The 41,103-nt window shown below is 51.5% G+C and carries 41 protein-coding genes and 1 riboswitch; of the genes, 4 read left to right on the top strand and 37 right to left on the bottom strand.

All coding sequences use genetic code 11. The features are described from left to right. Nucleotides 1-189: 189 nt before the first annotated feature. Nucleotides 190-2,613, bottom strand: coding sequence for a stage II sporulation protein E (gene spoIIE / locus LQ229_RS22535; RefSeq protein WP_216539886.1), 2,424 nt, complete (start codon nucleotides 2,611-2,613; stop codon nucleotides 190-192). A gap of 380 nt (nucleotides 2,614-2,993) precedes the next feature. Continuing rightward, nucleotides 2,994-3,944: a DMT family transporter gene (locus LQ229_RS22530; RefSeq protein WP_230192961.1), complete on the bottom strand. Its 951-nt coding sequence runs from the start codon at nucleotides 3,942-3,944 to the stop codon at nucleotides 2,994-2,996. A 132-nt stretch (nucleotides 3,945-4,076) separates the two neighbouring features. Here LQ229_RS22530 and LQ229_RS22525 point away from each other — a divergent pair, with 132 nt between their 5' ends. Next, on the top strand, nucleotides 4,077-4,949 hold the full coding sequence (locus tag LQ229_RS22525) for a LysR family transcriptional regulator (protein ID WP_230192960.1): 873 nt from the start codon (nucleotides 4,077-4,079) through the stop codon (nucleotides 4,947-4,949). A 955-nt stretch (nucleotides 4,950-5,904) separates the two neighbouring features. Here LQ229_RS22525 and LQ229_RS22520 read toward each other — a convergent pair. From LQ229_RS22520 to pth, 13 genes are all read right to left on the bottom strand, one after another. After that, nucleotides 5,905-6,381, bottom strand: coding sequence for a S1 domain-containing RNA-binding protein (locus tag LQ229_RS22520; protein ID WP_230192959.1), 477 nt, complete (start codon nucleotides 6,379-6,381; stop codon nucleotides 5,905-5,907). A gap of 132 nt (nucleotides 6,382-6,513) precedes the next feature. Further along, nucleotides 6,514-6,831 (bottom strand): septum formation initiator family protein, encoded by a 318-nt coding sequence (locus LQ229_RS22515; RefSeq protein ID WP_216539891.1) that lies wholly within the window; start codon nucleotides 6,829-6,831, stop codon nucleotides 6,514-6,516. A gap of 125 nt (nucleotides 6,832-6,956) precedes the next feature. Then, a complete protein-coding gene (gene yabQ / locus LQ229_RS22510) occupies nucleotides 6,957-7,529 on the bottom strand; it encodes a spore cortex biosynthesis protein YabQ (RefSeq protein ID WP_216539892.1) in 573 nt (190 codons plus the stop codon). Then, nucleotides 7,526-7,807 carry a sporulation protein YabP gene (yabP, locus tag LQ229_RS22505; protein WP_216539893.1) on the bottom strand — a complete coding sequence of 94 codons (282 nt, stop codon included), beginning with the start codon at nucleotides 7,805-7,807 and terminating at the stop codon, nucleotides 7,526-7,528. Before yabP ends, yabQ begins: the two co-directional genes overlap by 4 nt. Before the next feature lie 109 nt (nucleotides 7,808-7,916). Further along, nucleotides 7,917-8,195, bottom strand: coding sequence for an RNA-binding S4 domain-containing protein (locus tag LQ229_RS22500; RefSeq protein ID WP_216539894.1), 279 nt, complete (start codon nucleotides 8,193-8,195; stop codon nucleotides 7,917-7,919). A 2-nt stretch (nucleotides 8,196-8,197) separates the two neighbouring features. After that, nucleotides 8,198-8,470 carry an HU family DNA-binding protein gene (locus tag LQ229_RS22495; protein ID WP_216539895.1) on the bottom strand — a complete coding sequence of 91 codons (273 nt, stop codon included), beginning with the start codon at nucleotides 8,468-8,470 and terminating at the stop codon, nucleotides 8,198-8,200. A gap of 137 nt (nucleotides 8,471-8,607) precedes the next feature. Further along, a complete protein-coding gene (mazG, locus tag LQ229_RS22490) occupies nucleotides 8,608-10,089 on the bottom strand; it encodes a nucleoside triphosphate pyrophosphohydrolase (RefSeq protein WP_230192958.1) in 1,482 nt (493 codons plus the stop codon). A gap of 19 nt (nucleotides 10,090-10,108) precedes the next feature. Continuing rightward, complete coding sequence (locus LQ229_RS22485) at nucleotides 10,109-11,752, bottom strand: polysaccharide biosynthesis protein (protein ID WP_230192957.1); 1,644 nt, start codon at nucleotides 11,750-11,752, stop codon at nucleotides 10,109-10,111. A gap of 107 nt (nucleotides 11,753-11,859) precedes the next feature. Then, nucleotides 11,860-12,402, bottom strand: coding sequence for a stage V sporulation protein T (spoVT, locus tag LQ229_RS22480; RefSeq protein WP_216539898.1), 543 nt, complete (start codon nucleotides 12,400-12,402; stop codon nucleotides 11,860-11,862). A 250-nt stretch (nucleotides 12,403-12,652) separates the two neighbouring features. Continuing rightward, complete coding sequence (locus tag LQ229_RS22475; RefSeq protein ID WP_230192956.1) at nucleotides 12,653-13,687, bottom strand: peptidylprolyl isomerase; 1,035 nt, start codon at nucleotides 13,685-13,687, stop codon at nucleotides 12,653-12,655. Continuing rightward, nucleotides 13,674-17,201, bottom strand: coding sequence for a transcription-repair coupling factor (gene mfd, locus LQ229_RS22470; RefSeq protein ID WP_216539953.1), 3,528 nt, complete (start codon nucleotides 17,199-17,201; stop codon nucleotides 13,674-13,676). Before mfd ends, LQ229_RS22475 begins: the two co-directional genes overlap by 14 nt. Nucleotides 17,202-17,526: 325 nt before the next feature. Then, entirely contained in the window at nucleotides 17,527-17,757 is a 231-nt protein-coding gene (locus LQ229_RS22465; protein WP_216539900.1) for an anti-sigma-F factor Fin family protein, read from the bottom strand. Nucleotides 17,758-17,887: 130 nt separating this feature from the next. Then, entirely contained in the window at nucleotides 17,888-18,448 is a 561-nt protein-coding gene (gene pth / locus LQ229_RS22460; protein ID WP_216539954.1) for an aminoacyl-tRNA hydrolase, read from the bottom strand. Between the two features lie 110 nt (nucleotides 18,449-18,558). On the opposite strand from pth, the gene LQ229_RS22455 reads away from it, so the two are divergent. After that, nucleotides 18,559-18,762, top strand: a complete 204-nt coding sequence (locus LQ229_RS22455; RefSeq protein ID WP_216539901.1) for a hypothetical protein — start codon at nucleotides 18,559-18,561, stop codon at nucleotides 18,760-18,762. A 348-nt stretch (nucleotides 18,763-19,110) separates the two neighbouring features. Here the strand turns inward: LQ229_RS22455 and LQ229_RS22450 are convergent, their stop codons facing one another. The 14 genes from LQ229_RS22450 to LQ229_RS22385 form a co-directional block, all read right to left on the bottom strand. Further along, nucleotides 19,111-20,061, bottom strand: coding sequence for a ribose-phosphate diphosphokinase (locus LQ229_RS22450; RefSeq protein WP_216539902.1), 951 nt, complete (start codon nucleotides 20,059-20,061; stop codon nucleotides 19,111-19,113). A 70-nt stretch (nucleotides 20,062-20,131) separates the two neighbouring features. Then, the gene (gene glmU, locus LQ229_RS22445; protein WP_290370064.1) at nucleotides 20,132-21,532 is read right to left on the bottom strand and encodes a bifunctional UDP-N-acetylglucosamine diphosphorylase/glucosamine-1-phosphate N-acetyltransferase GlmU; all 1,401 of its coding nucleotides are present in this window, start codon (nucleotides 21,530-21,532) and stop codon (nucleotides 20,132-20,134) included. A 218-nt stretch (nucleotides 21,533-21,750) separates the two neighbouring features. Beyond that, on the bottom strand, nucleotides 21,751-22,035 hold the full coding sequence (spoVG, locus tag LQ229_RS22440; protein ID WP_018759486.1) for a septation regulator SpoVG: 285 nt from the start codon (nucleotides 22,033-22,035) through the stop codon (nucleotides 21,751-21,753). Nucleotides 22,036-22,176: 141 nt separating this feature from the next. Further along, a complete protein-coding gene (locus tag LQ229_RS22435; protein WP_216539903.1) occupies nucleotides 22,177-22,554 on the bottom strand; it encodes a RidA family protein in 378 nt (125 codons plus the stop codon). A gap of 3 nt (nucleotides 22,555-22,557) precedes the next feature. Beyond that, complete coding sequence (purR, locus tag LQ229_RS22430) at nucleotides 22,558-23,391, bottom strand: pur operon repressor (protein ID WP_216539904.1); 834 nt, start codon at nucleotides 23,389-23,391, stop codon at nucleotides 22,558-22,560. Between the two features lie 46 nt (nucleotides 23,392-23,437). After that, nucleotides 23,438-24,292: a 4-(cytidine 5'-diphospho)-2-C-methyl-D-erythritol kinase gene (gene ispE, locus LQ229_RS22425; protein ID WP_230192955.1), complete on the bottom strand. Its 855-nt coding sequence runs from the start codon at nucleotides 24,290-24,292 to the stop codon at nucleotides 23,438-23,440. A gap of 192 nt (nucleotides 24,293-24,484) precedes the next feature. Beyond that, nucleotides 24,485-24,661 carry a small, acid-soluble spore protein, alpha/beta type gene (locus LQ229_RS22420; protein ID WP_230192954.1) on the bottom strand — a complete coding sequence of 59 codons (177 nt, stop codon included), beginning with the start codon at nucleotides 24,659-24,661 and terminating at the stop codon, nucleotides 24,485-24,487. 192 nt (nucleotides 24,662-24,853) lie between these two features. Next, the gene (veg, locus tag LQ229_RS22415) at nucleotides 24,854-25,129 is read right to left on the bottom strand and encodes a biofilm formation stimulator Veg (protein ID WP_216539907.1); all 276 of its coding nucleotides are present in this window, start codon (nucleotides 25,127-25,129) and stop codon (nucleotides 24,854-24,856) included. A 208-nt stretch (nucleotides 25,130-25,337) separates the two neighbouring features. Next, nucleotides 25,338-26,231, bottom strand: a complete 894-nt coding sequence (gene yabG / locus LQ229_RS22410) for a sporulation peptidase YabG (RefSeq protein ID WP_216539908.1) — start codon at nucleotides 26,229-26,231, stop codon at nucleotides 25,338-25,340. A 74-nt stretch (nucleotides 26,232-26,305) separates the two neighbouring features. Next, nucleotides 26,306-27,178, bottom strand: a complete 873-nt coding sequence (gene rsmA / locus LQ229_RS22405; RefSeq protein ID WP_216539956.1) for a 16S rRNA (adenine(1518)-N(6)/adenine(1519)-N(6))-dimethyltransferase RsmA — start codon at nucleotides 27,176-27,178, stop codon at nucleotides 26,306-26,308. Between the two features lie 65 nt (nucleotides 27,179-27,243). Then, a complete protein-coding gene (gene rnmV / locus LQ229_RS22400; protein WP_216539909.1) occupies nucleotides 27,244-27,789 on the bottom strand; it encodes a ribonuclease M5 in 546 nt (181 codons plus the stop codon). A 101-nt stretch (nucleotides 27,790-27,890) separates the two neighbouring features. Further along, nucleotides 27,891-28,967, bottom strand: coding sequence for a 3D domain-containing protein (locus LQ229_RS22395; protein ID WP_230192953.1), 1,077 nt, complete (start codon nucleotides 28,965-28,967; stop codon nucleotides 27,891-27,893). Nucleotides 28,968-29,308: 341 nt separating this feature from the next. Next, nucleotides 29,309-29,506: riboswitch (cyclic di-AMP (ydaO/yuaA leader) on the bottom strand. 182 nt (nucleotides 29,507-29,688) lie between these two features. Then, a complete protein-coding gene (locus LQ229_RS22390; RefSeq protein WP_216539911.1) occupies nucleotides 29,689-30,456 on the bottom strand; it encodes a TatD family hydrolase in 768 nt (255 codons plus the stop codon). 66 nt (nucleotides 30,457-30,522) lie between these two features. After that, nucleotides 30,523-31,782 (bottom strand): HD domain-containing protein, encoded by a 1,260-nt coding sequence (locus LQ229_RS22385; RefSeq protein ID WP_216539912.1) that lies wholly within the window; start codon nucleotides 31,780-31,782, stop codon nucleotides 30,523-30,525. Between the two features lie 317 nt (nucleotides 31,783-32,099). Here LQ229_RS22385 and LQ229_RS22380 point away from each other — a divergent pair, with 317 nt between their 5' ends. Continuing rightward, on the top strand, nucleotides 32,100-32,354 hold the full coding sequence (locus tag LQ229_RS22380; RefSeq protein ID WP_006207408.1) for an AbrB/MazE/SpoVT family DNA-binding domain-containing protein: 255 nt from the start codon (nucleotides 32,100-32,102) through the stop codon (nucleotides 32,352-32,354). Between the two features lie 160 nt (nucleotides 32,355-32,514). Here the strand turns inward: LQ229_RS22380 and rsmI are convergent, their stop codons facing one another. From rsmI to LQ229_RS22350, 6 genes are all read right to left on the bottom strand, one after another. Beyond that, on the bottom strand, nucleotides 32,515-33,408 hold the full coding sequence (gene rsmI / locus LQ229_RS22375; protein ID WP_216539913.1) for a 16S rRNA (cytidine(1402)-2'-O)-methyltransferase: 894 nt from the start codon (nucleotides 33,406-33,408) through the stop codon (nucleotides 32,515-32,517). A 7-nt stretch (nucleotides 33,409-33,415) separates the two neighbouring features. Further along, entirely contained in the window at nucleotides 33,416-34,165 is a 750-nt protein-coding gene (locus LQ229_RS22370; RefSeq protein WP_216539914.1) for a tRNA1(Val) (adenine(37)-N6)-methyltransferase, read from the bottom strand. A gap of 60 nt (nucleotides 34,166-34,225) precedes the next feature. Beyond that, nucleotides 34,226-34,591 (bottom strand): DNA replication initiation control protein YabA, encoded by a 366-nt coding sequence (yabA, locus tag LQ229_RS22365; protein ID WP_216539915.1) that lies wholly within the window; start codon nucleotides 34,589-34,591, stop codon nucleotides 34,226-34,228. Nucleotides 34,592-34,622: 31 nt separating this feature from the next. After that, the gene (locus LQ229_RS22360; protein ID WP_216539916.1) at nucleotides 34,623-35,423 is read right to left on the bottom strand and encodes a stage 0 sporulation family protein; all 801 of its coding nucleotides are present in this window, start codon (nucleotides 35,421-35,423) and stop codon (nucleotides 34,623-34,625) included. A gap of 3 nt (nucleotides 35,424-35,426) precedes the next feature. After that, a complete protein-coding gene (gene holB, locus LQ229_RS22355; protein ID WP_216539917.1) occupies nucleotides 35,427-36,401 on the bottom strand; it encodes a DNA polymerase III subunit delta' in 975 nt (324 codons plus the stop codon). Between the two features lie 305 nt (nucleotides 36,402-36,706). Beyond that, complete coding sequence (locus LQ229_RS22350) at nucleotides 36,707-38,860, bottom strand: glycoside hydrolase family 3 C-terminal domain-containing protein (RefSeq protein WP_216539918.1); 2,154 nt, start codon at nucleotides 38,858-38,860, stop codon at nucleotides 36,707-36,709. Between the two features lie 252 nt (nucleotides 38,861-39,112). Between LQ229_RS22350 and LQ229_RS22345 the strand changes: the two genes are divergently transcribed. After that, nucleotides 39,113-40,012, top strand: a complete 900-nt coding sequence (locus tag LQ229_RS22345) for an AraC family transcriptional regulator (RefSeq protein ID WP_230192952.1) — start codon at nucleotides 39,113-39,115, stop codon at nucleotides 40,010-40,012. A 99-nt stretch (nucleotides 40,013-40,111) separates the two neighbouring features. Here the strand turns inward: LQ229_RS22345 and LQ229_RS22340 are convergent, their stop codons facing one another. Together LQ229_RS22340 and LQ229_RS22335 are read right to left on the bottom strand one after the other, a co-directional pair. Further along, nucleotides 40,112-40,555, bottom strand: coding sequence for a YaaR family protein (locus tag LQ229_RS22340; protein ID WP_216539920.1), 444 nt, complete (start codon nucleotides 40,553-40,555; stop codon nucleotides 40,112-40,114). A gap of 83 nt (nucleotides 40,556-40,638) precedes the next feature. After that, nucleotides 40,639-40,968, bottom strand: coding sequence for a cyclic-di-AMP receptor (locus LQ229_RS22335; protein WP_216539921.1), 330 nt, complete (start codon nucleotides 40,966-40,968; stop codon nucleotides 40,639-40,641). Between the last annotated feature and the right edge of the window lie 135 nt (nucleotides 40,969-41,103).

Raw genomic sequence — 41,103 nt, 5'->3', positions numbered from 1 at the left:
GTCCATGTTCATCAAAGAAGATTCGTTTTAGCACGTTCGTCTCCATATCCTAACCTTACCAAAAACAAAAACGAGGCGGAAGCCCTGCCCACCCCAAAATTTTATAAATTCTATAATGTCAAAAAAATTGCGGTAAACCGCAACCAATCTTGCGGCACCGCAATTCACGTGTGCACCATCCGCCTCCCCTCAACTCACCGTTCGCGGGCGTTCGAGCCGGTCGACGCCGGGCCAGTGGATCGTCGCCCATTCGGGGCGATGCTTCTCGATCTTTGCGACGACGACCGTCATATCGTCGCGGATTTCGCCCTGTGAGGAGCGCACGACGGTCTCCAGGAGACAATCCGCGATCTCCTGCGGATCGTCGGACGCCATCTCTTGGATGATGCGCTTCATGTACAGATCCTTGTTGACCGCGTATCCCGGCGCGTCGAAGATGCCGTCCGTCATCATAATGAGCGTATCGCCCGGCTGCAATTGAACGCTCACCAAGTCGACCTCGATCTCCTGCAGGATGCCGATCGGCAAGTTGCTTGCCGTAATCGGAATGACCTCCCGTCCCCGCTTAATATAGCTCGGCGTCGAGCCGATTTTCATAAACGTCGTCTTCGCCGTATGCATATCGATCAACGCCATGTCGACGGTGGCGAACACCTCGTCGGCCGATCGCAGCATGAGCACCGAATTGACCGATTTGATCGCCAGACGCTCGTCCATGCCGGATTGCAGCAGCTGCTCCAATATGGTCAAGGCCGTGCTGCTCTCGAGCTGCGCCCGTTCGCCGTTGCCCATGCCGTCGCTGATCGCCACGGCGAACTTGCCGTTGCCGAGCTCCACCGTGCTGAAGCTGTCGCCCGACAGCAGGTCGCCTCCTTTGGCGGCAAAGGCGACGCCGGTCTCGATCTCGTACGTCTTGGCCGACCGGAACGTCACCGCGGCGGTCCCCTCCCGTCCGCCGGGCGCGTATTGCTCGCCGGATACGACGATATGCTCCCCGATAATATCGGATAGAAGCGGCGCGATAATTTTGCGGCATTCGTCGAACCCTTTCGTGTATGTATGCATCACCTCGATTTCTACATGCCCGGGATCCAAACTGACTACATCGATGCTTTGAATCGACAGGCCAAGCTGATCCAGCGTTCGCCGAATGCGCTCCTCCTGCTGCGTTAGCTCCTGACCCTCCCTCTGAATTTCTTTGGCCAAATCCTCCATCACTTGCGATACGCCGGATAATTGCTCCGCGACGAGATGACGGCTGTCCTGAATCTGTTTTTTCCACTGTTGGTCATGCTTGTACAGCTCATATTGCTGTTTCATTACACCAAGGACTTGTTCGGGCTTCGCGCAAAGCTTGTTCCATTCTTTCGGAAAATGCTTCTTGCCGAAGTCGGGCCGCTCTTCGATCTGCGTCATCATATCGGTCATAAATTGATAAGTTTGATAAAACCTCCCGTCCCAACATAAATTGCGGCGGTAACATGTCGCGCAAGAACGCTCCGCAACCGCATTCATAAAGTGATCGAATTCCTCCTCCCGTTTGACGATTTCCCCGCTGCTGGCGATTTGCCGGAAGCTGCGCGCCAATTGGCGGAACACTTCGGAGAATTGGTTGACCCGCTCCGCCGTGACGTCGCGGATGCGCCGGGCGTAGTCATGCTGCGTCTTGGCATGCTCCTGCGTGCCGGGCACATACCTGGCAATCGATTGAACCAGCGCCTTGGGCGTAAGCAGGAACAACGCGATGGCGACGACCGATTCCAATGTGGAGACGACAACCTCCGATTGCGATCCTAAATATATCGATAAGATAGAAGAGCCGAGCAGCATCCCGAAGCCGACCGCCCATTTGCGTCCTTCCCGCAGCATGCCTGCCAGCATCCCGGAAAAAGCCAGCAAGCTCATTTGGAAGATGGCGCGCATATCCGCCAAGCTTAAGATCAGTCCCGTGACAACGCCGACCGAAGCTCCGAGCGGCGCGCCTCCCGCCAGGGCAAACAATAGAATCAAATACCGGGATACGATATGAGTGATCGACAGCGACTGAATTGTCCAGCCGGCCATGCCCGTCATGACGGAGGCGAGCAGAATGATCAGACATACGATCTCCTCGTTTTTGAGCGTATAATTTTTTTTGAGGAAGAGAAAGACCGGAACCGCTTGCGTAAAAATGAGGGTAAGCACAAAGCCGAATACGGCGTCCACGCCGGACATCATCAACCCGTACCAGGAGAAGTCCTGTCCGATCAACGCCCGGAACATATTGACGCTAAAGGAAGAGATCATCACGATAAGCGGGGCGTGGGAAATTTCCGACCGTTCGAACGCTTGAAGCCCTCGCTGTACCAATACGAATACTAGCAATTGCCCCACGATCACCCATGTCATCGCATGCGGCGTAAAGATGCTGCCCGTTATAAGCGCGGTTGCCACCCATCCTGCATATTCGCGCCTCATGAAATAAATGACCGCAAAATAGGCTGCGGCAAACGGCGTGAGCTCGTCCAAAATCATCGCCCGTCCCAGCAGAAAGCCCATGCCGGCAATGAGCAAGCCCGCTTTCCTTGTCGCATACGCCTGCTCCGCTCTCCTGATCCAATTTGGAAACTTCATCGAAAGCACCACCTTATCTCGTGTATCTCGTTTTTATCGGGTGCTCCCCATTATAGAGGCAATCTATTATGAAGTTTGTCAGAATGCGTTGGTTGCGAGAAAAAAAATTTCCGACAAAAACAAACCTCCCTGCCGAACGCGCAAACCGTTGCCTCGCAACCGTTGTAACAGTAGGGCGCATATTCCCCTCGAGAACGATGTCTGATTTTTGAGGTAGATTCGCGCTTTCTTGCGCTCGGATGAGGGTGTTTTCAACCGGACTTTCAAGGAATGGCGTAAGAACATGTCGGTAAATTTTTTTCGTCACGCCGCGCCCCACCCTTTTTGTCAAAAACGCAATCGCCAAGAATGGAACAAAATTCTCTCTTCCGCGTCGAACGTCACCGATTCGATGGAACAGCCACCAATGTCCGCTTTTCCGCCTTACGCAGAAATAAATTGTTGCAAACAAGCGCGAATACGACCATGGCTGTGCCGTATAATTCATACATGCTAATGTGATAGCCCTGAAATGCCATGATCAATAATGTCGTAATCGGGACGAAATTAATGAATAAAATGCCGTTCACCGGCGACAAAATTTGAATGCCGGCATTCCAACTCAGCAGCGCCGCCAATCCCGGCAGGAGGATCATGAACGCCATCTCGTACCGGACGGAGAAGACGGTATGCCAATCGGGCGCCGGTACAAGCCCCAATGCGGTGGCTAGCCCTACGACGATGCAAGATACGAGCGTGCCCAATATGCATGTCAAGGTAGAATAACGCAAAATCGACCACCCGGCGAATTTCTCGCCGCCTCCCGTATAAATGACCCATCCCAGCACCGCGATCAATAGAAGGAACAACGGGAAGATCTGTTGCCCAAGCTGCATAAAAAAGCTCCACTCGCCGTTCGTTACGACCAACATAGCCCCCGCTAATGAAATCATCGTGCTGGCGATGGTGTATGTAGGCGGCTTGCGCGATTGCGTCGCCCATACGAACATGACGGATATCATCGGCATGAGCGCCTCCGTCAGCGATGCGATGATCGTGCCCGACGCCCCCAATTGCTTCTGGCCCCAGAACATGCATATATTGTATACGGTGAAGGCCATAATCCCATAGAATAGCAAATGCTTTCCTTTTCCCTCGAGGCGAAAAGACGCTTTCCCTTCCTTCGCAAACAATAGAATCGCTAATAGTACGGATACGGAAGCATATCGGATACAAGTAAAATAAAAGGGATCAATCCGTTTCAAAGCGCTCTCGGCCACGGGAAACATCGCCCCCCAAGATATACTGGCGAGCAGGCACAGCGCCGCCCCGATCCAAACCCGATTTTTCATCGATACATACCTCTTTCTGTTAATCTTCGTTGACGAACACATATCGTATTGTAAAACAGCGAAATAATAGTGTAAAATGAATGAAAATTGAGTTTACTATCATTTATAGTGATACCTGAAGAAGGGGGTCCCATGGAACTGAACGATTTGCGCATTTTTCAGCGTGTTGCCCTGCACGGCAGTATCAGCAAGGCCGCCGCGGAGCTTAACTATGTCCAATCCAATGTCACGGCAAGAATCAAGCAAATTGAGAAGGAATTGCAAACGCCGTTATTTTATCGGCATCAACGGGGCATGATCCTGACCGCCGAAGGGAGGAAGTTCCGGGAATATGCCGACAAAGTGCTTCTTCATTTCGACGATATGATGAAGGCGTTCCAGGACTCGGCTTCCGCACCGGGTTCCCTGGAAATCGGCATGGTCGAAACGATCATCTCGCTCCCGGCAATACTGTCTTCTTTCTATCGGAAATACCCGCAGGTGGATTTGTCTTTAAAAGCCGGGGTTACCGAACAACTGGTGCAGGACGTGCTTCAATTCAAGGTGGACGGAGCCTTCGTTACGGGGCCGATCAACCATCCTCTAATTGAACAGTATGAGGTGTTTCAGGAAGAGTTGGTATTGGTCTCCGCCGAGCAAACGTTCGGGCTCGAAGCGTTGCTGGAGAAACCGCTGCTTGTGTTTAACCACGGCTGCGGCTATCGGCAGCGATTGGAGAATTGGCTTCGGGACGAAGGGATCGTTCATCGAAAAATGATGGAGTTCGGTACGTTCGAGACGATTATCGGAAGCGTGGCGGCCGGACTCGGGGTTACGGTCGTCCCCCGATCGGCCGTCGCCGGCGCGCAAGCGAAAGAGATGGTTCGTTGTTATGAAATCCCTGAGGAATATCGGGTGATCAAGACGGTGTTCATCCGCCGCAAAGACGCTTACATGACGAATACGCTGAACAATTTTATTCGCGGGATGCTGCCCGTGCCGCTGCGTCCGGAAGAGCATGCATGAGCATACCTGGCTCGCGTTTGTCCTTTCCTGCCATTTCCTTATATTTGCAGGGCATTCTTCATGCGAGGTTCGTTCTCTTCTCTTAACCTCGCAGTATCTCCTTATTCCGCCTTTTGCCGAAATCCCGCTCACTCAGGACAGAGATCCCCGTCGTTCGAACCTAGCGTCTGCCAAATCAACGAGTGATTGCTATAGATCTCCGTTCATACATGAACTCCTCCTTCGTTATGAAGATAATCCGGACGGCTTCCGATGTCCCCCATATCGATACCTGCAGGCTCCCGTCAAGAAAACGAAAACCGGCTTATCGATTGAAGGTGCGACGCTTCTGAACGAGAGGGATATCGACAAAGGAGGCAGAGAGCAATCATACGAGGAGTCATATATGGGGGAAGATAGCTTCGAAAACCCGCAATTGGAGGTCTGCTTCACCATTCGCCACCGTTGATGGTACTGGCTTTATTGCGCATATAGAAGGGGATGCCTCCCTCCATTTCGAAGGCGATCGCGCGGACCTGCGCTCCTTGTTTGGCGCTAACGAAACTGGCAATTCTTATTAGGCTCAAAATGAAGACGTCCCCATTCTAGCGAAAGTACGCATCGTTATTCATTGGAAATCGGCGGTTTTACCGTCTTTTCCCCCTCATTAGCGTGTTTGAGTTTCGTTAGACATTGCAACATGGTGATTTACAGGTTATTAGCGTGTATAAGTTTCGTTAGCCCGCTCGGGCGAATCGTCAGCCGCCAGCGGTATGATGAATTATCCAGTTATTTCTTCCCAAATGACCTTAAAATCGGCAAAGTAGGCGCGAATAAGTGGATTTTTGCAGTTCTACGCTCAAAAAATTAATTTTTCCACCGAATTAATGGATTTTTGCAGTTGCTGCCGTTGCGAGCGGAAATTAAAAAAACCGCAATCAGCATAAGCTGTTGCGGTTTGCCTATATCGGATCTATCACATACGTTTGGCGCCGCGTCCTCCGCGTTTGCCTTCCGTGTTTTTCTTCAATGATGAAATGCGTTCTTCGCTGTCCTTGAGAAAGCGGGACATTTTATCCTCAAATGAAGTTTTGTTGGTTTGCGGTCTAAACGAACGCCCTCCTCGCTCACGTTGAAATCCTCCCGGACGGTCCCCGTCTCCGTAACTTGGACGGTCCGATCGTGGCGCTCTCGACGGCCGGCTGCTTTCCACCGGTTTGTCGATCGCCTGCTTGATGGAGAGACCGATTTTGCCGTCTTTGTCAACATTGATAACTTTGACCGTTACGACATCATCAATCTTCAGATGATCATTGACGTCTTTCACATAGTTGTCGGCGATTTCCGAGATGTGAACGAGACCCGTGACACCTCCTGACAGATCTACAAACGCTCCGAAATGTGTAATACCTGTCACCTTGCCCTCTAACTTGGTGCCCACTTCAATTGACATAGAATAAAATGATCCTCCCTTAAAAATATGCAAAGCCTTCGTAGCAAAAAGCTTTAGCTACGCTGATTATAACCGAATCGAGAGGCTTTGGTCAACTGACAGATGTCCCAAGAAACGCCCTATTCTCCCAATTTAGGGCTCATTGACTTTAATAGGGGTTTCGCCTGGCAAATAAAGGCCCTGTTTCTTGCGGGCGACTTGCCCGATATATTCCGGATCGTTCAGCCGAACGATCTCTTGTTTCAATTCGTCCCGGGCTTGCGTCGTCTCGTTAAGCGACTTCGCCACACCGACCAGCTGCTCCCGGTTGGAATTCAGCTGCACGCTCTGCGTGAAAAAAGTGTAGACGCACCAACCGAAGAAAACGACCATGAACATCATCCAAAGCCGTAGACGCCTGCGCGCTCCCACATATTTAGCTGACGGTTTCCCTGCTGAAGATGATGCCATAATCTACCCTCCTATAAGTTTTGCGAAGCAAAACTAACTTCGTAAGCATTCGCTTCGTTTGTGAGGTCTACTTCATTGCAAAAGCTTCGTATAAACTATCTTCGTAAGCATCCGCTTATACTCTATCAGTCAAACAGCCGTTTCCATAGCTTTGCGATCCAATCCCCGATGCGTCTAAGCCATTCCGGCATCCGCAATCTCCGTACGAGAGGCTTGGCCATCCATGCGAGCAGCTTCCAAAACGGAAGCAAGATATGCAGCAGCATTTTGCCGATAAAGATGGAAATCGCAAGCAAAAAACCGGCGAGAATTCGCAATAATCGATATAGTAAAATAATGGGCCGTACCACAGTTACATCAAAGAAACGCACAAGGAACCAAATGAACTGCTTGACCGCCTTAATTAAGATTACCACAATTTTTACCGTTATTGAACTAATGAACAAAAAATAGAACCAAACTCCTAGAAAAAGGCCGAGGAAAACATAAAACCGCACTTCTCCCTGATTATTGACATATAACACGCGGAATACGAATCCTGTCGCGAGCAGCCAATACACGATATCGAGAACCGGCTTCGTCCATTTGGGGAAATAGAGCTGGCCCGAAACGACGCGGTAGCTGTCGAACACGATGCCCATGCATACCCCGCTAGCCAGCATCGCGAGCACGGTCATCAATTGAATATGCAAGCTCACTTAAACAACTTCCCTAACAGGCCTTTTGATTTGCCTTGCGAGTTTGGATCCAAGTAGGTTAGGGAGTTGACCAATCCTTCGATCGCGACAAGACCTTGCTCCAGGCTTAAATTTTTAATGTGCAAATTTTGCCCGCGAATGGCGATAAATCCGCATTCCGTATCCAAGAGAAACTCCTCGTTATCGAAACTTTCCACATTGCTCACCCCGGAAATTTCGAGAAGCTTGCGATTGAGCATTTTTACCTCTTGCCGCTTCGTTTTTCCTTGATCGACCATGGCATGTACCCCTCCTTCTAAGACTAGCTTATGGAGGAGGCATTCGCTTTAGAACTGAAAAAAGAGACAACGTCTCATGACATTGTCTCTTGTGACTATACTTTTGAAGTTACCACTGGAAGTCGTTGTTTTTCGCAATCGGTTCTTCCTTGATCAAGGTATATAAGTGCGCCGCTTCCTCTTTCCGGGTCGTTTCCGCCGTACGTTCCACTCGGACGGTGACGAGCTTCTGACCGAATTGAATCGTAATTTCGTCGCCGACTTTCACGGAGCTGCTCGGTTTCGCGTCTTTGCCGTTAATCCATACCCGGCCTTGATCCGACACGTCCTTGGCAACGGTGCGCCGCTTAATCAGCCTCGATACTTTCAGGAATTTATCGACACGCATTATTATTTTACAGCTTCTTTAAGTTTGTTGCCCGCTTTAAACGCAGGGACGTTCGATTCCGGAATTTGGATCGTTTTGCCCGTTTGCGGGTTGCGGCCCGTGCGGCCGGAGCGTTTGCGGGTTTCGAACGTGCCGAAACCGATCAATTGCACTTTGTCGCCGCTAGCAAGCGCATCCGTTACTTCGCCCAAAAAGCTGTTCAAAACGGACTCAACGTCCTTTTTTGTCAAACCGCTTTTTGTTGCAATGTTGTTTACCAAATCAGTTTTGTTCATTATTATAAGCCTCCCAAAATAAAGATTAATCGATTATGTATTCTTGGTTTGTTAGGAAATTCCTTCTTTTAGAAACTTCTTTTTTCGAAATTTGAGCAATTTAATAGAATTTTGGCGAAAACGGTTCGATCCGCGCGTTAATCTAGCGTTTTGGCCTCCTGCCACCATTGCTCCATCTCTAGTAAATCAGTTTGGTCAAAAGATTTGCCTCTTATACGCAGTTGCTCTTCAATATGGCGAAATCTTCGAATAAATTTTCGATTGGTCATCGCAAGCGCCTCTTCCGGATCCGCCTTGACGAACCGCGCCGCGTTCACAACCGCAAACAACAAGTCGCCAAGCTCGGACATTTGGCGTTCATGCGGCTCTTCGCCGGCAACCGCTTGTTTCAATTCGGCCAGCTCTTCCTCCACTTTGGCAAGCACGTCTTCGAGCTTGTCCCAATCGAAGCCGACTTTCGCCGCCTTCTTCTGAAGCTTGTACGCTTTCATCAGCGCCGGCAAATCGCGCGGAACGCCGTCCAGCGCCGACCGCTCATCCGGGTTGATCCCCTTGCGCCGTTTCTCTTCCGCCTTCATCTGGTCCCAGTTGCGGAGCGCTTCGTCCGCATTCCCGGCAGCCTGATCGCCGAATACGTGCGGATGGCGGAACAGCAGCTTTTCGTTCAATCCGTTAATAACGTCGTAAACGGTAAATGTTCCCGTTTCCTCTTCCATCTGCGAGTGAAGCATAATTTGCAGCAGCAAATCTCCCAGCTCCTCCTGCATCGCCAACGGATCGTCGTCGTCAATCGTCTCAAGCACTTCATACGTTTCTTCAATCAAATTTTTGCGGATCGATTGATGCGTTTGCTCGCGATCCCACGGGCAGCCTTCCGGACTGCGCAAAATGCCGACGATTTCATGCAAGCGGGCAAACGTCCGATTGCGGACGCTGTCGGCTTCCGTTTGCGGCAACCATATGAGCGACAGATTGCCGTATCCCTCCAACCGGTCCAATTCATACAGCGGCACCCGAACGATCCGCTCCTCGCCCGAAACGCCGAGCGCATGGCCTACGACAACCTCGTAATCGTCGGGATAAACCTCCATCAGGCTCAGCTTGACGTCCGAAGCGGTAAACGTATCGTATACTTGGCCGATGACCGTATGCAGCTTCGGCTGCAGCAGCGAAGACGGCAAATCGTGGGCGTCCAGCAGTTGGAAGCCTTCGATCGGATCGAAGCCGAACCGCAGAAACGTCTGATCCAGGAAGCTCTCGCCCCCCATGATCGCAAGCTCGACACCCGCGTCCGGGCAACGTTCCCGCAGCAGGCGAACCGTCGCTTCCGCCACCATCGGGTGACCCGGCACAGCATAGACGATGTCGCCCGATTCCGCGGCCCATGCCACCAATTTCGTTGCAATCGCATCGTATACGTCCGGGAACGATTCATGCGACTCGTAGACGGAGTCGAACGACGTATAAGCGATGCCGTGATCCCGAAGCATCGCCATCATCGGATGGCGCTCCGTCCGCACGAACAGGCGCTTTGCGGATTGAAGCGTCTTCCAAACGCCAAGGGTAAGCTGATCGGCGTCGCCGGTTCCAAGCCCGACGACGGTAATGGCTGCACACATATGATATCCCTCCTATAAGTTAGCGGAAATCCACGGAACGTTTCGCCCGGGGAACCAGCTTCCGCAGCAGCGGAACGGCTAGCAGTTCGCGCTCGGTCATCATTCGCGTTGCGATAACGACAAAACCGACGGCAGCGACGCCGACGGCGACGCCGGTCAGCGCGACGGCCGCTGCGGCCGTCCTCGTCCCCGCAACGCCGATGGCGGCAAGCAGCGACGCCGTCCCCAGCTTCGCGGCCCAGACCGCGACGGCCATAACGGCGAGCGCAAGCGCCGGTTTGCCGAGATCGGCCGCGAAGTCGGGGCGGATGCCCGCCGCCCGCAGCAGCGCGCCCGTATTGAGCAGCGCCGCGAAGACATAGGCGACGACGCCGGCCAGCGCGGCCCCGTTAATTCCCCACAACGGGACGAGCCATACGTTCAGGCCGATCTTGACCGCCGTCGCCAGCAGCAGATGAACGACCGGCGTCTTCGCGCGGCCGATCGCTTGCAGCAGCGCCGACGAGACGATCGTAAGCGCGCTGGCGGCGGCCGTGAACGAGACGATCGTCATGGCGTCCGTGCCTGCGTCGTTCGTATACAACATGACGTTAATCGGCTCCGAGAGCAGTGCGAGGCCGATCGAGGCGGCGCACCCCGTCAAACCGAACCAGCGCAGCGTCCGGTGAATTTGCGCCGTGTAGGCGGCTTGTACGCCCCGCTGCGCCGCTTGCGCCATCGCCGGGACGAAAGTGACCGACAACGAGCTGACGACCATCCCGACAAGTTGGACGAGCGGCAAGCCGCGGTTGTAGACGCCGTATTCGGCCAGCGCTTGCAGTCCGGCCATTCCGCTATGCTGCAGCAGGCGCGGAACGGTGAACGTATCGACGATCCCGATAACCGGAACGGCGATGGCGCCCAAGCAAACGGGGATCGCGTACCGGACAAGCCGGCGCACGGTCGTCCAGAGCGGCTCCTTCCGTGCCGCTTCGGCGGCGGCGTTGGCTCCGGCGATGCTTATCCCGCCGCGGGCGTCCCTGATCCGGTACCAGATCATGACCGCAAGTCCGCCCGCCGCACCGGCCGCCGATCCGAAGGTCGCCCCGGCCGCGATCCAATCGGCGGAAGCGCCGATGTTCGTGAAATGGATCAATAAGGCCACCATCGTCGCCACTCGTACCGTTTGCTCGGCCAATTGCGAGACCGCGGTCGGCAGCATATTCTGCTTCCCTTGGAAATATCCGCGCAGCGCCGCCATGACCGGAGCGAGCAGCAGGGCGAAGGATGCGCTTTGTATCGCTCTCGCCGTCTGGCGCTGTCCGATCCAGGACGCGACATGCTCCGCTCCCAAGTATAAGGCGGCGAAGAAGACGATTCCTAACGCCGCAAGCAGCGCCGCCGATATGCGCAATATTGTGCGCGCCCCCGCTTCATCGCCGACAGCCGTCCGTTCGGCCACGAACTTGGACACGGCCACCGGAAAGCCTGCCGTCGCGAGAAAGAGCAGCAGCACGTAAAACGGATATACGGCGTTATAAATACCGAACACTGCATCCCCGGCTATATTTTGAAGCGGTATTTTCTGCAACGTGCCAATCAGCTTCGATACGGCAGCCGCCATACCGAGCATGAGCGCGCCTTGCCACAGCTTGCCCGCGGCCGCGCTTCCCTTCTCTCCCATAAGCGCCCCTCGACTCGATTGTTGTACTTCATATGCAAAAAACTTCTATAACCCACCCGTGACGGTCGTTATAGAAGTTTGCGAACGGAAATGGCCCATTAATGCCTCTACTGCTCCATCTGCTTCCCTAAGAAGGCGGCGGCGGTTTCCGCCATTTTGGTTTCCAATTGCGACATCTTCACGCCTTCGTCTTTATTCAACAAGACGACCGTTCCGATCGGATCGCCTCCGGCAATGATCGGCGCCGCAACGAACGAGCTGTACGTATCCTGATTGTCCCTGCTAATTTCGTAAGTACCCGGAGTCGCCTCCAGAAGCGTCTTGCGGTTGTCCATGCAATGTTCGAGCAAAGACCCGATTTGCTTATCCATATATTCTTTCTTGGAGCCTCCCGCAACCGCAATAATCGTGTCGCGATCGGTTATGAGGGTAATATGCCCCGTGCTTTCATACAACGATTCCGCATATTCTTTCGCGAAGTCGCCCAATTCCCCGATCGGCGAATATTTTTTCAAAATCACTTCTCCGTCGCGATCCACGAAAATTTCCAAAGGGTCCCCCTCGCGAATTCTTAGCGTGCGGCGAATTTCTTTAGGAATAACGACACGACCTAAATCATCAATACGACGAACAATACCAGTAGCTTTCATCTTTCTTGTTGCCTCGCTTTCTTCAATGGTTTGCAACTACTGTTTTTTATTGGGAAGAGGGGAGATGTAGATTTTTGGTGAAATCATGACCATAGTATTCATCTGCTCCCAGATTCTTATACATGATGGTTGTACGCGCATTATTCCTAAATAGTTTCGCAAAAAAGCAAAAAATAGCAATTTTTCGACAGCTATTTTTCGCTTGTTCAATAATTTTTCAATTAATTTGCTGATCGACCCAATGGAGGTATTATTTGCCTTCCTTGTTTTGATCCTGATTCGATTCTTCCTTTTTCGGTTCTTCTTTCTTCGGCTCTTCCTTCTTCGGCAAGTTCGACTTAATATTCAGCTTCGGCAATTCCTTCTGCATGAACTCGTTGATTTGCTCGCCGGCCGCCATGCTTTTGACGTTTTTCTTCTGATCGTCGGTTAATTCATCGAACGTCTTCTCCGTTCGGGACTCGACTCTCAACACATGATAACCGTAGCTGGTTTCGATCGGCTCGCTGATTTGGTTGAGCGGAAGCTCGATCGCGGCCTTTTTGAATTCAGGCACCCATAAGCTTACTTCCTTGTTCTCGTACAAACCCCCGTTGTCCTTCGATCCCGGGTCGTCGGAGTATTCTTTCGCCAGTTTGGCGAAATCTTCGCCCGCTTTTAATTTGGCTTCGATATCCTTGGCGATTTTCAGCGCTTCTTCTTTCGTCCGTTCCTTATTGTCGGACGTCGTTAGTCCGATGAGAATATGGCGTACGGAAGCGACGGTGAAGTCGTCTTCGATTTTATCAAACTGCGCTTTGGTTTGCTCGTCCGACACTTTGCTGCGGAAATCGGCGTCGATCGAGAACATTTTAGCCATATAGTTTTTCACGTCTTGCTCGGTCAGCTTATGCTTGTCCAGATCGGCTTTGAACTCATCGCCGGCTTGATCGTGCATCGCCTTGATTTGTTCTTCGGCCATCTTCTCCCCTTCCGCCTTCGCATCGCTGCCGGCCCGTTCGCTTAACACTTTATACGCGACTTGCTGCTCCAGCAAAAACTCCTTAAATTCGTCCATCGCGACGATTTGCTCATATTGCGGATACAGGAATACCATCAAATCCAATTCTTTATTGAATTCGCTCTCTGTAATCTGGCCCCCGTTATAAGTCGCAACGACTTTTTCTTTCGCCGCGCCGCCCGTTTTATTTTTCTGGCCGCAGCCTGCGCCGACGGACAGGACAAGGATTGCCGCTAAGGCTAGAATCGCCGTTGTCCATGCGCGCTTCGATTTATTTGACAGCATCTTGCAGTTCTCCTTTCGATTTAAAAGCTTCTCCGGCATTGCGCAAAAACGATTCCACCAGCGCCATCGATTGTTGTTCATTCAGCCCTTTGCAGCGCAAATAAATGTTCGTGTTGGAACCCGGTTCAAAACCGACGCGTTTGTCGAATTGCGAACTGATCTCCGCCAGCTTGGTGCGCTTGACGGTATCCGCTTTTCCGGCATTGATTTTGATAACAATATCATCCCCTTTTTGCGAGATCGAGTCAAGAGCGTACAGTCTCCCGTACACTTTCAGTCTCGCAACCGCAAGCAAGTTCACGACAGCCGGCGGCAAATCGCCGAACCGGTCCTCCAGTTCCTCGTGCAAATCTTGCGTCTCCTCCAACGAACGAACTGCAGCGACTTTTTTGTATATCTCAATCTTTTGAATACTATCATAAATGTAGTCTGAGGGTAAATAGGCGTCGATATTCAGGTCGATCACCGTCGACCATTCTTTGGCCGTCTCCTCGGTCTCTCCGTACATTTCGGCTTTCCGCTTGGCGATCTCATCGCCTAACATTTGGGAATACAGATCGAAGCCGACCGAAGCGATAAATCCGTGCTGCTCCGCGCCGAGCAAATTGCCCGCGCCGCGAATCGCCAAATCCCTCATCGCAATTTTGAAGCCGGAACCGAGCTCGGTAAATTCTTTGATCGACTGCAGCCTTTTCTCGGCGACCTCTGTTAAAACCTTGTCCTTCTGATACGTGAAATAGGCGTACGCAATCCGGTTGGAGCGCCCGACACGGCCGCGCAACTGATACAATTGCGACAATCCCATCTTGTCCGCATCGTGGACGATCAGCGTATTGACGTTAGGAATGTCGACTCCTGTCTCGATAATGCTCGTGCTAACCAGCACATCGAACTCGCCGTCGAGAAAATCGAGGATTGTCCGCTCCAGCTCTTGCTCCGACATTTGCCCATGTCCGACCGCGACGCGCGCGTTCGGGACGAGCATGGAAATATGCTCGGCCATTTGATGTATGCCTTGAACGCGGTTGAACAAATAGTATACTTGCCCTCCGCGCGCAATCTCGCGTTCGATCGCTTCGCGGACGAGCGTATTGCTATGTTCGACGACGTACGTTTGCACCGGAAAACGATTTTCCGGCGGCGTCTCGATGACGGACAAGTCGCGTACGCCGAGCATGGACATATGAAGCGTCCGCGGAATCGGCGTCGCGGTGAGCGTAAGCACGTCCACATTCGTCTTCAGCTTTTTCAGCTTTTCTTTATGAGACACGCCAAAACGCTGCTCCTCGTCGACGATCAGCAGTCCCAATTCTTTAAAGACGACATCTTGCGAAAGCAAACGATGAGTCCCGATCACAATATCGACCGTCCCCCGTTTAATGCCCTTCATCGTTTCCGATTGTTCCTTCTTCGAGCGGAAACGGCTCAATACTTGAATATTCATCGGATAAGCGGCGAACCGCTCGCGGAACGTCTCGTAATGCTGCTGCGCCAATATCGTCGTCGGCACCAGCACGGCCACCTGCTTGCCTTCGATCGCCGCTTTGAACGCCGCCCGCACGGCTACTTCCGTTTTGCCGTAACCGACGTCGCCGCAGAGCAAGCGATCCATCGGGCGGGGTTGCTCCATATCCCTCTTAATCTCTTCGATGGCCCGCAATTGATCCCGCGTTTCCTCGTATGGAAACATCGCTTCGAACTCGTGCTGATCCGGCGTATCTTTGTCGAAAGCGAATCCGGGAGCCGCTTGGCGCGCGGCGTACAGCTTGATCAAATCGTCGGCGATATCGCGAACGGAAGAGCGTACCTTGCTTTTCACCCTCGCCCACTCGGTGCCGCCTAATTTATAAACCTTCGGTTCCTTGTCCTCGGAGCCGACATACTTCTGAATCATATCGATTTGCTCGATCGGAACCGACAGCTTATCGCCGCCGGCATAAAGAATATGCAAGTAATCTTTATGGATGCCGTTGATTTCGAGCGTGCCGATGCCTAAATATTTGCCGATCCCATGGTTTTGGTGAACGACGTAGTCTCCTACTTTCAGCTCGGTATAGCTTTTGATCCGTTCGGCGTTATCGATTTTTTTATCGAATTTGGAGCGAACTTTCCGCTGCTTCTGCGAGAACATCTCCCCTTCGGTAATGACCACCAGATGAATCGAGGGAAGCTCGAAGCCGGTTTGGAGGTTGCCCTGCAATAGAATAGGTTCCTCGATTTGATAGTCTTGCAGCACGCGCCGCATCCGGTCCATCCGCTCTTGGCCGCTCGCCAGCATCATGACTTTGGCGCCGAGCTTCCTCCACCGTTCCATCTCCGCCTTCAGCACGTTCATCTGGCCGTGGAAATCTTGCATCGCGCGGCACATGAAGTTAATGATGTTCTGCGGCTGCGTATGGGGAACTTGTCTAAGAAATAGGGACAAGAACAGCGTTTGAAACGGCCGGCGGTACATGATTTGATCCGACGGATGCCCCAGGACGAATCCGGGCAGAGACTTGCCGTTCTGCAGCAAATGCAAGTTCCATTCCGCTTCGTCGCGCTCCAGCTGCTTCGCCGTATCGAGCAGACGCGAAGGCTCGTCGACAATCAAGATCGTATCCTCCGGCATATAGTCGAACAAAGTTTCCCGTTCCGGATACAGCAGCGCTATATATTTATAGATTTCCGAGAAATACGTTTGCTCCCGCAATTGCTCGATTTCATGCCCAATTTCTTCGCGCAGTTTCTCCTTCGCCTGGCGGTCGCTCATTTTCTCGAGCTGCTTCTCCAACAGATCGTAAGCGAATTCGGCCGCGCGCGCGAATCGCTGCTCATCGGCGATCATTTCTTTGCACGTCGGAATGGCGACGGACGTCATCTTGTCGATCGACCGCTGATCGCCCGGGTCGAACGTGCGGATCGAGTCGATTTCATCGCCGAACCATTCGATCCGACAGGCAACCGGCGCCGTCAGCGGATAGAAATCGACGATACCGCCGCGTACGCTCATCTCTCCCTTCGACTCTACCTGTTCCACCCGTTCGTATCCGAGCTCCACCATCCGGCGGATGAACGCCTCCGGCGATAGCGTTTGTCCGACCTGCACGTCCAAATGCGCTTCGGCCATCACCTGCCGGCTCGTCAGAAATCGGCGCACGCCGGAATAGGGCGCGACAACGATGCCCCTGAATCCGCGGGAGCATTTCATCATTACATCGATTCGCTGTGCAAGCGTTTCCGGGCTTGAAATCGCCGCTTCCGCCGCGACAAGTTCATTGGCGGGGTAAAGCAATACTTTCTCAGGCGACAAACATTCTTGCAAATCTTCCGCTATTTTCTGAGCGGCAAACATATTATGCGTCACGATCAATATCGGGCGCTTCAATTCCTCAGCCAGCGAGGCGATCATAATCTGGCGGGAAGATCCGGTCAGTCCCGAAATGAGCTGCTCCTTCATTCCCGAACGAATGCCCGACGAGATCGATTGGAAATCCCGATCTTCTGAAAATGCTTCTATAAGTGCCTGTAACAACAAAACCGCACCTCTCTTTAGAGAAAACTGATCTATGAACTAAAAAGAAGCCTCGGCGAACTTGCCAAGGCCGTATAAACGTTGAATGCGCATGAATCATTTGCTTATATTCACGTCATTGCCATTACTACAATATGCCAATCTGCTACAAATTGACAAATAGTCGTCACTGCGATAATGCCTATTTGCAATTCTGATTGCAAATTTTCATCCTTCAACAAATGAAACATTTGCCGTTTATTGACAAATTGGCATGGATCACAATATGCCTATTTGCAATTCTGATTGCAAATTTTCATCCTTCAACAAATGAAACATTTGCAATTCATTGCAACGGATTCGGCGCCAACACCAGCTCGGGGTGATTGTCCAGCGCTTCCTTGCAATAATCGCAAGTCATCTTGACCGTTACGTCTCCATTCGGACTATACGATATTATATCGCTGCGCTCCTCGGGGGTCAAGAAATGGAACCCGAGCTGCGCCTCGCTCACGTTCGCGTCGTCGATGCGGCCGATGGGCGTATGGCAATGCCTGCAAATATAGTTTATTGACATCTATATGCCTCCCGAACATTGGATATACATTGAGGTTTGTTTTGCGAACGGCGCTTAACGCCCTTCGAACAAATCTTGTCAATATGTCACTTAGTATACCCAATATGGGGCAAAATTAGCCCGAACCCGATTAACCGTTGAATTTGGCCATCGTTTGTTCAAACGGATGCTTCATCGCGAATTCCAATGCGTCGCAAGTCGATTCGATCATTTGCCGCAGCTTGTCGCCTTCCGCTTTTGCGAATTTGGACAACACGTAATCGGCGATATCGTAGCCCGGTTCGGGACGGGATATTCCCATGCGAACGCGATGGAAGCTTTGGGTCCCCGTATGCTGGATGATCGATTTGATGCCGTTATGTCCGCCGGCGCTGCCTTGATATCGCAGCCGGATTTTGCCAAACTCGGTATCCAAATCGTCATACACGACAATCATGTCCTGCAGGTCCGCTTTATAGTAATCCATAAACGCCCGCACCGATTCGCCGGAAAGATTCATATATGTCATCGGCTTGATCAGCACCGCCTTCGTCCCGTCAATGATCCCTTCGCCGATTAACGCTTTGCATTTGCTCTGATTGACGGTAATTCCCCATCGTTTCGCAAGCTCGTCAACAGCCATGAACCCTACGTTATGACGGGTTGCCTGATAGGAGGAACCCGGGTTGCCCAAACCGACGATCCATTTCAAAGCCATGTTAACCCTCACTTTTTTATGTTAAAATATGTTTTACCGATAATGATACACGAAATCATTCACAATACGAGAAACCAATTCGAATCGGGCGGTGAGTTTATTGTATGTCTTATGCCAACGGGCAGAAGCTCACGAAAGACAAGCACTTTCAAGATCATATCGACGCGCAGGTCCCCATTCAAGTCTACGATAAACAAATTCACCAAGATATCGGGAAGGTCGAATCGTTCTGCAAACAATTCGTGCAAGTCAACCAGGTTCTATACAACCGCCGCCGCTTCCAATTCATATCCCGACCCGGTTATTAACGGGACCGAGCCGTTTGTAGGCGGTATCATTGGAAAATGTACAATCAAAATTGCAAAATTGTTGATCCAAAACGGTCTCTATTGGAAAACATACAATGGATTTGCGCCTTGGGTCGCCGTTTAGCCATGTTTTTGGAACATTCCGTTGGATGAATTCCAATGAAAGACCCTATTTCCGGGTCGGAATGGCTAAAACATTGCATAAAATCCAATGGATCACATGAGAGCAACGAACCATAAGCGTGATTCGGATCGACAGTTTCCCAAACGCCATCGCAGGCGGGATCATATGCGACACAATAAGGGTTACTTCCCCCGCAGCGTGGGAAAGTAACCCTCTTCTTCTTGCTAGTTCTCAAACAACGTGCTGATGGATACTTCCTCATGCACTCGAATAATCGCCTCGCCCAATAAAGGGGCTACCGACAAACGTCTAATCTTGTCCGACGGATTCGGGTGCGTTATCGGTATGGTATCCGTTACGACCACTTCTTTGATCGGAGACTGGCTGAGCCGCTCCATCGCCGGACCGGACAGCACCGGATGCGTACAACAAGCGTACACTTCCTTCACGCCTGCGTCTTTGAGCGCGTTCGCGCCGAGCACGATCGTGCCGGCCGTATCGATAATATCGTCGATAATAATCGCCGTCTTCCCTTCGACCTTCCCGATGATGTTCATCACTTCGCTCACATTCGGTTCCGGCCGCCTCTTATCGATAATGGCTAGCGGAGCTTTCAAATAATCGGCTAATCTGCGGGCGCGTACGACACCGCCGTGGTCAGGCGATACGACGACGACGTCCTCGATTTTTTTCTCGAGAAAATAATGGCCTAGAATCGGAACGCCAACGAGATGATCGACGGGAATGTCGAAGAACCCCTGAATTTGCGTCGCGTGCAAATCCAATGCAATTACGCGATGCGCCCCGGCTTTCTCGATCAGATTGGCGACGAGCTTCGCCGTGATCGGATCGCGGGCCCGCGCCTTGCGGTCTTGTCTCGCATAACCGTAATAAGGGATGACGACATTAATCGTTTTGGCCGAAGCCCGCTTCAATGCGTCAACCATGACGAGCAATTGCATCAAATTGTCGTTTACCGGAGCACAGGTGGATTGCACGACATAAACATCGCAACCGCGTACGCTTTCGGATAATTTGATATGAATTTCCCCGTCGCTGAAGCTTAACGTCTCCGAATTGCCGAGCGGCACGCCGACATGGTCGGCAATCAGCTGCGCCAGCATCGGATTGGAGTTGCAGGTAAAGATTTTCAGTTTCGAATCGCAATAAGCCATAAACCCATTACCCTCCGTGGCGGTTCGTTGTTTGAATAACGCTGGTGGTTCCAATTCTATAATATTCATCTTATGAGTGCTCCGCATTACGTTTTTTTATTTGTGCCCGAGCCCGTATTTTCTCGGCATACCCAGGCTTGTTTACTTGTCTTTCCCGCGCGATCGCCAGGTCGTTGTCATCCACATTGTGGGTGATCGTAGAACCGGCAACGACATAGGCGCCTTTTCCGACTTTGACCGGCGCTATTAAATTGACATTGCTTCCGACGAAGGCATCGTCTTCGATTTCCGTAACGGATTTATTATACCCGTCATAGTTGACCGTTATCGCGCCGCAGCCAATATTGACGTTTTTGCCTACTCTAGCATCGCCAATATAGCTTAAATGCGATACTTTCGACCCGTCGCCGAGCGAAGCGTTTTTAATTTCGACGAAGTCGCCGACTTTCACGTCTTCGCCTAACCGCGCTCCAGGTCGCAAATAGGCGAAGGGCCCTACGCTGCTGTGACGGCCTACGACCGCGCCCGTCAGGACGGAATGCTTCACCGTTACGCCTTCCCCGAGCTGCGACTCATGGATCTCGCTATTCGGTCCGATGACGCAGTCTTCCCCGACCGTCGTCCGTCCGCCCAGCACCGTTCCCGGGTAAATGACGGTATCGGCTCCGATCGTTACATCCGGCCCAATATTCGTCGACGCCGGATCGATGATCGTCACGCCGTTCAGCATATGGAGGCGATTAATGCGTTCGCGCATCAACTGTTCCGCCGCCGCCAATTGCAGCCGGTCGTTCACGCCGACCGCTTCCGCCTGGTCCTTCGTGCAATAGGCCTGTACCGTTTCGCCCTGTTCGCGCAAAATCGATATCACGTCGGTCAAATAATACTCTTGCTGCGAATTTTCGTTGCGAACTTGCTCCAATGCGGCAAACAGCTTCAAATTGTCAAAACAATACGTTCCCGTATTGATTTCGCGTTGTTTATGTTCCTCGGCCGTACAGTCCTTCTGCTCGACGATTTTGCGCACCGAACCGTCTTCGCCGCGAATGACTCGTCCGTATCCTTGCGGATCGTCCAATTCGGCGGTTAGGATCGTTGCAGCCGCTTTCGCTTCCTCGTGGAGCGCCATCAGCTTCTGAAGCGAAGCTTCCGTAATGAGCGGCGTGTCTCCGCACACGACCAGCGTCATGCCCGGCTCCGCTTCGAGCAGCGGTTTCGCCTGCTTGACGGCATGGCCCGTGCCGAGCTGCTCTTCCTGCAGCACATATTCGGCGCGTTCGCCCAAATACGATTTGACGGCATCGGCGCCGTGGCCGACGACGACGACTGTACGTTCGCATTGTACATTTTCCATCACGGTAAGCACATGGTCGACGAGCGGCTTCCCGCAAACCGGATGCAGTACTTTGTAAAGCTTGGATTTCATACGTTTCCCTTGCCCTGCGGCAAGCACGATTGCCATCCTCTTCAAGGACTACCCCTCCCCCATGATGTTGTAACCAATCCTATTTATCTATTGTAATAGAATATAAAATCATTCTCCATGGTGCAATTTACATAAAAATCGGTTTATTGGAAATGGGCTTTGTTCGCTCATATTGATGATATCTTATTCTTCGCAAAAAGAAAAGAGAGCCTGTTCAGACTCTCCTTCTTCAAACCTTTCGAACCCCAATTAATAAAACTTGATTAAGCTCCCTCTTCAATCACTTCTTCTTCCGTAGCGGCGCGCTCGTATTCAGCCAATACTGCGGCTTGAATCTTCTCGCGAGTCGTCGAAGAGATCGGATGAGCGATATCGCGGAATTCTCCGTCCGGAGTCCGCTTGCTCGGCATTGCAACGAACATGCCGTTGTTTCCGTCGATGACGCGAATGTCATGCACGACGAACTCGTTGTCAATGGTAATGGAAGCGATTGCTTTCATTCGCCCCTCGGAATTGACGCGGCGAAGTCTTACATCCGTAATTTGCATTGTGTGTTCACCACCTTTTTCCATCAAAAGACTTGGTGTATAATTCCACACATGAGAGCAAAATCCTTCTTTTTTTAAGGAAACGTTTTAATTTTTTTTGAACAAAGCCAAGCGGGGATTAGGTTTTCGACAAAACCTGTGTTATATCGACGCGATCAATTCGATTTCGACAAGAACATCCTTCGGCAGACGAGCGACTTCGACCGTGGATCGAGCCGGCTTATGATCGCCGAAATAAGAGGCGTAAATTTGATTGACGGCTGCGAATTGGTCCATATTTTTAATGAAAACCGTCGCCTTCAACACTTGGCTGAAAGACGATCCCGCTTCCGTCAAAACTGCCTGCAAATTGCGGAATACTTGATGCGTCTGCTCCTCGATCCCGCCTTCCACGACATTTCCGTCCAATCCTAGAGGAATTTGCCCGGACGTAAAAACGACATTGCCAAGTTTGACCGCTTGCGAATAAGGTCCGATTGCCGCAGGCGCCTGATTCGTATTTACCGTTTCAATGTTCATTTCTCATTCCCTCTCTTCAAAATAATTCCCCGGAACGACCGAGATTTGTTTTGTTTTGTAATCTACTTTGGACAGCTTGGCGAGCGATATGTAGTCGTGAAGCAGCCGCTCCTCGGAGCCGATATCGCCCGATTCGACGAACACGCCTACGCCGGCTACGGTGGCATCGAATTCTTTCAACAGATCGATCATTCCTTGCACCGTTCCCCCGGCTTTCATAAAATCGTCCACGATCAATACGCGCGATTGTTCTTTCAGCGCTCTGCGCGCCAAAATCATCGTATGCAGGCTTTTGTTGGAGCCGGACACGTAATTGATGCTTACGGCCGATCCTTCCGTCGCCTTCTGGTCGCGGCGGACGAGCACGACCGGCAAATTCAATTGCGCCCCGGTAGCGTATGCCAGCGGGATGCCTTTCGTTTCCACGGTCATGACGACATCGATCTGGCGATCGGCGAAAGCGGTGGCGAACATTTTGCCGATTTCGTTCATGAAAGCAGGCTGGCCGATCAAATCCGTCATGTACAAGTAACCGCCGGGGAGAATCCGCTCCGGCTGCTCCAAGCTTACGCACACGTCGCGTATGACGGCAAGTGCGGTCTCCTTGGGCATCTTCGGGATGAACTTGACGCCGCCTGCCGCGCCCGCCAGCGTGAGCAGCTCGCCCATTCCCTCTTCTTCGAACACTTCTTTAATGATGACCAAGTCTTCGCTAATGGACGACTTGGCAGCGCTGTACCGTTCCGCAAATTTCGTTAAAGGAACTAAGGTGTGCGGACGTGCCAGCAAAAACTGCGTCATGTCCACCAGACGCGCGCTTCTTTTTAATTTTTTCACGAGAACTCCTCTCCCCGTTGCATCCGTATAATATATATATTACACCTTACGTCAACATCCGAACGGCGTAAACTTCTTTGCAAAATCCGCGCAATCCGTTGTATATCCGCGCGACCTTCGACTCCTTGGTTACGAGGCCGAATACGGTCGGCCCGCTCCCTGACATGAGCGCCCCGTCGGCCCCCAATCTAAGCATCGTCTCCTTCAATTGCAGCACCTGAGGATAAGCGGCCAACGTAACGTCTTCCAGCACATTGCCTAACTGGGCGCAAATGCGATGAAACTGCTGCGACGCGATCGCCTCGGTCATTTGGCGCAGCGAAGGGTGCTTCCTAATCTTGTCGGCCCGCAGCCGCCCGTATACATCGGCGGTCGATACGTTGATCGGCGGCTTGGCGAGAATGACCCAACATTGCGGCGGATTCGCAATGCGTTCCAATCGTTCTCCCCGCCCCCTGGCGATCGCCGTGCCTCCCGCAACGCAGAACGGAACGTCCGAGCCCAGTTCCGCTCCTAAACGCTGCAGTTCCTCTTCCGGTATGCCCAGCTTCCACAGCCGGTTCAACCCCCGCAACGCCGCCGCGGCATCGCTGCTGCCTCCGGCCAATCCCGCCGCGACCGGTATCTTCTTGTCTAGGTGAATATAAACTCCTTGCTTCACTTCATATCGTTCCTTGATGAGCTTGGCCGCCTTGAAGGCTAAATTTTTCTCGTCGAGAGGAATATAGCCCGCCTGGCTTGAAATGATGATCGTATCCCGCCCCAAAGGCTCCATTTCCAGACGATCGGCCAAATCGACCATCGTCATCACCATCTCCACTTCATGAAATCCGTCTTCCCGTTTATGTAACACATCCAGCATTAAATTGATTTTCGCCGGCGCCTTTTCATATACTTTCATTACGTTCACCCACTTCTAAAGCTCATCGCTATGGCTCTAAGGTGTCTAACTTAGGACAACTTACCATATTATATCAGAATCCCGTTAGAAACGCATTTCGATCGCTCCGGCAAGGCGCCTGCAATAATATCTGCAAAGAAGAAAAGCGAAGTTCCCGGGCCAACCCCGGATACAACCTCGCCCGTTGCCAAATTACGACTTTTTCGCTGCGGCTTGTTCCGCCAATTGAATCGCCCGTTTCACCATATTCCCCGCGTCTTTCGCCCGAATATTCCCCCAACCTTCGCGCTGTACCGTTTCGTAAAAGCCTAAATCCTTCGCAAGCTCGTATTTCAACTCCTCGGACATGACGCTGCGTCTTCTGCCCATCGAAATTCCTCCTTTGCGCAATCGGAACATTATTGCCTGCGTTCCGTTCTGACAGTGTTAGTATGGCTCGGGCATTTGCAGTTCATGCAATCCGGGAGGTTGCGACTTTTTCGCTGGAGAAGAAACGAAACCCAGTGCCGCCTCGCGTCACTGGGTTTGTTAATTATAAAATAATTGCGCCCTCTACAGGGCTTATTGTTGGATATAGGTGATGCGGACTTGCCCGTCGTCGTCACATACGGTAACTTCGACCGATTCCGTCAGTATATCCGCGTAACTATAAGAAACTCGCTTAAAAGCATGCTGCTCTTGATCGAGCTTAACGATAAAAACAGAAGGGTAGATTTCTTCCAGGACTCCGGTCCTTTCAATGGTCTTTCGGCGACCACCGTTTGCCCGTAACATAATTTTACGCCCGACGTGGGCTTCCAAGCTACGTTTAATTTCCAACAGCGCATTTTTAGCCATTGTCAACTACCACCTCTTTCCTTGTCCATTATACCCAATTCAAGAGGTAATGTCAAATGAAACAAATTATTATATCAGCCATCAATTCGTGTTGTCAACGGCATTTTGAGTGATTTTTTAAATTTTTCGGTTTTACCATCTTAATAAAGTTCACAAAATGTTCACAAATCAAAAGAAGGAAGCGTTAGTCCCATTTGAAACCGGACGTTTATGTCGCCGAAGGAGTAACATTCAGGGTCGATAAATCCTTGATTCTCGGGATTCCGATACGGTAGCTCCCCCTTGTTTCGATCCCGCCCAAGCCGTCCGTTCCGCTAATCGTATGCTGGATGACATCCACCACGTCGATCGTATCCTTGATCGGGGTAAACGAAGACTTCACCGCGATATAAACCGGATCCAGCGCGTGGATCAAGATGCGTCCCGGAGAACTCGCAAAATTGGCTCCCGCTTGCAGCAGCGCTTCAAAATGGGATTGGCAAGCGCCGGCGATAATATTCAACGCATCAAAATTCCGCTCGTATTGGCGCGCGATTCTGACGGCTTTCACAAAATTTTCCGAGTTTTTGTAACTGTTCAAGCTATATAAATCGCGATTTTTGAGATGCTTGAGCACGCCGTCGTGGCCGGTGATGACGACGATGTCCGGTCGAACGCGCGGCAGCAAATGGTACAGCATATCCCCCATGTTCGCTTCGTTTACGTAATGCCCTTCTGCCGGTACTCGGAGCTGTCCGTACAGTTCCATGCTTTTTTTTAAATAATTGACGTCTCCGTCCAGATGAAGCACTTTTCCCGGCACCTCGAAAAAAGGCTGATGGTTCATCAACTTTCGGTTCAATTCGGCTTGGCTTCTTTCCGTTTGCCCTTTGCGGTACTGTTCCATTAAACGCGTCGATTCCATCGATTTAATGCGAGCCTGTTTCTCTTTGCTGTGGATCGATATCGTATTGGTCACCTTGACGAGATCTTGGAGCGGAGAATCGGCTAGCAAACGAAAATCCGTTCCTTTAATAATCGCTTGATCCGCGCGCATCGCTGCAATGCGGAACATGACATCTCCGCCGTAAGACTTCCGTACGACCAGGTCTCCTAGCTTCATATGCAAAATCACCTCTTCGTCTATCGTATGGGCATGAAGAGGGATTGGTGTCTATTTTTGCGATGAGAACCCGGTCATCTCGCGCCATAAACGTACAATTCGTCGCTTAGGCGGGCGAATTCCTCGAGACTTAGCGTTTCGCCGCGGCGCGCCGGATCGATGCCCGCACGCTGCAGGATCGGCATAAGTTCCTCCCGATTCTCTTTATCGAAAAAACGCGCTTTCAAGTTGTTGGCGATCGTTTTCCTGCGCTGTGCGAACGATGCCTGCACGACCTCGAAGAAGAGCGGTTCGCTCTTCGTTTGGACCGGCGGCTCTTCCCGCACCTTCAGGCGAATGACCGCCGATTCCACATTAGGCTGCGGAATAAATACGGTATGAGGCACCGTACAAACAAGCTCAGGCTCGCAATAATACTGTACGGCGACGCTAAGGCTGCCGTATTCCTTACCGCCCGGCTCCGCCGCCATCCGCTCGGCGACTTCCTTCTGAATCATGACGACGATATGCTCGAGCGGCAGGCGCTCTTCCAGCAGCTTCATAATAATCGGCGTCGTCACGTAGTAAGGCAGGTTGGCGACGACGCTCACTTTACCGATACCGGCGAAGCGTTCCGCGAACAATGCGCGCAAATCGACCTTCAGCACATCGCCGTGCACCACTTCCGTATTCGGATACGGCGCCAGCACTTCCCGCAAGATGGGGATCAGGCGGGAATCGATCTCCACGGCCGTCACCTTGCCCGCCGTTTGCGCCAGTTTCTCCGTCAAGGCGCCGATGCCGGGACCGATCTCCAATGCGCCCTTCGTTTGATCCAGGCAAGCAGCCTGCACAATTTTATCCAAAATGTTGCGGTCGACCAGAAAATTTTGCCCTAAGCTTTTCTTGAACGAGAAGCCATGCCGCTGAATAATGTCTTTCGTTCGATTCGGCGTGGCGATGTCCATATTCGTTTCTCTGTTTCTACTATCGTGATCGGCGCGTCCCGCCGCATTCGGTCGATTCATCCTCGTTACAGCCCTTCATTCTCGATTTGCCGCAGCGCCGCCGCAAACTCCTCGCGGCTAATTTGAAACGCGGCGCAGCGCTTGTAAAATTGCTTGCCGTTGCAATAACCGATGCCCAGCAGTTCCCCCATCGCTTTCCTGCGCTTTGCGGACTGCGGATGGATGATGAGGCCCGCTTCCATTAAGTCTTCCCAATCGATCTGACTTCCAGCCGCCTCAACCTCGCTGCGCACGCTGTCCAGCGCCGCGCGAATCGCCTCAGGCGAAGCGTTCTCGACGCCGATATCCCCTTCCCGGGTCGCATCGGACAGCTTCAAGAAGGCGTGCTTGCAGCCCGGTATGCGGGCGGATATGATTTTGCGGATCCGTTCTCCGGCGTGATCCGGATCGGTAAATACGATCACGCCCCGGCGCTCTTGCGCGAGCGCGATCCGCCGCAAAACGGCTTCATCAATCGCCGATCCGCCCGTCTCGATCGTATCTGCGTCCACCGCCCGCTTAATCGCGGCCGTATCGTCTTTGCCTTCGACGACAATGATTTCTTTTATCATAAACCAGGGTAACATCCTTTCGTGCATTAAAAAAGAAGAGGTGAATCCCTCTTCTTAGCATTACAACATATTTATCGAATAAATGCCAGTGCTCCGCGCGATTAGCTCGCTTCCGGCTTATTGGGCCCGATGACGTATACGGTATGGCCTTTCTTGCGGCCGAAACGCTTCGCTTCTTTCAAGCTATCGATATACACGTCGATCTTATTGCCTTTGATGGCGCCTCCCTTGTCTTCCGCCCGGCGGAAGCCGATGCCTTCGATGTATACCCACCATCCCATCGGAATGACTTTCGTATCGACCGCGATCGTACGCCCTTCGGTTACGCGAGTCCCCGACGCCGTCTTGGTGCCGATGCCGTCTTCTTCCGCGGAATAGGCCGTTAAGCTAACGTTTTTCAAAACCTTCTTGTAGGAGAACGTAACATCGTTTTTGGTTGTTGTCGCCATATCAGGCGATTTCGCCGACAACACGGTTACTTGCGGCGTTTCTTTCTTCGTGCCGACCGCTACGATTTTGTCCTTCGTTTCGTTCTGAACCGTTTTGTCGACCATGACGGAAGAAACCAGCTTTCCGTCTTGAAATATATTTTCAATTTTTTGAATCACGACGCCTTCCTGGCCTTTCTGCACCAGCTTTTCTTTACCGGCCGCCAAGGTAGGGTCTTCTTTTGTGACAATTTGGAACGGAACGGTCAACTGCCGTTCTTCCAGTTTTTTCTCCACCCGCACGATTTTAATATCCATGTCGCCGTTGATCGCGGTGTCCGGAGAAGGGAAAACTTTGTCATGCTCGGATATAGTAATTTGATTTGCCTTGATTACGTCCTGAACGGTAGATGCGGTCGTATACACCGTCTTCGTCTGCCCATCGGCGGTCACATGCACGGGTACCGCATGATCGATTCGAATCATGTCGCCGTCCTTTATCTCCGATAAAGGGGACGCCGAGATGTAATCGTGCGCGCCGACCAAGATAGCTTGTTCATCCAGCAGGTGCTGCAAAGTTCTGTGTGTTGTTTCGACCTGTCGGTGTTGTCCATTCACGACTAAAGCGATTTCTTTCTTAGCCGTTACGTTCAAGAGCACCATCAACATGAAAGATAAAGCAAGAGAAACGATAGCGAGTAGTATGACCAATTGCAAGTTTTCATGCATCCATCGCCACGCGAAAGACATGCTGGATGATCGTCTTCCATGGGTCTCCTCTAGTTGGAAATTGCCCACTTCTTCGGTCCTCCTTCATAGTCCCGCCGCCTAAGTGTTTCGCATGATTCATTGAGACGCGACTATAACAGATTTTTCACAGGATCCGCATTGAAAACATCGCTTGCCATGAACTCTAGGTGCTGCGTTTCCTGTGTCCTCACCAGTGTGCCAGGTAAGTCCTCACCTCCCGTTTTCTATGCCTATGACGTCTTGGACGTCTTTATTCGAAAACGAAAAAGAAAGCCAACGTAAGAGGGACCTCTTTCGTGGCTTCCGGTATCGACATGTAAATTAGGCATTGGACGCACGAGGTTACCTCTCTCTGCACGCTTACGAGGTTAGCTGTCGGATTCGGACGTGAGAGTCGCCCTATTCGAGCCTATTCCGCTCATGGCGAAATGGCGCAAAATTCACCCCTAGACCCTTGGAAGAAATCAATGATGCGATCGCAATCGTTCGCGTCATTCGGTTCCCCCGTTCTCCGTTCGGAGACTCAGCGAGACTGGTTTGAAGAAATATGATATCAAACTCTGATTTGAATCATACTCTGTAACCGCGATGATTGTAAAGCCGACTTTTACCACGTATTTCTGAAAAATAGATTAAAAAATTGTAATAAACGGCCCTTTTCTTTAACAAATCCTTTAATTTTGCTTTATAAATCGCTTTTTCATGCCTTTTTCAGCGTTTTTCAGTCAAATCGAAAACAATTTAACGCATTTTGGAACGTAATTTTGGATAATTCTTCTAATTCCAACCCCTTTAACGCAGCTGCCGCCTCCGCCACCAGACGTACATAACCGGTCTCATTTCGTATTCCACGAAATGGATGAGGTGTAAGATAAGGGGAGTCTGTTTCGATCAATAATCGGTCGAGCGGAACTTGCGAAAGCACCTCTTTTGGCTGCTTGGCATTTTTGTAAGTAATTGGTCCGCCAAACGAAATATAGAAACCGAGATCGAGACATTGTTTAGCAATTTCCCAGCTTCCGGAAAAACAATGCATGACGCCGCCGACTTCTTCGGCATGTTCTTCCCGCAAAATGCGAACCACATCCGCATGGGCGTCTCGATTATGGATCACGATCGGCATCTGTAAATTGCGAGCGAGGCCGATCTGTTGTCGAAACACGCTCTGCTGAACGTCTTGCGGAGACGTATCCCAGTAATAATCCAGGCCGATTTCGCCGATCGCCACCACTTTGTCGTGGCGGCACAGCTCCGCGATCCAGTCCAAATCTTCCGGCCGCATCGTAACGGCGTCTTGCGGATGCCAGCCTACGGCCGCATAAATAAAATCGTATTTCTCCGCAAGCTCCATCGTCGTCGGAATCGTTTCCCGGTTAAATCCGATATTAATCATCCGGCTAACGCCTTGCTCCAAAGCGCGCGCGATCACTTCTTCGCGATCTTCGTCAAATTGCGCCGCATCCAAATGAGTATGTGTGTCGAATAGCATCTCTTTGTCCTCCTGTACATTTGTCGAATTCGATACTCGTTGTCGTTTCTCTTCCTATATATCATATCATTCGTTCAACTCAAACAGCTTGGCGATGTCGGGACGAAAACGATGCATCGCCGCTTTCAGTTTATGGTCCGGATAATACAGGCGGTATTTTCCTTTATGTATGCCTCCGATCGAACGAATAATATCGGACACTTCGGCAATATCCTTGACGTGGCCGTGCCGGTCAAGCAGCCATATACGGGCCGTCATCGCCTCGTCCGTCGGATAATCGACCTCCAAATCGTAATCGGGATGCAAACCCGCCTGCCGGAACTGGTCGCGAAGCTCCTCCTCCAGCATCCGGTCTAACGCCGGAATCACGCTATATTTGTACAATTTGCGCTCTATGAAGCGGCGGCATAAATCCGACAATATTTCGTCTTCGTCTTGGATCCATTGCATAAATACGGTTTGAACCAACGCCTCATCCAATTGTACATATTGTTTCATCGATATTTCGCCTTTAAACAAAGCCGGCAGCGGTTCGATCATGAACCGAAACCGGTGTCCGCTGTCGAACAGTTCCTTCGCTCTGCGAAAAATTTGTCTAAGAATGATCTCGGAGCTTCTCGTCACCGGGTGAAAATAGACCTGCCAATACATTTGGTATCTCGACATAAAATAATCCTCCACCGCATGCATGCCGCTTTCTTTCACCACGATTCGTCCCTGGTGCGGGCGAAGCAGACGCAAAATGCGATCCATGTCGAACGTTCCGTAGTTTACGCCCGTAAAATGGGCGTCGCGCAGCAAATAATCCATCCGGTCGGCATCGAGCGGGCTGGATACGAGATTCACGACGATCGGCTTCTCGTACGTCTTGCGAATGACGGCGGCGACTCGCTCGGGAAAGTCGGGCGCAATCCGGCTGAGCACGGCGTTGATTTCAGAATCTTCCATTATAATGCGGCATGTCCAATCTTCGTGATGCATGCGGAACGCTTCTTCGATCGAATGGGAAAAGGGCCCATGACCGAGGTCATGCAGCAAGGCGGCGCATAGCGCAAGCATCCTCTCCTCTTGCGGCCAATCGGCGTCGTCCCTGCGTTCGAATTGGGAGATGATGCGGCGCGTAATTTCGTACACCCCGAGCGAATGGGAGAACCTGCTATGCTCGGCTCCATGAAATGTCAAATAAGACGTTCCAAGCTGGCGAATGCGGCGCAAACGTTGAAATTCGCGCGTATTGATCAAATCCCAAATCGTCTGGTCTTGCACGTGAATATATTGATGAACCGGGTCCTTGAATACTTTTTCCTCTGCAAGCGCCTGATGCATAATAACCACCTCTCATTTCTTATTTTTCGTTTTCATGTCTATGTCGAAACGTTCATGTCGAATCTACAAACTAAAAAACAAAGATCTTTGTCGAATTATGTCATCGCTAGTTTTCCAATTTACAAGCGGTTTTTCCTGCTTGGAAATTTTAAAATTCTATGAATTATCATGTAGAAACCATAAATTAGTACGCTTGCCGCTAATTTTACAGGTTGACTTATTTGGGAAAGCTTGGTACTATTATTATCATAAAAAAAGCTAGAAAGATGTCGAAATATGTCGAAGCATCACATTTTTGAGAGGAGAAAGGATTTACTATGATGAAATCCACAGGAATCGTAAGAAAAGTCGACGAATTAGGTCGGGTCGTTATTCCGATCGAACTTCGCCGCACGCTTGGCATTGGCGAGAAGGACGCCTTGGAAATATACGTAGACGGCGAGCGCATAATGCTCAAGAAATACGAGCCTGCTTGCATCTTTTGCGGCAACGCGGAAAACGTTACATACTTTAAAGGAAAAATTGTTTGTCACGAATGTATTTCTGAAATACCAACACCTGTGACAAACTAAGTAAAATAGTATATAATAGATTTATACACATGTTAATTCTAACCTTTTTATATCTCCTTGGTACCTTTCTCGGCTTTGAACCCGGCCGCGAGGGGTATTTTTTTTCCTAACCTGTGGATAAACCATCCGTGGATCCCATCCCGCCCGACTCTTTACTACCTTACTCCTGACGGAGCAAAGCGTTATACACATCCCGCTTCGAGACATTCCGGTCGGACGCCGCCTGTTTCATCGCTTCTTTCCGGTTGCCTCCGTTTCGCGCCTCGTAATGCCCGACATGCTCTTCGATCGAGAGCGCTTGCCACCATATGGCATCCCGTTCCTCTTCCTCCGACGTCCCCGCCTCCACGACAAGGCAGTACTCGCCTTGCGGAGGATGCTCCTCCAACCACGCCAGACATTGCTCGATCGTTCCCCGCGCCCATTCCTCGAATTTCTTCGTTAATTCGCGCGCGAGCACGATTCGGCGGTTGCCCAAAATGTCCAGCATATGCTTCAACGTTTTGGCCGTACGATGAGGGGATTCGTAGAAAATGAGCGTTCCCTCGGCCGAGCGCAGCGAACGCAGCGCATTCTCGATGCCCTTGTTGTCGCGCGGCAAAAACCCGATAAACGTAAACCGGTCGGTGGCAAGCCCCGAGGCGATTAGCGCCGACAGCGCCGCGTTCGCGCCGGGTACCGGGACGACGGGAATGCGTTCGGCGAGGGCCAGTTGCACCAGGTCGGCGCCGGGGTCGGAAATCGCCGGCAGACCGGCGTCGCTGACGAGCGCAATATTTTTTCCTTCTATTATATAGCGAATGATTTCAGGACCGCTCGCATGCTTGTTATGCTCATGATAGCTGAACAATTTGGCGGAAATTTGGAAGTGAGCGAGCAGCTTCCGCGTTTGGCGCGTATCCTCGGCGGCGATAATGTCGGCTTCCCGCAGCGTGCGTACGGCGCGATAAGTCATATCCTCCAAATTGCCGATCGGCGTCGCGACCAGATATAGCGTCCCGGTCTGCCGGTCTCCCGACTGAGACTGAAAACTTCGTTGAATATCAACCGTCATCGTTCATCTATCCCTCTCTGGCTCCGTAATAGACTTGCATCAGTTCTTCGCAATATTCGTTTCTTTCATTATATACAATGAGCGGAGGCAATAACCGAATATCGGGCTTGCCGTCGCGGAGCGCTTCAATCAGCACCATATTCGCCTCCATATCGATACGGGGATGCACGAACCGGATCCGCTTCGGCTCAAGCCGGTGCCGGCGCATGAGACTAACGATTTCGCCGAGCCTGGACGGGCGATGAACCATCGCCACTTTACCGCCGGTGCGAATTAACCGTTTGCAGGCGAGAATCACATCTTCAAGCGTACATGCGATTTCATGACGCGCCAACGCTTGATACTCATTCACTTTCAAATCTCCCGTCCGAAGCGGCATGTACGGCGGATTGACCGTAATGGCATCATAGCTCTCATATCCGGCCATTTGGTGATATTCGCGCAAATCGCCGCGTATGATACGAATCTGCTCTTCCAACCCGTTCAGCTTGACGCTGCGCCGCGCCATATCGTGCACTCGTTCCTGAATTTCGACGCCGTCGATCGCCGCTTTCGTCCTTGTGGATAACAACAGCGGGATCACGCCGTTGCCTGTGCATAAATCCAGCACTTTGCCATGCTTCGGCACGGAGGAGAAGCGCGCGAGCAGCACCGCGTCGAGCGAGAAGCTGAACACTTCGTCGCTCTGGATAATTTTCAAATCATGGGTTAACAAATCGTCCAAGCGCTCTGTTTCCCGCAATAGATCCGTATTCATTGCCTTCGTCCTTTACCTGGAATAGATTGAAAAAACCGTAGGCGTTAAGCCTACGGCAAGTTATTTATTCAAAAATGACAGACAGAACAAGCAGTCGCCTTCCGTACGCAGATGGCCATAATATACGTTGCAAATATGAAACCCTTCATGGTAAAGGCGCGCCAAATTGTCATAGCCTTCGCCGACGACGGCATTCGTCTTGGATAGTTTGGCCTCCGTTTGTTCGGCGCTCTCGGCTAATCGTTCCGATTCCGGCATCGATTCGCGTTTTAATATTTTCCGTAATTGTTGATTTTCTATGCTTAAACGCTGGTTTTCCTCCAACAGCTGTTTGACGATCAGTTTTAAGGCCCCTAGATCTTGATGGAGAACGCCCATTTGCGATTCAATATCATTGATTTGCGTGAAAATATCTTTTTTCTCCAAGTTCCCACCCCAGAGCGTAAAAAATAAACGCTTATTTTACAACAACATCATCAAAAGGAAGTTCTTTCGCTTTGCCTGTTTCGAATAATTGCACGTGAACCGTATGGTTCTGAAGATTGATGCCGACGACTTTGCCGTCGCCGTATGATGTCACAACCATTTTGCCTACGGAAGGCAATTCTTCCTTGGCGCTTTCGTAATTGTCATGCTCGTATTTCAAGCAGCACATCAACCGGCCGCATAGACCGGATATTTTCGTCGGGTTAAGCGATAAATTCTGATCTTTGGCCATCTTGATCGACACCGGTTCGAAATCGCCGAGCCATGAAGAGCAGCATAGGATGCGCCCGCATGGACCGATGCCCCCCAGCATCTTGGCTTCATCCCGCACGCCGATCTGTCTCAGCTCGATGCGAGTGCGGAAGATACTGGCCAAATCCTTGACCAATTCGCGAAAGTCGACTCGTCCTTCCGCCGTAAAATAAAAAATAATTTTGTTCCGATCGAACGTATATTCCACATCGACCAGTTTCATCTTCAATTGATGGTCCCTAATTTTATCGACACATGTCGCAAACGCATTCCGCGCCGCGAACTTATTCTCCTCCACCACACGAGCGTCTTGATCGTCCGCCATCCGAATCACTTTCTTCAATGGCAGGACGACATCCGATTCGGCTACCGTCTTCGGGCCGATGACCACTTTACCGTATTCGATCCCGCGCGCCGTTTCTACGATAACGTTCCGGTCTTTTTCAATCGGCAGGTCGAGTGGATCGAAGTAATAGATTTTCCCCGCTTTCTTAAAGCGGACACCCACCACATTATACAAATACTAACCCCCTTGCATTTCAACTAGAAATTGTTCGAAAGCAAGCTGCGGATTGGCATTGGCGCGCAACCGTTTCTTCACGTCCGCCGCCTGCTCCATACAACGCACCCATGCATCCGTCGTGCGGGTGAATGCGATTTTTCCGATCGAATCTAACTGATCTATGAAAACGATACTCTCCGTCCGGTCCACTTGATAGTGAATCATATCTTTAAACCACAGCAGGAATAAGCTCATCATCATGTCGAGGTGTTCCGCCAGCGGCGTCTTGAACAATTTCTGCTGGGCCGTAACCATAACGGAATTTCCCTGGACGTGACATTCCTTCCCTAATTGTAACACTACGTTTCGGATTTCTGCAAACCAATTCTGTTGGATAATTTCTCTACATGCGGCAATGCCGGAGGCCATATGAACGGCGGGGCGGGCAAGCGTCTGCGGGAACCCTTCGCCTGCGAGCACTTGCAGCATTTCGCCCGGATTCATCGGGGTAAACGGCACCCATTGCGCGCGCGACTGAATGGTCGGCAGCATCGCATGCCCGTTCTCGGTGATGAGAACGGCCACTACATTCGATTGCGGTTCTTCCAAAAATTTAAGCAAACTGTTGGCCGCTTGTACGGTCATCTTATCGGCTTGCTCCATGATATAGATTTTTGGTCCGCCTCCGCTCCGATAGGCGAATTCGCGCTGCAACGCGCGAATCTGTTCGATCTTGATCGACGCCCCGTCGGGCGCGACGATATGAACGTCGGGATGGTTGCCATGCTCCACCTTCCGGCATTCCAGGCAGCGCCCGCAGCTGTCGTCCGTCATTTCGGTGCATAATAACGCTTGGGCCAGTGCGAGCGCGGTCTCCTTGCGCCCGGTTCCGTTCGGTCCGGCGAACAGGTAAGCATGCGATACTTTGCCGCTGCGCAGGCCGTTCTGGAGCATTTGCTTGGCTCGTTGTTGTCCGATAATCTCTTGAAATGACATGGTTACCCTCTCATCTTATAGTAACAACCTCAAAAGAGATCACCATTTAAGAGGTTGTTCAAAAAGCAACTTTTGATCACGCACTTTAAGGTGAAGTTTACCACACCCGTAGGAAAAATCAAACGAATTTTCGGTTATCGCATGAAGAGCACTAGCGTTGCATCGGGAAATTGGTATCCGGACCGCAGGGCCGTTATTTCGCGTCAAAACTGCTTATTCGCTGTTTAGGCGACATGAAGAGCGAAAGAGCCCGGCTCACCGCAATCGCTGCGATGAGCCGAGCTCTCGATAACCGTTCCAAGCCTTTATACTTCTCGTTCCCGCTCGCATACCAGGGCGAGTGCCGCCGGGGATTTGCCTGTGAGTGCCATGCTTCTGCGATCCGGCTGGGACGTGCCTACGTAAACGGTATAATTTCCTTGATAGAGCATTCTCCGTCCCGCTTCGTTGAACAGGCCGAAAGCCTCAACCGGCAGCCGCAGCGTTACTTCCCGTTCTTCTTGCGGCTGCAAATGCACTTTGCGAAACGCTTTGAGCTGCGGATTGGGAGCGCCTTCGCGCTCCGCCTTCACATATACCTGCAGCACTTCTCCGGCTGCCATGCTGCCGACATTCCGAATCGTTGCACATACTTGAACGCCCGCATCGGTGACCCGGTCATGATCGATCTTCACACGCTCGACGGAGAAGACCGAATACGACAAACCGTAACCGAAAGGATAAAGCGCTTCTTGCTTCATATAACGGTAAGTCCGATTGTACATCGCGTAATCGGTGAAATCCGGCAATTCTTCGATCGAATGATAGAACGTAATCGGCAGCTTGCCTTCCGGCGAGAACTCGCCGAAGATCGCTTCGGCGACGACCCGTCCGCCTTGCGCGCCCGGATACCAGCCCTGGATGATGGCGGAAACATGTTCATGCGCCCAACCGAGCCCAAGCGCGCTTCCCGACAGAACGACCAGAATCACCGGTTTTCCGCTTTCGTACGCCGTCTTGAGCACCTCCTCCTGAATGCCCGGAAATGTCAGGTCGCGCTTGTCGCCGCTGCCGTACTGATTCCCGGTATCGCCCTCCTCTCCTTCAAGGCCGGCGTCCAAACCGAGGCAAACGACGACGACATCGCTCTCCTTGCAAACGCCCTTCACTTCGGCGATCCTGTCGTTGCGCGCGCCCAAGGCGCTGACTCTATCCTGAAACAAGTGGCAGCCTTCGGTATAGAAGACGCGGACGTCATCGCCGACGTAATCCTGGATGCCCTCTTTCACGGTAATATAACGGGAAGCCGTGCCTTCATAGTTGCCCACCAGCGCCCGCCGGTTGTCCGCGTTCGGGCCGATCACCCCGATCGTTCTTATCTTCGTTTTGTCTAGCGGCAGCAGACCGTCATTCTTCAACAGCACGAGGCTTTCCTTGGCCGCTCTGCGGTTAAGGGCCTGCATCTTGGACGAATCGACCTCGCGGTAGCCGATCGAATGGAACGGAACCTTCTCGGGATCGTCGAACAGGCCTAGCTTCATTCGCGTCGTGAACAGTCTGGCGACGGCCTGGTCAATCGCCTGTTCCGTAACAAGGCCTTCCTTCACCGCATCGAGCAGGAACAGGAACAGGCTTCCGCAATTCAGATCGCATCCCTGATTGACGGCCAGAGCAACAGACTCGACGGCGGTGGCGGTAACTTTATGATGCTCGTGGAAATCCCGAATCGCCCAGCAGTCCGACACGACATGCCCGTCGAATCCCCAATCTCCCCGCAGTATCTTCTTCAGCAGCAGTTCGCTGCCGCAGCATGGTTCGCCGTTTGTTCTGTTGTACGCCCCCATGACCGCTTCCACCTTCGCTTCCTGGACGCACGCTTGAAACGCCGGCAAATACGTCTCGTACAAATCCTGGACGGAGACGACGGCATTGAAGCTATGCCGCAGATCCTCCGGCCCCGAATGAACCGCATAATGCTTCGCGCATGCCGCGCTCTTCAAATAGTTCTCGTCATGGCCCTGCAAACCTTGGATAAATCGCACGCCAAGCCTTGAGGTCAGGTAAGGATCTTCTCCGTAAGTCTCATGTCCTCTGCCCCACCGGGGATCGCGGAAAATGTTCACGTTCGGCGCCCAGAACGTCAGTCCCTTGTAAATATCCGTATCGCCGAACTCCTGCTGCATGTTAAATTTGGCTCTCCCTTCCGTAGCGATTGCGTCCGCAATCTCTTCCAGCAAATCCTCGTTGAACGTCGCCCCGAGGCCGATCGCCTGCGGGAAGACCGTAGCCACGCCTGCCCTGGCCACCCCATGCAGCGCTTCGTTCCACCAGTTGTAGGCTTTCACGCCCAAGCGTTCAATGGCCGGAGCCGCATGCACCATTTGACGCACTTTTTCCTCCAGCGTCATTTGTTCTACCAATTGTTTTGCGCGCGTTTTATACTCTTCGATTTTCGTTTTATTTTCCGCTAATGCTGCCATCGTCTTATTCACCGGCCCTCGCTTTTTTTATAAATTTTCGCAATATTTGATATGCACTTCTTAGAAAAGAAAGCACGTCCTTATTTTTTTGGGTTTTTATGCATAAATTTCCGCTTCATGATATTGTGAATGCGCTTTCTATGATATTATTATAATGAAAAAACCATCCGCAATCTTCGTAAATATTGCTTTATGCTCCTCAAATATTGCGATTTAGGGCAGTGTTAAAAATGTAGAAAGGATGGGTGTAGAGTGATTGAAATATTGAATGGCGCCAGGGAAACCGTCTCCTACCGCGAGCATTTCGGCATCCGGTTGTATCTGAACCGAGAAGCGGAGAACTATCCCGTGCATTGGCACACGGCCGCGGAAATCATTATGCCGTTGGAAAATCGTTATACCGTTATTGTGAACGATACGACCTACGTACTCGAACCCGGCGATATTCTCATTCTTCCTCCGGGAGAACTGCATGAGATCGTGGCTCCGGAAGACGGGAAACGGATCATTCTGCAATTCGACTTCTCGCTCCTGTACCATCTTAAGGGGTTCGATTCCGCCTTTCATCTGCTGCGGCCCAGTTGTCTGATTGCGGGGAAGCGACATCAAGAGCTTAGCCGGTCGCTGCAACAGCTGCTTCTGGATTTGAAGGACGAATACTTCGGAAACTCTTTGTTAAAGGAACCGGCCGCCTATGCTTTGCTTATTCAATTTTTTGTCCTGATCGGAAGGAATGTCATAAACGGAGAGGCTCGTTCCCACAAAACCAAAGGGCCGAAATATCATAAAAATATCGATAAATTTTTGAAGGTATGCAACTACATGAACGAACATTGCACAGAGGATATTCAAGTCGAGGAGTTGGCCGAGCTTGCCGGGTTCAGCAAGTTTCACTTCACCCGCTTGTTCAAGGAATTTATCGGCATGTCATATTACGATTACCTGAATCAGCATCGAATTATGCATGCGGAGAGGCTGCTGATCGATCCGAACATATCGGTGACGGAAGTCGCAATGCGATCGGGTTTCGGCAGTCTAGCCACCTTCAATCGCGTTTTCAAGGCGTACAAAAAATGCACGCCCACACAATACAAACCATTGTATAACAGCCGGCCGCATCGCAACGCTTCGACTCATGAGCTTGAGCGATAGGCCATTCGCAATTCGGCACGAGGCTCGTTTTTTGTCCGTAAAAAAAGCCCTCACGGTTTGGGCCGCAGGCTTTTCTTCAATGCTTGCCTTTCGTTTCGGTTAAAAACAAAGATTAATGAGCATGCCGCGAATCTCACCCATCCGTTGCAGCAGCTCGATTTTCCCTTGCTCGCTTTCCAGCAATTCGTCGGCCATCGATAACAAGGCGGAGTCGATTTCCTCCAGCAGTTTGTAACGCTTGCCCCGCCCTCTGCGGTCCCATCCGCGCGTATCCTTGATGCCGACGCCGCGCCGGACGGTATCTTCCAGGAAGCGTTTGACCAACTGTCGGTATACGCGCAGCTCGCGCACCGTCATCGATTTGGCCAAACGCTCCCCTTGCATTTGAATTTCCTTCAGCTTCTGATGAAGCTGCTCCTGCGAAGCGTCTTGATCCTGCTGCTGCATCATGTCGGCAAAGCTTTTATGCTGAACCGGCTTCGCGGAGGCGTCCGTCTTCACGATTCCTTGCCCTAACGGTCTCCATCCCGGATTGATTTTCATAGGCGGATCATTACCTCGTTTTCTTCTAAAACTTCTTAATCATGTGAGTTCAAAAAGCCGGCTTTTCAGCACCGGGAAGGTTCTTAATAATGTTCGAATCGGTCTACCGGCAGGACGAATACCGTCGCTCCGCCCACTTGCACTTCTACCGGAAGCGGCAAATACGATTCCGTCGTACCGCTCATCGGCGTCACCGGCGTAACGAGTTGATCGCGCACTTTACAGTTCGTGCGAATCACTTCAAACACATCGTCGATCTGGTCGTCGTCGACGCCGATCATAAACGTCGTATTGCCTGCGCGCAAAAACCCGCCGGTACTGGCTAATTTCGTGGCGCGGAAGTTGCTTTTTACCAATGCGTTCGATAAGCGGTTGCTGTCTTTGTCCTGCACAATTGCGATGACAAGTTTCATGAGCTAACCCTCCTCGTATAGTATCTTTTGAAAGCTCTTATAGGTTAGTTTCCATCCCCTGAGGGGGATGGAAAACGGCCTCGAAATTTCCAGGCTCGTTCTTTGAAAATTTCATCTGGGACTGGACTTTCCGGC

Source organism: Paenibacillus sp. CECT 9249, assembly GCF_918697855.1.
Lineage (GTDB): Bacteria > Bacillota > Bacilli > Paenibacillales > Paenibacillaceae > MSJ-34.
Note: the sequence above shows the minus strand (reverse complement) of the source record. Positions and strands in the feature narration are given on the sequence as shown.

Bases quoted from the DNA above. Each gene is read 5' to 3' on its own strand.
- spoIIE (WP_216539886.1), bottom strand. From the start codon at position 2,613: ATGAAGTTTCCAAATTGGATCAGGAGAGCGGAGCAGGCGTATGCGACA.
- LQ229_RS22530 (WP_230192961.1), bottom strand. From the start codon at position 3,944: ATGAAAAATCGGGTTTGGATCGGGGCGGCGCTGTGCCTGCTCGCCAGT.
- LQ229_RS22525 (WP_230192960.1), top strand. From the start codon at position 4,077: ATGGAACTGAACGATTTGCGCATTTTTCAGCGTGTTGCCCTGCACGGC.
- LQ229_RS22520 (WP_230192959.1), bottom strand. From the start codon at position 6,381: ATGTCAATTGAAGTGGGCACCAAGTTAGAGGGCAAGGTGACAGGTATT.
- LQ229_RS22515 (WP_216539891.1), bottom strand. From the start codon at position 6,831: ATGGCATCATCTTCAGCAGGGAAACCGTCAGCTAAATATGTGGGAGCG.
- yabP (WP_216539893.1), bottom strand. From the start codon at position 7,807: ATGGTCGATCAAGGAAAAACGAAGCGGCAAGAGGTAAAAATGCTCAAT.
- LQ229_RS22500 (WP_216539894.1), bottom strand. From the start codon at position 8,195: ATGCGTGTCGATAAATTCCTGAAAGTATCGAGGCTGATTAAGCGGCGC.
- LQ229_RS22495 (WP_216539895.1), bottom strand. From the start codon at position 8,470: ATGAACAAAACTGATTTGGTAAACAACATTGCAACAAAAAGCGGTTTG.
- mazG (WP_230192958.1), bottom strand. From the start codon at position 10,089: ATGTGTGCAGCCATTACCGTCGTCGGGCTTGGAACCGGCGACGCCGAT.
- LQ229_RS22485 (WP_230192957.1), bottom strand. From the start codon at position 11,752: ATGGGAGAGAAGGGAAGCGCGGCCGCGGGCAAGCTGTGGCAAGGCGCG.
- spoVT (WP_216539898.1), bottom strand. From the start codon at position 12,402: ATGAAAGCTACTGGTATTGTTCGTCGTATTGATGATTTAGGTCGTGTC.
- LQ229_RS22475 (WP_230192956.1), bottom strand. From the start codon at position 13,687: ATGCTGTCAAATAAATCGAAGCGCGCATGGACAACGGCGATTCTAGCC.
- LQ229_RS22465 (WP_216539900.1), bottom strand. From the start codon at position 17,757: ATGTCAATAAACTATATTTGCAGGCATTGCCATACGCCCATCGGCCGC.
- LQ229_RS22455 (WP_216539901.1), top strand. From the start codon at position 18,559: ATGTCTTATGCCAACGGGCAGAAGCTCACGAAAGACAAGCACTTTCAA.
- LQ229_RS22450 (WP_216539902.1), bottom strand. From the start codon at position 20,061: ATGGCTTATTGCGATTCGAAACTGAAAATCTTTACCTGCAACTCCAAT.
- spoVG (WP_018759486.1), bottom strand. From the start codon at position 22,035: ATGCAAATTACGGATGTAAGACTTCGCCGCGTCAATTCCGAGGGGCGA.
- LQ229_RS22435 (WP_216539903.1), bottom strand. From the start codon at position 22,554: ATGAACATTGAAACGGTAAATACGAATCAGGCGCCTGCGGCAATCGGA.
- ispE (WP_230192955.1), bottom strand. From the start codon at position 24,292: ATGAAAGTATATGAAAAGGCGCCGGCGAAAATCAATTTAATGCTGGAT.
- LQ229_RS22420 (WP_230192954.1), bottom strand. From the start codon at position 24,661: ATGGGCAGAAGACGCAGCGTCATGTCCGAGGAGTTGAAATACGAGCTT.
- veg (WP_216539907.1), bottom strand. From the start codon at position 25,129: ATGGCTAAAAATGCGCTGTTGGAAATTAAACGTAGCTTGGAAGCCCAC.
- yabG (WP_216539908.1), bottom strand. From the start codon at position 26,231: ATGAAGCTAGGAGACCTGGTCGTACGGAAGTCTTACGGCGGAGATGTC.
- rsmA (WP_216539956.1), bottom strand. From the start codon at position 27,178: ATGGACATCGCCACGCCGAATCGAACGAAAGACATTATTCAGCGGCAT.
- rnmV (WP_216539909.1), bottom strand. From the start codon at position 27,789: ATGATAAAAGAAATCATTGTCGTCGAAGGCAAAGACGATACGGCCGCG.
- LQ229_RS22395 (WP_230192953.1), bottom strand. From the start codon at position 28,967: ATGTCTTTCGCGTGGCGATGGATGCATGAAAACTTGCAATTGGTCATA.
- LQ229_RS22390 (WP_216539911.1), bottom strand. From the start codon at position 30,456: ATGCTATTCGACACACATACTCATTTGGATGCGGCGCAATTTGACGAA.
- LQ229_RS22385 (WP_216539912.1), bottom strand. From the start codon at position 31,782: ATGCATCAGGCGCTTGCAGAGGAAAAAGTATTCAAGGACCCGGTTCAT.
- LQ229_RS22380 (WP_006207408.1), top strand. From the start codon at position 32,100: ATGATGAAATCCACAGGAATCGTAAGAAAAGTCGACGAATTAGGTCGG.
- rsmI (WP_216539913.1), bottom strand. From the start codon at position 33,408: ATGACGGTTGATATTCAACGAAGTTTTCAGTCTCAGTCGGGAGACCGG.
- LQ229_RS22370 (WP_216539914.1), bottom strand. From the start codon at position 34,165: ATGAATACGGATCTATTGCGGGAAACAGAGCGCTTGGACGATTTGTTA.
- holB (WP_216539917.1), bottom strand. From the start codon at position 36,401: ATGTCATTTCAAGAGATTATCGGACAACAACGAGCCAAGCAAATGCTC.
- LQ229_RS22350 (WP_216539918.1), bottom strand. From the start codon at position 38,860: ATGGCAGCATTAGCGGAAAATAAAACGAAAATCGAAGAGTATAAAACG.
- LQ229_RS22340 (WP_216539920.1), bottom strand. From the start codon at position 40,555: ATGAAAATCAATCCGGGATGGAGACCGTTAGGGCAAGGAATCGTGAAG.
- LQ229_RS22335 (WP_216539921.1), bottom strand. From the start codon at position 40,968: ATGAAACTTGTCATCGCAATTGTGCAGGACAAAGACAGCAACCGCTTA.